This is a genomic window from Isoptericola chiayiensis, assembly GCF_013149805.1.
In the GTDB taxonomy this organism is placed as follows: Bacteria; Actinomycetota; Actinomycetes; order Actinomycetales; family Cellulomonadaceae; genus Isoptericola; species Isoptericola chiayiensis.
In genome coordinates this window covers 230,687-288,357 of sequence record NZ_JABEZT010000001.1, presented here as the reverse complement: position 1 = coordinate 288,357, position 57,671 = coordinate 230,687, and the positions used below count along the sequence as shown (strand labels likewise).

The following is a 57,671-nucleotide window of genomic DNA, read 5'->3' as shown; positions in this document are numbered from 1 at the left end:
CACCCGCAGCGCGAGGGCGGGTGGCGTGCGACGATGTCGCCGTGACGACTGCGTTCGTGCTGGGTGGCGGCGGTGTACGCGGTGCCGTGCACGTCGGGATGGTGCGCGCGCTGCTCGAGCGGGGCGTCCGCCCCGACCTGGTGGTCGGCACCTCCATCGGGGCGATCAACGGTGCCGCCGTGGCCGCCGACCCGTCACCCGCCGTCGTCGAGCGCATGCTCGAGGCGTGGGCGTCACCCGTGGCCGCGAGCGTCTACGGCGAGCCCTGGTACCGGCAGGTCGGCCAGCTCGCACGGTCGCGCACCCACGTGTTCGACCCCGGCAAGCTGCGCACCCTCATCGAGTCGACGCTGGGCGACCACCGCGACTTCGCCGACCTCGAGGTGCCGCTCGTCGTCGCGGCAGCCAGCATCGAGGGCGCCTGCGAGCACTGGTTCGACGCCGGCGCCCTGGTCCCGGCCGTCCTCGCCTCCGCGTCGGTCCCCGGCGCGCTGCCCCCGACCGAGATCGACGGCGAGCACTTCGTCGACGGGGGCGTGGTCAACTCCATCCCGCTCGGGGAAGCCGTCCGCCGCGGTGCCACCACGGTGTACGTGCTCCAGGTGGGCCGGATCGAGGAACCGCTCACCGCTCCCCGCAACCCCTCCGACGTCGCCAAGGTCGCCTTCGAGATCGCCCGCCGGCACCGGTTCCACCGGGAGCTCGCCGAGGTGCCGGACGGCGTCGCCGTCCACGTGCTGCCCTCGGGCGGCCCCGTGCCCGGCGACGAGAAGGTCGGCTCGTTCCGGCGGCTCGACGCGACCCGACGCCGCATCGAGCAGTCCTACGCCGCCGGACTGACCTACCTGGACGAGCACGCATGATCGCGCCGCCACCGGTCTGGGTCCGGCGTGTGGTGCTCGGGCCGCTCGTCGTGGCCCTGGCGGTGCTGATGGTGCCGACCACCCTGATGTTCGCGCTCGTGGTCGGCGCGGCCCTGACGTGGGTCCTGCCGGGCCGCCTGCGCGTGGTCCGGGTGCTGTGGATGATCGCGTTCTACGTCGTCTGGGACGCGGCCGCGCTGCTGGCGATGCTCGGCCTGTGGATCGGCGCGGGCTGCGGGCTGTTCGCCGACCGCGCCTGGTACCGACGGGCGCACGTGCGCCTGGCCCGCGGGATGCTCGCGCTGTTCTTCTGGCAGGTGCGCTGGACGCTGCGGCTGCGGATCGTCGTCGACGTCGCCGACGAGGCCGCGCTGCCGGACGCCCCGCTCGTCGTGCTCAGCCGGCACGCCGGTCCCGGGGACTCGTTCATCCTGGTCGACCGGCTGCTCGGCCTCGCGGGGAGGGCGCCGGCCGTCGTGCTCAAGGACACCCTGCAGTGGGATCCCGCGATCGACGTGCTGCTGCACCGGCTGCCGTCCGCCTTCGTGACGCCGTCGTCCCGCCGCCGACCCGGCCAGCCCGGCGCCCGGCAGACGGTGCGTCGCATCGCGGAGGGTCTGACGGCCGACGACGCGCTCGTGCTGTTCCCCGAGGGCGGCAACGTGACCGCGCGGCGGCGGGCGGGGCGCATCGCGAAGCTGCGGGAGGCCGGCCAGGACCGGTTGGCCGACCGGGCGGAGGGCATGGCCAACGTCATGGCACCCCACGTGGGCGGATTCGAGGCGGCGCTGGACGGATCGCCCGACGCCGCCGTCCTCGTCGTCGCGCACACGGGCCTCGAACGGCTCGTCACCGTCGGCGACATCTGGCGCGAGCTGCCGATGGACAAGACCATCCGGCTGGCCGGATGGCTGCACCCTGCCGGGGCGGTGCCCCGCGACGGCGCGGCCCGGGAGGACTGGCTGTTCGACCAGTGGGGCGTGGTCGACCGGTGGATCGGCGACCGCGTCCCGAGCTGACGTCGCCTCAGGCGGAGCTGGTTGCCGCCTGTGGCTGCGGTTGCGCTGCGGGCGGGTGCCTTGCTGCGCTGCGGCCCCCACCCTGCGCTGCACCTTCGCCTCAGGCGGAGCCGCCCTCGACGAGCCGCGGCACGAAGATCCGTGGCTCCGGGTGCGCGTCCGCGCCGGCCAGCATGTCCAGCAGCGACGACGTCGCGGCGGCCACCATCTCGACCACGGGCTGCAGCACGGTGGTGAGCCGTGGGGTCGTGCGCTCGGCGCCGAGAGCGTCGAACCCGACGATCGCGACGTCGTCGGGCACGCGGCGGCCGTGGGCCTGCAGGACCTGCAGCGCGCCGCTGGCCATGAGGTCCGACGCCGCGAACACGCCGTCGACGTCGGGACGCTCGGCGAGGATCTGCTCCATCGCCGCGGCGCCGCCCTCGACGGTGAAGTCCCCGTTCGCGACGACGTCGGACGCGAGTCCGGCCCGGGACAGCGTGGTGCGCCACCCGTCGAACCGGTCCAGGGCCGCGGTCATGTCCTGCGGGCCGGTGATCGAGGCGATCGTGCGACAGCCGCGGTCCACGAGCCGCTGGGTGGCCACGCGCGCGCCGGCCCGGTTGTCGACGTCGACGTAGTGCAGCCCGGTGGCGTCGAAGGGGCGGCCCACGAAAACGCCCGGCAGGCTGCCGGAGCGCAGCTCGGGCTCCAGCGCGTCGTCCTTGTGGTGCGAGGCGATGATGACGCCGTCGACGTGCCCGCTGTTGAGGTAGCGGGCGATATGGCCCGGGCGCTCGCCGGGCCGGGCCAGCAGCAGCACGAGCTGCAGGTCCGTCCCGCCGAGGCCCTCGCTGACGCCGCGCACGACGCCGGCGAGGAACGGGTCGGTCAGGATGCGGGCGTCCGGCTCCGGGACGACCAGGGCGATCGAGTCGGTCCGCCGGGTCACGAGAGAGCGCGCCGCGCGGTTCGGGGCGTACCCGAGCCGTGCGATCGCGGCATCGACGGCCTGCTGCGCCTCGGGCGAGACGCGTTCGCCGCCGTTGATCGCCCGCGACGCCGTCGACCGGGACACGCCTGCTGCGCGCGCGACGTCGTCGAGCGTCGGGGCGATGTTCTTCGTGACCACCATGGGAGGTTACCTAACTATTCCGTCCTGCTCGGGACCGCGTTGTCCCGAGCCACCGCGGCATACCACCGGCCGGACGCCTTGACCGTCCGGTCCTGGGTCTCGTAGTCGACACGAGTGATCCCGAATCGCTTCGAGTAACCCAGCGCCCACTCGAAGTTGTCCATCAGCGACCACGCGAAGTACCCGCGCACGTCGACGCCGACGTCGATCGCGTCCTTGACGGCACGCAGGTGGCGGTCGATGAACTCCAGGCGGTCCTGGTCGTCCACGCTGCCGTCGGGCTCGACCACGTCGGGGAAGGCGGCGCCGTTCTCCGTGACGACGAGCGCCGTCCCCCGCGGTCCGGTGTAGTCGCGCTGGAGCCGGGTGAGCAGCCGCGTCAGGCCCTCGGGCTGGATCTCCCACCCCATGTCGGTGGTGGGCAGGCCACGGCTGTGGGCGTGCACGCCGTCCGGCACCGGGTTGGGCGAGCTCGTGGTCCGGACCGGGCCGTCGCCGGCGGCGCGGGCACCGTCGGGACCGGCGGTGCCGTCCTGCTCCGTCTCGGGGGCAGGCCTGGCCGACACCGCACCACCGTTGTAGTAGTTCACGCCGAGCACGTCGATGGGCGTGGAGATGATGTCCAGGTCGCCGTCGTGGATGCGGTCGGCCAGTCCGAGGTGGGCCACGTCGTCCAGGATGTCCTGCGGATACGCACCTCGCAGGATGGGATCGAGGAAGATCCGGTTGAACATGCCGTCGTCGCGGCGGGCCGCGTCCACGTCGGCCGGGTCGGCCGGGTCCACGGGGTCCGAGACGGTGAAGTTCAGGGTGAGCCCGAGCGAGGCCTCCGGGGCGCGCTCGCGCAGCGCTCCCACGGCCAGGCCGTGGCCCAGCATCAGGTGGTGCGCGGCCGCGAGGCCGTCGGCCGGGGACTGGCGGCCGGGAGCGTGCACGCCCGCGGTGTAGCCCAGGAACGCCGAGCACCACGGCTCGTTGAGCGTCGTCCACACGCCCACCCGGTCGCCGAGGGCCTCGTGCATCGCCACCGCGTAGTCCGCGAACCGGTACGCCGTGTCCCGTTCCGGCCACCCGCCCCGGTCCTCCAGCGCCTGCGGCAGGTCCCAGTGGTAGAGGGTCAGCCACGGCAGGATGTCCGCGGCCAGCAGCTCGTCGACGAGCCGCGAGTAGAAGTCGACGCCCGCCGGGTTGAGCGTCCGCCCGTCCGGCATGACCCGGGCCCACGACGTCGAGAAGCGGTACGCGCCGAGGTGCAGGCCGCGCATCAGCGCGACGTCCTCGCGGTAGCGGTGGTAGTGGTCGCACGCGACCATGCCGTCGTCGCCGTCGACCACCGCACCGGGGACACGGCAGAAGACGTCCCACACGGAGGCGCCGCGGCCGTCCTCGGCCCCGGCCCCCTCGACCTGGTAGGCCGCGGTCGCGGTGCCCCAGACGAACCCGTCCGGGAACTCGACGCGACCGGTCGCGTTGGCCGTCGGCACGGTCAGCGGGGCCGTCGGGGCGAAGGGGACGGCCGTGCCCGGTGCGGCGATGCGGGCGCCCGTGCCCGTCGTGCTCAGTGTCATGTCGATGCTTCCGTGTCGGGGACCGCCCGGGCGCGGGGCCCGGGCGGTCCGGAGGTGGTGGGCGGCTCAGCCCTTGACGGCGCCGGCCATGATCCCGGCGACGAGCTGGCGGCCGATGAAGAAGAACAGGACCAGCAGGGGCAGGGTGACCAGGAAGACGCCGCCCATGACCAGCGAGTAGTCCACGAAGTAGTTGTCCCGCAGGGACTGGACCACGAGCGGCAGCGTCGGGTTCTCCGAGGTCAGGATGATCGACGGCCAGAAGAAGTTGGTCCACTGCTGGACGAACTGGAAGAGCCCGAGCATGGCCGCCGCCGGCAGGGCGGCCGGCATCGCCACCGACCAGAAGGTGCGGAACATCGACGCCCCGTCCACCCGTGCGGCCTCGATCAGCTCGTACGGCAGCGCCTCGGACAGGTACTGCGTCATCCAGAACACGCCGAACGCGGTCACCAGACCCGGGACGATGACCGCCTGGACCTGGCCGTACCAGCCGATCTCGCTCATCAGGATGTACAGCGGGATGATGCCGAGCTGGACCGGCACCGCCATCGTGGCGATGACGAACACCAGCAGCGGCCCGCGGCCCCGGAAGTTGAGCTTCGCGAACGAGTACCCGGCGAGCGTCGAGAAGAACACCACCGAGACCGAGGACAGGACCCCGATCAGCGTCGAGTTCCACAGCGCCTTCCAGAAGTTGATGTTCGAGTCGGTGATGACCGTCTGGAACTGCTGGAAGAGGCTGAGGTCCGGCAGCCACTGCGGGACCGGGTTCTGCGCGATGGAGACCGGGTCGGAGGACCCGAGCAGCAGCGTGTAGTACAGCGGGAAGATCGAGATCAGCAGGACCGCGGCGAGCAGGAAGTACGTGAGACGTCCGGCCCGCCGTGCCGAGCCCCCGATGGGGACCCGACGACGGCGCTTGGCTGCGGCGCGGGCAGCGCCTCGGCCCGCGGTCTGTGCGGTGACGGCGACGGAGCTCATCGGGCGTCCTCCCCGTGGTTCGTGTCGGGCGAGCCGGTGCTCGACGTGGGTGGGATCGACGGTGGCGGTGGCGGCGACCCGGGCTGGATACCGGGAGCTCCGCCGGGCGTGGCCGACGGCGTCGGGGTCTCGCCGCGGGCCGCGGCGGCGCGCGCCTCGGCCATCAGGCGCTTGGTGTGCCGGCGGCTGACCTTGGCGCCCTTCGGGCCCGCGGTCGCGATCCGCTGGGTCATGAGGAAGTTGACCATGCCGACGGCGACGATGATGAGGAACAGCAGCCATGCGACCGCGGCGGCGCGGCCGAAGTTCTTCTGGTTGCCCCACGCCACGTCGTACAGGTAGACGACGGTCGTCATCCAGTCGCGGTCGGGGCCGCCGAGACCTCCGGCGTCGTACATGCGGACCTCGTCGAAGATCTGCATGCCGCCGACCGTCGAGGTGATGACCACGAAGATCACGGTGGCGCGGATCTGGGGCACCGTGACCGAGAAGAACTGCCGGACTCGGCCTGCGCCGTCGATGACGGCGGCCTCGTACAGGTCGCGGGGGACCGCCTGCATGGCGGCGAGGAAGATGAGGGTGTTGTAGCCGGTCCAGCGGTAGTTGACCATCGTGGCGATCGCGAAGTGGCTGGCCAGGCGGTCGCCGTGCCACGCCACCGGGTCGACGCCGATGATCCCGAGGAGCTCGTTGATGAACCCGTACTGGTCGGCGAACAGGCGGCCGAAGATCATCGAGATGGCGACCGGCGCCACGATGAAGGGCACCAGCACGCCCATGCGCCAGAACGTGGCGGCGCGGAGGTTCTGGTCGAGCAGGGCGGCGATCGTGATCGCCATGATCACCTGCGGGACCGAGGAGAACAGGAAGATCGAGAACGTGTTGACGACGGACTTCCAGAACGTCGGCTGGCCGAGCACGTCGATGTAGTTCTGCATGCCGACGAACTCGCCCTGGCCCCCGAGGAGGTTCCACTCGTAGACCGACACCACGGCGGTGTAGGCCAGGGGGAAGAGCCCGACGACGGCGAAGAGGAGGAAGAACGGGGAGATGTACAGGTAGGGCGAGACCTTGACGTCCAGCCGGCCGAGTCGTTGGGAGAACCCGACGCGTCGCGGCGGGCGGTCGGTGCCGCCGCGGGCGTGCGCCGGCTTGGTGGGGGACAAGAGGGCCATGAGCTGCTTCCTGTGCGTCTCTCCGGGATGCTGCGGGACACGTGTCGGGCCGGTCGCCGGGGTCGGCGACCGGCCCGACACGGTGGTGATCGGAGGATGCGGTCAGGGACCGGTCATCCTCGGGCCGGTGTCGTCAGAGACCCAGCTCGTTCACGGACGACAGCGTGGTCTCCCACGACGCCTCCGGGTCCTCACCGTTGAGGTCGACACGGTTGAGACCGTTCTGGACCTCCTGGTGGATCGCGAAGTAGTTCGGCCCCTTGTAGACCGCACCGTCGATGGCCTGGGCCCGCGACGAGAAGATCGAGCCGACCGGGGCGCCGCTCATGAAGTCGTTCGTGAAGGACTGGACCTCCTCGGACTCCTGCGCGTCGACCTGCGACGGGAAGGTGCCCGCCTCGACGAAGGCCTGGGTCTGGATCTCGGGCGAGGTCAGCCAGTCGGCGAGCTCCTGGGCCGCCTCGACGTTCTCGCCGGAGGCCGGGACGGTCAGGAACGAACCGCCCCAGTTGCCGCCGCCGCCGGGGAAGACGTCGGCGACGTCCCAGCCCTCGACGCCACCGGCGTTCTGCTCGATGGGCCCGGTCATCCAGGCCGGGCAGAGCATGGTGGCGAAGGCGTCGTTCTGGAAACCGGCCGACCAGTCGTCGCCCCACTGCTCCAGGCCGGCGGACAGCTCGTCGTCGACCGAGGCGGTGACGACCTGGTTGTACAGGTCCTGCACCTCGGTGTTGGAGGCCAGGTCCTTCGGCTCACCCGTGCTGGGGTCCTCGTAGGCGGCCTCGACCTGGTTGATCATGCCCTGGTAGGTGGCGACCGCGCCGTCGAACCAGGCGTTGCCGGTGGCCTCGACGTACTCCTTGCCGGCGTCGAAGTAGGACTCCCAGGTGGCGCCGTCGCCGCCGATCCACTCGGCGACCTCCTCGCGCTCGGACGGCAGGCCCGCTGCCTCGAGCAGGTCGGAGCGGTAGCAGATGGCCTCCGGGCCGATGTCGGTGCCGTAGCCGATGAGCTTGCCGTCCTGCGTGGTGGCCTGCTCGACCTTCCAGTCGACCCAGCGGCCGTCGATGGCCGGCATCTCGGCGAACAGCTCGGGGTACTGCATGAACTCGGCGAGCCAGTCGACCTCGACGGCCTCGATGTCGGCGAGGCCCTCGCCGCCGGCGGCGAGCTTGGTCGACAGGTTCGTGCGGGCGTCCTCGGCCTGGGCGGCCGTGACGTGCTCGACGGTGACGTTCGGGTGCTCCTCGGTGTACTGGGCGAGCAGCTCGTCGGTGTACCCGAAGTTGTTGAAGGTGGCGACCGTGAGGGTGATCTCCTCGTCGGTGCTGCCGCCTTCCTCGGCGGCGGTCTCCTCGTCCGCGGGCTCGTCCCCGCTGCCACAGGCGCCGAGGACGAGAGCGAGGGACGCGATGCCGGCGCTCGCCGCGACGAAGCGACGATTCCGGCGGGGGCTGGTGCTGCTGAGCACGGTGACTCCCTTGTCTGGTTTCGAACAAACGGTAGGACGCTTGGAGAGCGCTACCGACGCACCTCGTCGGCGCAGTACCTCGGCGGATCGTCGACGAGGTGGTAGCGCTTCCACGACCGCCACTGATGCTTCCGTGGTCGAGCCCCCGGCGTCAAGCGCCGATCGGCCCCGATGCCGGACAGAAATGTTGCGATCGCATAACATCGCTGGTCAACAGCGGTGTGGGAGCGCTCCCGTTATCGAACTGTGATCGACTGTCCATGCTCGATCCAGCAGATCGTCGGGTCCGACGAGGGCTCAGGCGCCGGCGAGCCAGTCGCGCAAGGACTGCTCCTCCGACTCCAGGGTGCGCCGCACGGCTCCCGCCGCAGCCTCCTCCACGGCGGCCGCGAAGAGCGGCACCGAGGCACGCAGCTCTCCGGTGTACACCTGCCGGCACCCGCCCTGCGGGTGCGGCTCCAGGACGAGGGTGCCGGTCATGCGCACGGGGGCGCCGGTGATCTCGACGACGACGGTCCCGACGTGGCGTCCCGACCCCGCGGCCTCCCACGCCTCGGTCTGACGGATCTCCAGGCACTCGCCGACGAACGGACGCACCTGAGCGGGGATGGCGTCCGTCGTCAGCGTCCGGCGCAGGGAGACGGTGAACCCGGAGGTCGGGTCGCCGGTGACGTCGACCCGGGAGACGGACCCGGCACCCGGGCGTCCGGCTCGCCAGCGCACGAAGTCGGGGTCGCTGAGCAGGGCGGCGACGTCGGCGACGTCCGCCGGGTAGGTCAGCTCCACCGTCAGGTGCACACGCTCACCCTACAAGCGGCGTCGTCGTCGGCGGGGCGCCCGTAGGCTGGTGGGCGTGTCCGCCATGAGTGACCTGATCGCCGAGCACACCGACCTCCCGCCCGGGGACGTGGAGTGGCTCCACCTGCTGGTCGGCGACTGGCAGATCGTCTCCGACCTCGCCTTCGCCGACCTCGTGCTGTGGCTGCCGACCGACGACGGCGGGTTCGTCGCCGTCGCGCAGTGCCGTCCCAGCACCGGGGCCACCGTGCACTACGACGACGTCGTGGGTTCGCTGGCACCGGAGGGGCAGCGTCCGCAGCTCGTCGCCGCGATGACGGAGGGCCGCGCGCAACGGTCCCGCGAGCCGCGGTGGTTCGGTGCGTACGCGGTGCGGGAGGAGGCCGTCCCGGTGGTGCACGAGGGCCGGGCCGTCGCCGTCGTCGCGCGGCAGACGAACCTCGGCTCGGGGCGGACCCCCAGCCGGCTCGAGCTCAACTACGTGGAGTCGGCGGACGACCTGCTCGCCATGATCGGACGCGGGGAGTACCCCTCGCCCAACGCCGCCACCGGACCGCGCCGCGGAGCACCCCGCGTGGGCGACGGGCTCATCCGCCTCAACTCCGAGGGCGAGGTGCTGTACGCCAGCCCCAACGCCCTGTCCTGCTTCCACCGGCTCGGCGTCATCGGCCCGCTCGTCGGACAGTCGCTCGTCGAGGTCACCGCCGGGATCGTCGAGCAGCAGAACACGGTCGACGAGTCGCTGCCCCTGGTCGTCATGGGGCGCGCGCCGTGGCGCACCGACATCGAGGCGGGCCGCGTCGCGCTGTCGCTGCGCGCGCTGCCGCTGACCGACCACGGCCAGCGCATCGGTGCCGTCCTGCTCTGCCGCGACGTCTCGGAGCTGCGGCGTCGTGAGCGCGAGCTCATGACCAAGGACGCCACGATCCGCGAGATCCACCACCGGGTGAAGAACAATCTCGCGACGGTCGCCGCCCTGCTGCGCCTGCAGGCCCGGCGGATGGACGTCCCCGAGGCGCGGGCGGCACTGGAGGAGGCGATGCGACGCGTCGCCACCATCTCCCTGGTGCACGAGTCGCTGTCGCAGACGATCGACGAGCAGGTCGAGCTCGACGACATGCTCAAGCGGGCGCTGCGGATGGCCGCCGACGTCGCCTCGACGCGCACCCAGGTCAGCACCCGGCAGAGCGGCTCGTTCGGCATGATCCCCGCCCAGGACGCCACGCCGCTGGCGCTCGTGCTCACCGAGCTGGTGACCAACGCCGTCGAGCACGCGTTCCCCGAACGGGAGGCGGGCATCGTGTCCATCGACGTGACGCGGACGGGCCAGGACCTGCGGGTGGTCGTCGCCGACGACGGCGTGGGGATGCGCGAGGGGATCGAGGAGCTGGGCCGTGCGTCCCGCAGCGGGCTCGGGTCCCAGATCGTCAAGACGCTGGTGGTCAACGAGCTGCGCGGGTCCATCGACTGGCAGCCCCGCCAGGGCGGCGGCACCGAGGTCGTGCTCGACGTCCGTCTGCGCGAGGACTCCGGTCGCTGAGACCGGGGATCACCGACCTGTCCCTCAGTCGGCACGCACGAGGCCCCCGGCGCTCGAGGGAGCGACGGGGGCCTCGTGCGTGCTGCCGGCGGTCAGCCGGCGCGGCGGGCGCGCGCGGTGCGGCGCTTGAGCGCGCGGCGCTCGTCCTCGCTCATGCCGCCCCAGACGCCGGCGTCCTGACCGGACTCCATCGCCCACTTCAGGCACGTGTCGACCACGTCGCACCGGCGGCAGACGGCCTTGGCCTCCTCGATCTGCATGAGGGCCGGGCCGGTGTTGCCGATGGGGAAGAAGAGCTCGGGGTCCTCCTCGAGGCAGGCAGCCTTGTGACGCCAGTCCATGTCATCTCCTCGGTCGTGGGACCCGGGTGCGCGATCACAGGCAGGTCAGCGACAACCCGTCAGGGTCCAGGGGGGTTCGGGATCTGAGATCAAGACTCACACCTCGTGAACCCCCGCACAAGGGGTGGCGCCGAGATTTCTGCCAGGTAAACCGTGAGGGTTTCATCACACTGCACAAAGTCTTGCGGCCCGCGTATCCTGACGAACCATGCCCGGTCCGCACGTCGCCGAACCGGCACCGGACGCCCCTTCCGGGGGTGACGGTGGCCGGCCGCCCGCCGCAGTCGTCGCGCTGCTCGCGGGCGTCCTGCTCGAGGCCGTGGCACTCGCCGTCTTCGCCGGTGCCGTCGTCGTCGACCTGGTGCGCGGCGCCACGGCCGGCGTCGGGGTCAGCCTGTTCGTGATCGCGTTCTTCGCGGGTCTGGCCTGGATGCTGGTCGCGGCCGCCCGGGCGCTGTGGCGCGGCCGTCGCGGCGGGCGCGCGCCGGTGGCCGGATGGCAGGTGTTCCAGGGGTTGATCGGCGTCGCGCTCCTGACCGGCGGAGCGGCCTGGGCGGTCGCGGCCGGAGCCGTGGCGCTGGCGCTCGCGGTCGGGATCCTGGTCGGGCTGATGACCCGCCCGCTGGTCCGGCACACGATCGACTGACGCCCTCCGCGACGTAGGCAACGTTCCCGCGAGGTAGGCAACTCTCCCGCGACGTAGGCCACTTCTCGCCCAGGTAGGCGAGGTCCCGTCGAGGTAGGCAACCCGGAGCCAGAACGAGCGGCATTCCGCAGTCCTCTCATCGTGCGGGTGCCTACCCTGCGCAGGAATTGCCTACCTCGGCCCAAGGCCGCCTCTCTGGCGCAAGAATTGCCTACCTCGCGGGGAACGTTGCCTACCTCACGGAGGAGTGGCCTCCCTCCCGGGAGAGTGGCTTACGTCGCGGTCGGGAGGACGAGCTGGACCGGCACCACGCGGCCGTCCGCGACCAGCGCACCCCGCCCGGGTCGCGGCGGGCCCGCGTCGGCGGTGTCGGAGAGGCTGACGCCGAAGACCTCCTCGGCGCCGCGGTCGGAAGGGCTCAGCACGACGCCGGTCCGCTGGCCCCGCAGCTCGGCCAGCGCCCCGCGGTGGGCCATCAGCGCCCCCTGCGTGGTGCTCGAGCCGATGACCGTCAGGCCGTCGAGCATCGCCGCGCCGAGCGTCTCGGCCTCGACGGGGCAGCTCTGGGCCAGGGCGTCCACGTCGTCGACCACCAACCATCCCGGCGAGGGCCCCAGCCCACCGACGAGCGCGCGGACCTCGTCGGGGGTGGGCCGGCACGTCCGCGCGTCCCCGGCGGCGGCGCGGAGGGTCTCGTCGCGGGTGACGACGGCCTCCAGGAGTCCTCGCCCAGCGGCCCAGCGGGTGATCGTCACCAGTGTCGCCGTCCGACCCGAGCCGCGCGGACCCACGACGAGCGCGCCGGCTCGGACGTCGAGTCCCACGGGCCCGGCGGCGTCACCGCCGATGCCGAGCGGCACGAGTGCCTCTGCCGAGTCCGGGTCCTCCGCAGGTCCCGGCGCGCCCGCCGTCCCTCGTATGTCCGCGATCCCGTCGAGCGCCAGGTCCGCCGGGTCCACGGTGGTCGGAAGCGGCAGCAGCCGCGGCGGCGGCTCAGGTCTCGGGCCGGCGGGTGCCCGGGGAGGCATCGGACGCAGCACCTGGCAGGTGACCGGGCCCGCGCCGGCCATCCACGCCGCGCGGCCCGGGACGCCTCCGGTGCCGGCCATCGCGGTCGGGGCGCCCCGCATGACGTCGGCGTGCTGGTCCCCGCCGAGCAGGACGAGGCGCGGACCGGTCCGGGACGCCAGCCCGCCGACGTGGGCGGAGTCCGCGCTCATCGCGAACGCCGTGCTCCCGGTGGCGACCGCCGTAGCCAGGGGGTCCCAGGGGTCGGAGCCGGCCAGGGCGGCGCGCATCTCGGCGACGTCGTCCACGACGACGAGGCACTCGGACGGGCCGCCCCGGTCCAGCAGGGTCAGGAGGCGGCGTGCGCGCCGCGGGTCCTCGGGGCCGGCGAGCGTGCCGAAGCCCGGGTGGTCCAGCAGGGGAGCGAACAGGGCGGCCGCCGACGCCGGCACCAGCGCGTGCACCGGCCGGCCGGCGTCGAGGGCGGACACCGCGAGCCGGAGCAGCGCCGTCGTCCGTCCGGAGCGTGCACCGCCGAGGACGGCGAGATGGCCGTCGGACGGCTGCCACCGCACGAGGGTGCGGCGCTGCCGGTCCGGTTCGTCACCGAGCGCCAGCAGCAACCCGGCCTCAGGGCGGTCGGCGACGTCGGCGGGCACCGAGTCCGGGTCGACGTCCTCCGGCAGCGGCGGGAGCCACGGCGGCGGCCCGGTTCGGTGACCCTGCCGGGCGGCAGCCTGGCGGATCCGGTCGACCGTGCGCGCCACGGGGTCCTCGGAGACTGATGCCGTCCGCGCCGCGTTGCCTTCCGGCGTCGCGCCCGGATCGTCCAGGTGGCCGGACCGACCGTCCGGGTCGGGACCCGTGCTGCGCCAGGACGGAGCGCGGCGGACGGCGGGCGCGGCGTCGGGGGTCGCGCCGGCGTGGGCGCACTGCAGGGCGACGGGCGCGCCCGACCCGACGCGCAGCACGGCCCGGCCCGGCGCGGACACCGGGATGCGGGCCGCCGCGGCGGTGTCCACGACGTCGTGGGAGTCGGCCGCGTCGACGACGCGCAGCGCGATCCGCGCTGAGACGTTGGCCCGCACGTCCGTGCCCACCGCACCGGCGGGCCGTTGCGTGGCCAGCACCAGGTGCACGCCGAGCGAGCGGCCCTGCGCCGCGACGCGGAGCAGCCCCGGCAGGAACTCGGGCAGGTCGTCCGCCAGGGCCCGGAACTCGTCGATGACGACCACGAGCCGTCCCAGGGTGCCGGGCGGGGCGTCGTCCAGCGACGCGACGCGGTGCCGGGCCAGCACGTGCTCCCGACGGCGCAGCTCGGCGCGGAGCCCGGCGAGGGCACGCCCCGCCAGCCCTGGCTCGAGGTCGGTCACCTGCCCGACGACGTGGGGCAGGTCGGCGCACCGGCCGAAGGACGCCCCGCCCTTGAAGTCGACGAGCGCGAACGACAGGTCGGCGGGGGAGCGGGTCAGGGCCAGGCCCAGCACGAGCGACTGCAGCAGCTCCGACTTTCCGGCCCCCGTCGTGCCCGCGACCAGCAGGTGGGGTCCGTCGGCCACCAGGTCGAACGGCACGGGGTCCCCGTCCGCGCCGCACCCGAGCGGGATGCTCCATCCCTCGGCCCGCGCCCACCGCGGGGCAGGATCGTCCGTGGGCAGCAGCGCCCCCAGGGCCACCGCGGTGGGCAGCCGCCGGTCGGTCGGGTCGTCCCGGTCCTCGGCCGGGGGCACGGTCGCCGCGGCCTCGATGCCGCGGGCGGCGTCGGCCAGCGTCGTCAGCGACCGGCCGAGTCCTCGCAGGCCGGCGAGCCGTCGCGCCGTCCGCTCCGCCCACGCCGCCGACACCCCGACGTGGCGGGTGACGAAGTCGGTGCCGTCCGGGGCCCGCCGTCGGGCGCCACCCCGGCCGTCGAGGTCGACGACCGCCCGGCACCACGACGGCACCGACGCCGGGTCCCCGGCACCGCTGGGCAGGCAGAGCACGACGGCGTCGCCCCGGCGGGCCGCCGTGTCCGCGGCGGCCCGCCCGGCGCGGTCCGCGCCGTCGACCACGAGCACCCGGGGGCGCTCGTCCTCGCCGGGAGCGATCCAGCGGCACCACGACCAGGAGCCGCGGCCGGTCCCGGCGACGGTGACGTCCGCACCGGCCGCTGCGAGGTCGACGACGACGGACCGTGCCGTGGCGCGCACCGCGTCCAGCGGCCCGCGCACCGCCAGGGCGCCGTCGGGCAGCAGCTCGGCCGGTGTCGCCGGGGCGGGCGGGTCACCGGTGCGGTCACGGGCGCTCCGGGCCAGGGTCTGCCGGGCCCGACGCCATGCGGCGGGCGAGGCCTGGTGCGCAGCCACGACCCGGAGCGCCGTGCGCGCGGGTTCGGTGCCGACGGGCTGCGGGACCCGTCCCGCGGCGGTCCCGACGTCCCGGGCCGGGAGGCCCGAGCCCCGGCGTCTGCGCCGGGCCAGGAGCTGGGGGAGCAGGCCGACGACGGTCACCAGGGAGAACAGTGCGTACAGCGGCTGGCGGAACGCGACCGCCAGGGCGATCGACCCGACCACCGGGACCAGCCCGGTCGCGAGCATCCCCCAGGGCGGCGTCGACCCGGGGCCACCGTCCTGCTCAGGCGGTGCCAGCCACAGGTCCACCTGGCCCGAGGGATGCACGGCGAACCGGGTTCCGTCCACCTCGAGCAGCGCACCGGGGCGCCACCGGCACGGCATCCGCACCTGGCGGCGGTGTTCCCGCCCGGAGCGTTCGGTCACGAGCACGGCCGGCTCCGAGCGGCGGCGCAGGGGCCAGGCCGGACGGGTCGGGCGTACCTGCACCCGTCCGTGGGCCCCGACCCGCACGGTCACCGGTCCGAGGCGCATCGCCCCGGTCAGCGGTACCGGCTCCCCGGCTCGTGGTCCCGTGGCCGCGGCGAGGAGCCACGGGCTGCGCAGGGCGGCGACATCGGGTGCCTCGGGCTGCGGGGCGCCGGCGGGCCGCAGCGTGGCGCCGGCCAGCAGGGGGCGAGCGCCGGCGACGCCGTCGTCCTCGACCACGGTGCCGTCGGCCTGCAGCGGACGGTGCAGCAGCTCGGGACGCCGGGCCAGGTCGGCCAGCGAGGGGCGCAGGTCGCCGAGCCGGGCGCCGTCGGGCAGCTCGACGTCCTCGCCGGGGTGGAGCGTGAGGCGGACGGGCATGGCCACCAGGGTGCCGCCGTCGACCCGCGTGCCGCAGCGGCCGTCCACAGCCTGTGCACAACCGCGAGATCGACGCACCCGGACCGAGATCGACGCACGGTACGTCGATCTCGGAACGGGTCCGTCGATCTCGCGGCACGGAACGGCGCCGGCTACTCGGTGGCGAGCGCCTCCACCGGCGAGGCCTTCAGCGCGGTCCGCGCCGGGGCCACCGAGGCGACCAGCCCCGCCAGCAGCGCCACCAGCAGCACCAGCACCACGTCCCGCCACGGCACCGAGAGCGTCACGTCACCCATGACGCCCAGCGCCGCGGCGGCGCCGGCCCACCCGTAGACCAGACCGAGCACCACGCCGAGCACGGCGCCGACACCCGCGATGAGCAGGCCCTCGACCGCGAGCATGCCGCGCAGCTGCGCCCTGGACAGCCCGATCGCCCGCAGGGTCGCCGACTCGCGACGCCGTTCGAGCACCGACAACGACAGCGTGTTGGCCACGCCGATCAGCGCGATCACCACGGCCACCGCCAGCAGCCCAAGGACGATGCCCAGCATCGTGTCGATCACCTGGTCGAACATGGCGCGCTGCGACGCGATGCCCGTCACCTGCGCCGACTCCCCGGAGTCCGCGACCACGTCCTGGATCGCGCCCACGGCGTCCACGGCGTCCACGTCGTCGTCCAGGGCCAGGTAGACCTCAGAGGCAGGAACGTCTGCATCCAAGCGGGCGAGGTCCGCGGGGGTGACGAAAGTGCTCGACGACGCCGAGTCGCTCAGCACGACCGCCAGCGACACCACTCCGTCTGGACCGGTGAGCTCGAGCGAGTCGCCGTCGTCAAGGTTCCCGGCCACGTCGCTGCCGACGAGTGCGGTTCCTTCCGTCAGCCCGTCGAGCCGCTGCGGCGAGTTGAGCACGGCGCGCGCGTCCCCGGTGTCGACCGCGGTCAAGCGGCGCTGGCCCCCGGGCTCCGCGACGACCGAGTCCTGCACGTCCACGGCAGCGGTCACGCCGTCCACGGCAACGAGCTCGGCTCGCAGGTCTGCAGGGATCGCCGCCGGCGCACCGTCCGCGTCCCACGACGTGCTCGCGACCATCACGTCCACCGGGAACTGCTCGTCGAGGGCCGCGGTCAGCGACACCCGGGCGCTCGCGGCCCCCGTGGACATCATCGCCACGAGCGTGACGCCGATGAGCAGTGCCGTGCTGGTGGTGGCCGTGCGCCGCGGGTTCCGCAGCGTGTTCGCGGCCGCGAGCCGCGCCGTCGGACCGGAGGCACCGACCAGCCGCCCGGCCGCCGCGGCGACCTTCGGCAGCCAGAACACGGCACCGACGGCCACGCCGACGAACGACAGGGCACCGCCGGCGATCCCGGCCAGCAGGCCGAGCGTCGGTTCCTGCCCGAGCGTGCCCAGGGCGGCACCCCCGCCCAGCAGGGCGAACCCGACGACCGCCGCCAGCAGCGACAGCACCGGGCGGACCTTCCCGGCGCGCCGTGACGTCGAGGGGGACGCCGCCGGTCGCAGCGCGGCCAGCGGTGCCACCCGGGTGGCGACCCGGGCCGGGACGACGGCGGCGCCGACGGTGACCAGCGTGCCGACCAGGACCGGGATCACCACGACCTGCCAGGTGAGCGTCACCGTGTCCGGCAGGGGGACGGGCACGTCCATGGCGTGGGCGACCCAGAGCGCGGCCTGGCCGAGCGCCGTGCCGAGCAGCACACCGGCGACGGAGGCGATCAGCCCGAGGATCCCGGCCTCGACGAGGACTCCGCGGCCGACCTGGGCCTTGTCGGCGCCGACGCATCGCAGCAGCGCGAGCGTGCGGGCCCGCTGGGCGACCAGCACCTGGAAGGTGTTCGCGATGACCAGTCCGGCCACGACCAGCGCGATCGCGGCGAACGTCAGGACGAAGACGAGGAACATGAGGTCCTGGCCGTCGGTGAGCTCAGCGGCGGACTCGGCCGCCCGCTCGTCGGTGGTGACCACCCACGGGGAGCTGTCCGTGCTGGTCGCCCCGCCGATCGTCCCGGCGAGCGCGGACCGCGTCGCCGACAGGTCCGCGCCGTCCGCTACGACGACGGCGGCCTCCGTCACGGGCGCGGGCTCGCCCCGGGCCTCGGTCTGCCAGGTCGTGTACGTCGAGGCGTCGACGACGGCGGCACCGCCGGTCTGGGAGTACGCCCCGAAGGGGTCGTCCAGCAGTCCGACGACGGTCGGCGTCTCGGTGACCTGCTGCCACGAGCCGTCGTCGCCGACGACGTCGCGGCCCACGTCGACGGTGTCCCCGACGGCGACGTCGAGCCGTTCGGCGACGTCGGTCGGCAGGGCGATCTCGTCGGGTCCGGCGGGCATGCCACCCTCGGTCACCTCGAGGGGCATCAGCCGGTCGTCGGCCGTGGGCACGACGCTCTGGTAGACCGACCGTGCCCCGTCGGTCAGCTGGGCGTAGGTGGACGTCACCGGGGCGACGGCCGCGACCCCGTCCGTCGTGGCGAGCGCGTCGACGTCGAGCGGGGCGTCCTCGCTGGCCCCGACCACCAGGTCGGCGTCGCCGTACTGCGCGGCGATGGAGTCGTACGTCATGCGGGTGATGACGCCGGAGGCCAGCAGGGTGGCCGCGACGAACGCGGTGCCGATGACGATCGCCACGCCGGCGGCGGTGAGCCGCCCGGCGCTGCGACGCATCTGGGCCAGGGTGATCCGCAGCATCAGGCACCCGCCCGGGTGCCGCCGTCGGCCGCCGTCCCGGCCACGGGGGCCTCGAGCGAGCGCAGCGCGTCCAGGCCGGCCAGCACGGCCTCCGGTGTCGGGTCGGAGATCTCCCCGGCGATCCGCCCGTCGGCGATGAGGACCACCCGGTCCGCGTAGGCGGCGGCGGTCGGGTCGTGGGTGACCATGATGACGGTCCGGCCCAGCTCGCGCACCGACCGGCGCAGGAAGCTGAGCACCTCGACCCCGGCGCGCGAGTCCAGGTTGCCGGTGGGCTCGTCGGCGAAGACGACCTCCGGCTGGGCGATGAGCGCTCGGGCGATGGCGACACGCTGCTGCTGCCCGCCGGACAGCTCGCTGGGGCGGTGGGTCAGCCGCTGCGACAGCCCGAGGGTGGTGACCAGCGTGTCGAACCAGGCGCGGTCCACGCTGCCGCCGGCGAGCTCCACGGGCAGGGTGATGTTCTGCTCGGCGGTGAACATCGGCAGCAGGTTGAACTGCTGGAAGACGAACCCGACGCGGTCGCGCCGCAACCGCGTCAGCGCCTTGTCGCCGAGCGCGGTCACGTCCGTGGACCCGAGGAAGGCCTGTCCGCTCGTGGCGCTGTCCAGCCCCGCCAGCAGGTGCATCAGCGTCGACTTGCCCGAGCCCGAGGGGCCCATGATCGCGGTGAACCGGCCGGCGTCGAAGTCGACGTCCACGCCGTCCAGGGCGTGTACCTGCGCCTGGCCGCGGCCGTAGGTCTTGGTCAGGGCACGGGCCCGCACGGCGGGCGTCGCGTCGGGTGCGGCGGCGCCGGTGGCGTCGTCGACGGGCACGAACACGGTGGTGTCCACGAGGTGTCTCCACGGTCGGAGGGGTGGCCCCACGCGGGAGCCGATGACACCACCGACGCTACGGACCGCGCCGGCCGCCGGCGTCGGCCGCGAGGCTGGTCCTGGCCGTGCCGGGGTCATCCCGTGGGATGACCCCGGACCGGGGAGAACCCTCAGTCGCCGGTCCGGGCGTCCTCGGGGTCGACGTCGGCCTGCGGGGTCACGTCGTCGCCGGCGAGGAGCGCGTGCCGCAGCGCAGCACGACGCCGGTGCGCGCCGGGCGCGGTGACCAGCGCGAGCCCCAGCGCCACGGCGGGCAGGGCAGCGGCCCACGCCGGTGCCGGTAGCGGGAGCGCGAGATCCGGGTCTGTCGCGGCCACCAGGACGGTGAGCACGAGCGGGCAGAGGCCGGCCAGGACGCGGACGGAGGTCGAGGTGGCCGCACGGCGTCCCAGCAGGTCCTCGGCGACGGCGTCCGGGACGTCCCACGGTCCGGTCGTGGCCCAGCGTGCGACGACGCGGTCCTGGCGGACCCGGTCGAGCAGGCGTGCGGCGAGGACGAGGACCAGGAGCACGGTCGCCACCGCGAGGAACGCCGTCGTGCCGACGGTCAGGGCGTCCATGCGCTCCTCGCCCACCGGTCCGAACGTGCGCGGCTCGCAGGTGCGGCACCGGTAGCGCACCCGGACCGGCACGAACCACAGCGCCACCGCGAGGACCTGCAGCACGGCCGCGACGCCCGAGACGATTCCCAGCGCTCGCGACCACGGCGCACGGCGCTGCGGGCCCGGGTCCCGGGGAGCCTCGCGGCGACGCCGCTCCAGCGACGTCCGCGCGGCCTCGGCCCACCGGTCGCGCCGCCGCCGGAACTCGTCGACCCGCTCCTCCCAGCGCCCGGTCGCACGCCGCAGCGGGACGCGCACGGCGAGCCACAGTACGACGGCGGACGCGAAGCCCAGCAGCGGAAGGGCCGTCTCGTCGGCGCCCGACATCGCCACGAACGCCAGGACGATCCCCAGCCCCGCCGCGGCGACGCCGAGGAACGCGACCAGCCGTCCGACGACGTGGGACGGGGCCGTCGCGACCCGTTCGACGACGGAGCCGAGCGCCACCGCCCGGGGGTCCGCCTCCAGGCGCCGCTCGAGCCGGCGCAGCAGCACGGCACGCTCCAGCGCGCCGACCAGGGGCCAGCCGACGACCAGGAGCGCACCCAGGGCGAGGACGACGGCGCCACCGCGCCGCGCGAGCAGGTCCAGCGCCGGGGCGAGGGCATGACCGACGAGCACCTCCTCCACGACGAGGCCGACGACCACGACCAGCCCGAGCGTCGCACCGGCACCGGACGCGAGCCCGACGAGGACGTCCCGCGCCGCACGGAACGCCACGGGTGCACCGTCCGGCTCGACGAAGCGCGGCTCGATGGCCGTGGTGGGGATGCTCACGGACGCCGAGGGTAACCTCAGCCGCCCGGGCGGACCAGGCCCGTCTCGTAGGCGACGACGACGGCCTGCACGCGGTCGCGGGCGTCCAGCTTGGCCAGGACCCGGCCCACGTGCGTCTTGACCGTCGCCTCCGCGACGAACAGCTCGCCCGCGATCTCGCCGTTGGACAGCCCGCGGGCCATGAGGACGAGCACCTCGCGCTCGCGGTCGGTGAGCCCGGTCAGCGCCGTGTGCCGGGGGTCGGTGGCCGGGGCCGACGTCGGCAGCGCGGTGACCAGGTGCTCCAGCAGCCGCCGCGTCGAGGACGGCGCGATGACGGCGTCGCCGCGGTGGACGGTGCGCACGGCCGCCAGCATCTCCTCCGGCGGGGCGTCCTTGAGCAGGAACCCCGAGGCGCCGGCCCGGATCGCCTCGAGGACGTACTCGTCCAGGTCGAAGGTGGTCAGCACGACGACGCGCGGCGCGTCGGGCGCGGCGGTCAGGTGCGATGTCGCGGTCAGGCCGTCCATGGTGGGCATGCGCACGTCCATGAGGACCACGTCGACCGGGTGGTCGGCGAGCAGCCGCAGCGCCTGGGCGCCGTCGGAGGCCTCGACGGCGACGGTCAGGTCGGGCTGGGAGTCGATGACCATGCGGAACCCGGCGCGCACGAGCTGCTGGTCGTCGACGAGCGCGACCCGCACCGGGCCGGGGTGGGTCTCGCTCATGCGGGCTCCTCGGGGGTGGGTGCGGGCCCGTCGGTGGGGCCCGACGGCAGCGGCATCGTGAACCGTACCCGCCAGCCGCCACCAGGACGCGGGCCCGCGGTCACGGTGCCGCCGAACATCGCCGCCCGCTCGCGCATCCCCAGCAGACCGTAGCCCGCCCGCCCCGTCCCGGCCGCGGCGCCGCGACCGTCGTCGGAGACCTCCAGCACGACCGCCTCCGGCTGCCAGCGTTCGACGACGGTGACACCCGGACCGGGGCCCGCGTGCTTGCGCACGTTGCTCAACGCCTCCTGCGCCACCCGGTGCAGCGTGAGCCCGGCGCCGGGCGGCAGGCGGCGCGGGGTGCCCACGCGGACCAGGGACACGCGGGAGCCCGCCGCGCGGGCCTGCGCGGTCAGCGACTCGAGGTCCGCGTCGTCCGGTTGCGGGGTCAGCGGGGCGGCGCCCGACGACGGCGCGCGTCCGGCCAGCGCCGTCGCGCCGGTCGCGGGGTCGGGTGCCGGGTGGGATGCCGGGCCGGGCGGCGCGTCGGGTCGGGGCGCCGCGGAGATCGCCACCCCTGCCGCCGGGTGCGGGGCCGGTGCGCCGTCGTCGTCCCGCAGCACGCCCAGCAGGCGGCGCATGTCCGCCAGCGCCGCCCGGCCCGTCTCGGAGATGACGCCCAGCGAGCGCACGGCGGCCTGCGGGTCGTCCGCGGCCGCGTACCGGCCGCCGTCGGCCTGGGCGACGACGATGGACAGCGAGTGGGCGACGATGTCGTGCATCTCGCGGGCGATCCGGGCCCGCTCGGCGGCGGTGGCGATCCGCGCCTGCTGGTCGCGCTCGACCTCGAGGCGTCCGGCGCGGTCCCGCAGGGCCTCGACGGTCACCCGCCGGTAGCGGCGTGTCAGCCCGAAGGCCCAGACCGCGAGCGCGATCGCACCCAGGAACACGGCGCTGGGCAGCAGGTCCGCGAAGCTCGTGCCGAACCCCGCACCGGCGAACGACCACGCGGTGACGGCGACGAACGCCAGGCAGCCGACGCCCGTCGCGGCGATCGCGGTCAGGTGCGCCCAGCGCGGGCCGTACACGGTCACGGAGTACAGGGCGACCAGGACGGCGAGGTCGCCCGGGAGGAGCAGGGGATACCCGGTGACCAGGTGAGCCAGCGCCACCGTGTACACCGCGACGGCCGACACGACGGGCCGGGTGCGCCGCCACGCGAGCGGCACGGCGAGCGCCACCGACCACAGGGCGGGCGCGAGGCGCTCGCCGCTCGCGTACCCGACGGCGTCGGCGGCCAGGACGGCCGCGGCGAGGGCGAAGAGGGCGGCCCCGGTGGCGTCCACGGCGAACCGGTGGCTCTCCAGCCACCGGGTGGCGCGTGCGAACCAGGTCATGGGCCTCAGCGTAGGCAGGCGGGTGCCGCGCCGGCGTCCGTCCGGGGTGGGACGACGGCGCACCTGACATGCGACCTCAGGGTGATGTCCGCGTCGTGTCGTGCGGTGCCGGGAGCAGGCGTGTTGCCGCTAGCATGAGGGAATGACCCACGTACTTCTGGCCGAGGACGACCCGGCGATTGCCGAGCCTTTGGCGCGGGCTCTCACACGTGAGGGTTACGACGTCGTCGTGCAAGGAACTGGTCAAGGCGCGATCGATCACGCCGGTGACGCGGACATCGTGGTCCTCGATCTCGGACTGCCCGACGTGGACGGGCTCGACGTCGCCCGCGAGATCCGGGGGCGCGGGCTGAGCACGCCGATCCTCGTCCTCACCGCGCGTGCCGACGAGGTCGACCTGGTGGTCGGCCTCGACGCCGGCGCCGACGACTACGTCACCAAGCCCTTCCGTCTCGCCGAGCTGCTCGCGCGCGTGCGGGCCCTGCTGCGGCGCACCCACGGGGAGGCCACGGACGACGAGGAGCTGCGCGCCCAGGACGTGCGCGTCGACGTCGCCGCGCACCGGGCGTTCCAGGGCGAGCGGGAGCTGCACCTGACCACCAAGGAGTTCGACCTGCTGAAGGTCCTCGTCGCCAACGCGGGCTCCGTCGTCGTGCGCGACTCGCTGATGCGCGACGTGTGGGGCTCCGACCCGGTGGGCTCGACCAAGACGCTCGACATGCACGTGTCGTGGCTGCGCCGCAAGCTCGGCGACGACGCCAACTCCCCGCGCTACGTCTCCACGGTCCGGGGGCTCGGCTTCCGGTTCGAGCTCGGCCAGCAGGCCTGACCTGCGGTGCGCCGTCGCGTCCTGCTGGCGACGATCTCGGCGGTGGCCGTCGCGGTGATCCTCCTCGGCGTGCCGCTGGGGCTCTTCGGCGCCCGCTACGTCGTCGCCATCGAGGAGCAGCGCATCTCCGACCGGGCGACCACCCTGGCGAACACCGTCGACCGCGTGGTCGGCACGGGCGAGCGACCCACCGACGACCAGCTCCAGCGCGCCTCCGAGGGACGCGCCGGCGACCTGCCCGCGCGTGTGACGGTCAGCCTGCCCGACGGCGAGCAGCTCACCTTCGGCGAGACCGTCGAGCCGCCGACGATCGTCAAGGCGGCGGAAGCCGGGGACAGCCGCGCCTGGGTGTCCCTGGAGGTCTCCTCCTGGGCGGTGCTGGTCAAGTCGGCGCAGATCGTCGCGCTCGTGGTCGTCGCCGGGCTCGTCGCCATCGGCGCGGGGGTCGCGATGGCGGTGTGGCAGGCCAACCGGCTCTCGGCGCCGCTCGTCTACCTCGCGGCGTCCGCCGAGCAGCTCGGTTCCGGCCAGGTGCGCCCCAGCCTCGAGCCCTCCGGCGTCGAGGAGATCGACCTCGTGGCCGCCGAGCTGGCCCGCAGCGCCGACCGGCTCGCGGGACGGCTGGCCGCCGAGCGTCAGTTCACGCAGGACGCCTCGCACCAGCTGCGCACCCCGCTGACCGCCCTGTCGATGCGGCTCGAGGAGATCATGCTGACCTCGGACGACGACGACGTCGTCGAGGAGGCGCGCGTCTCCCTGGAGCAGGTCGAGCGGCTGGTGACGGTCGTGGACGACCTGCTGGCGACGTCGCGCCGGTCGGCCGGTGGCACCACGGAGGCCATCGTGCTGCTCGACGTGGTGCGCCAGCAGCACGAGGAGTGGGTCGAGACGTTCGAGCAGGCCGGTCGCCGGCTGGTGGTCGACGTCGCGGAGGACCACCGCGTCCTGGCCACCCCGGGTGCGCTCGCCCAGGTGATCGCGACCCTGCTCGAGAACTCCCTGAAGTACGGCGACGGCACCACCACCGTGCGGTCCAAGCTGTCCGGCCCCAAGGGCACCGTCGCGCTCGAGGTGACGGACGAGGGGCCGGGGGTCGCCGACGAGGTGGCGCCGCGCATCTTCGAGCGCGGCGAGTCCACCGGGGGCAGCACCGGTCTCGGGCTGGCTCTGGCGCGCGACCTGGTGGCCGCCGACGGCGGACGGCTGGAGCTGGCGCAGCGCCGCCCACCGGTGTTCCGCGTCTTCCTCGCCCGGGTCCCGCGCACGCTCGACCCCCGGCTCGTGCTGCCCCCGGGCACCACGATCTCCTCGCGCGGACGTCGCCGGGGCGGGTGGATGCACCCCGAGGACTGAGCCTCAGCGGTCCCCGCGGAAGACCACGCCGCGGTACATCACGTACCGGAAGATCATGCCCAGCACGAGCCCGACGCCGTTGGCGGCGACGTTGTCCGCCAGGATCGAGTCGAACCCGAGCACGTACCGGGAGACGGCCAGGCACGCCGAGGAGATCACCAGACCGCCGACGTTCACGAGCCCGAACTCGATCAGCTCGCGCACGTGGCGTGTCGTGCGCCCGGCGGAGAAGGTCCAGTACCGGTTGCCGAGCCAGGCGACGACGGTGGAGACCGCCACCGCGACGACGTTGACGGTGACCGGCTTGTGCGACAGCACGTCGAACGGCGCCGGTCCGTGCAGCAGCAGGTTGAACACGGCCAGGTTCACCACGTACGCCAGCCCGCCGACCGTCCCGAAGCGCAGCAGCTCGACCCGGCGCCGCCAGGTGGCGGCGACGAACCGGACGGGCCACGCGCGCGGCCGGGGGGCCGCGGGGGCGGGGGCACGGGACATGGCGGCCACCCTATCCGGCGTGCGGTCCGCGACCGCCCCGCGCGGGGCGGGCCGGTATCCTCGTACCCCGTGACGTCCGCAGCATCCCTCCCCGAGTCCCCCGTGGTCGCCGTCGTCGGCGGTGGCCAGCTCGCCCGCATGATGGCCCCCGCGGCCGCCGAGCTCGGCGTGCACCTGCGCGTCCTGGTCGAGGGGCCGACGACGTCGGCCGCCCAGGTCGTCGTCGACGCCCCCGTGGGCGCGGCCGCGGACGAGGTGGCGGTGCGCGCGCTGGTGGCCCCGGCAGACGGCGCGGCCGCCGACGTGCTGACCTTCGAGCACGAGCACGTGCCGAACGCCCTGCTGGGCGACGTCGCCGCCCACGGCACCCCCGTGCACCCCGGACCGCACGCGCTCGTGCACGCCCAGGACAAGATCGTGATGCGCCGGCGCCTGACCGAGCTCGGCGTGCCGTGCCCGCGCTGGACCGCGCTGCCCTCCGACGTCGCGGCCGCCCGCGAGGCGCTGGGGGCCTTCCTGGACGCGACCCACGACGGCCGCGCCGTGGTCAAGACCGCCCGTGGCGGCTACGACGGCAAGGGCGTGCGCGTCGTCTCCGCGGCCGACCAGGTCGACGACTGGGTCGCCGCGCACCTCGACGGCGGACCGGAGCTGCTCGTCGAGGCCAAGGTGCCGTTCACCCGCGAGCTCGCCGTGCTCGTCGCCCGCCGGCCCTCCGGCGAGGTGCGGACCTGGCCCGTCGTCGAGTCGACCCAGCGGGACGGGGTCTGCGCCGAGGTCGTCGCCCCCGCCCCGGGCCTCGACGACACCCTGGCGCGACGGGCCCGCGACGTGGCGGTGCGCATCGCCGAGGGTCTCGACGTCACCGGCGTGCTCGCCGTGGAGATGTTCGAGGTGGTCGGCGTGGACGGCACCAGCGAGGTGCTCGTCAACGAGCTCGCCATGCGTCCGCACAACTCCGGGCACTGGACCATCGACGGCGCGGTGACCAGCCAGTTCGAGCAGCACCTGCGCGCCGTCCTCGACCTGCCGCTGGGCGACACCGCTCCCGTGGCCCGCTGGACCGTCATGGCCAACGTCCTCGGGTCGGGGCTGGACCGGCTCACCGACGCGCTGCCCGCCGTCGGCACGCAGGTCCCCGAGGCCCGGGTCAACCTGTACGGCAAGGGGATCCGCCCCGGCCGCAAGCTCGGCCACGTCAACGTCAGCGGCGACGACCTGGACGAGGTCCGCCGTCGTGCCCGCACCGCCGCCGCGCTCCTGCGCGGCGAGGACCCCGCGAACCTGGAGGACTGATGAGCAACGCACCCGCCGTCGGGATCGTCATGGGGTCGGACTCCGACTGGCCCGTCATGGAGGGCGCCGCCGACGCGCTCGACGAGCTCGGCGTCACCTACGAGGTCGACGTCGTCTCCGCCCACCGCATGCCCACCGAGATGATCGACTACGGCCGCGAGGCCGCCGGTCGCGGGCTGCGGGCGATCGTCGCCGGCGCCGGGGGAGCGGCGCACCTGCCCGGCATGCTCGCCGCCGTCACCCCGCTTCCCGTCATCGGGGTCCCGGTGCCGCTCAAGCACCTCGACGGGATGGACTCCCTGCTGTCGATCGTGCAGATGCCCGCCGGCGTGCCCGTGGCCACCGTGTCCATCGGCGGGGCCCGCAACGCCGGCCTGCTCGCCGCGCAGATCCTCGGGGCGGGCGTCGACGACGAGTCGCTGGCGCTGCGCGAGCGGATGGTCGCCTTCCAGGAGAACCTGCGCGACGTCGCGCACGCCAAGGGGGAGCGGCTGCGGGCGTCCCGCGCCGGGCACTGAGCCTGTCCCCGAGCTCTTCGCCCGGTCCGCTCAGAGCCCTGTCCGCTCAGAGCCCGCCGACGGTGCTGCCGGGCTCCAGCTCGCCGTCGCGCACGTCGACCCAGAACTGGTCGGCGTCGTCGGACAGCAGCACCGTCGAGCCGACGCCGCCACCGGGGTTGTACCCGGGGTCCGCGATCGGCGGGGTGCCGGTCACGCCCTCCGGGCCGGTGGCGGACTTGAACGCCAGCGCGAGCCGGCCGAGGTCGATCATGCCCGTGTCCTCGTCGACGAGCAGCGCGTCGGTGCCCGCCTCGACGAGCTGGACCTGGTCGATCGGGTTGAGCAGCACGCTCGGCTGGACCACCTTGTCGGCCGTGGCCGCGATGACCTGCCGCTGGCGCTCGGCCCGGCCGATGTCACCCTTCGGGTCGGAGTAGCGCATCCGCGAGAACGCCAGGGCCGTCGCGCCGTCGGCCTGGTGGCAGCCGGCCTCCCACACGAGCTCCGAGCGCTTGTCGTCGACGTCGTAGTCCAGGCACAGCTCGACGCCACCGACGGCGTCGACGATCTCCTGGAGGCTGCCGAAGCCGATCTCCGCGTAGTGGTCGACCGTCAGGCCGGTCAGCTGTTCGACGGACTCGACGAGGAGCGGGGGACCGCCCCAGGCGTAGGCCGAGTTGATCTTGCTCGCACCCTCGCCGGGGATCTCGGCGTAGGTGTCGCGCGGGATCGAGATGAGCGCCGTCGGACCGCTGCGGGGCTGGTGCAGCACCATGATGGTGTCCGTGCGGGCGCCGGCGGTGCCGTCGTCGATCCCGCCCGAGCCGCGGGCGTCCGAACCGGCCAGCAGGTACGTGGTGCCCGAGGTCCCCTCGGCGCCGGAGAGCGCCTCGGTGTGCTGGATCTTGCCGTTCGCCCAGATCAGGAGCCCGACGGGCCAGGCCAGCAGCAGCACCAGGAGCAGGGCGAGGACCAGCGCGGCGACGCGGCCCTTGCGGATGCGGATGCCGCCCGAACCGCCGTCCCGGCCCGACGGCGGTGCTGCGGCAGGGGCGGGACGTGGCTGTGCCGGTGCCGCCCCCGCGCGTCGGGGCTGCTGCGACGGGGGACGGGTGGGCTGACGCTCGGCGGCACGGTGGGTCGACCCGACGGCCGGCGCGTAGGACTGGGGCTTGCGTTGCGGGGTCGCCGACCTCCGCTGCGGCGTGACGGGGATCTCGCGCGACGACTGCCGGCGCACCCGTGGCTCACGAGGTTCCATCGGGACGGCGTCGTCCCGCCGGCCGACCCGGCCCGAGGGGCGGGCCGGGGTGTCGGAACCGCCGACGGAGATGGCGTCGCCGTCCTGCCGGGGGCGCGACGAGCCGCCGCCGGCGGGCGTGAAGCTCGGGGGGATGCGTCGCTCGTCGCTCATGCGATCACCCGCACACCGAGGTCACGTCCGCGCCGGTGAAGGCTTCCTCACCGGCGTCGCGGGTCTGGGTGGGCGACGGGGACTGCTCGGGCTCGGACGCCTCGGCGGTGCCCGCGTCGGTGGATCCGTCGCCGGCGTCGCCGCCGGCCGAGGCGTCGCCGCCCGCGTCGGTCGGGTCGTCCGACGACGTCTGCTCGTCGTCCCCGGACGACCCGCCCTCGGGCGACGCCGAGGGCTCCGGCTCGATCACGTCGCTGAGCGGGACGTCGCTGCGCAGGTTGTCGAACACCTGGACCGATTCCTCCGTGAGCACGACGTTGTTGGGGTTCGACGGGTCGTACTGCCACGGAACCGTCATGAACGCGATGGTGTCAGGCCGCAGCCCGCGGACGCTGTACGCCAGCCCGGCGAGTCCCTGGACGGAGGCGAAGTTGCTGCTCATCGTCAGCGACCCGGTCACGGCGTCCAGGAACCGCAGCAGCTGGGGGGAGTCGGTGAGCAGGTTCTGGCCGAGCACCGTCCGGGCGAGCGCCGCCATCAGCTCCTGCTGGCGACCGATCCGGCCGATGTCGGAGCCGTCGCCGAGCCCCTGGCCCGTGCGGGCGCGGGCGTACTTCAGGGCCGTCTCGCCGTCGAGGGACTGCACGCCCGCGGACAGCACCAGGTTGTCCGCCTTGGGGGAGTCGATGTCCTCGGGGATGCACATCTCCACGCCGTCGAGAGCGTCGATCATCGCCTCGAAGCCCGAGAAGTCCACCACCACGAACCCGTCCATGCGGACGTCGGTGATGGTCTCGACGGTCTTCATCGTGCACAGCGCGCCGGACTCGACGTCGTCGCCGTACAGGACGCCCTGGGCGAACGCGGAGTTGAACTTCACGCCGTACATCTCCGGCGTCGTCTCCCCGGCCGAGGTGGGGCACGAGGGCACGTCGATGGTGGTGTCGCGGGGGATCGACATGAGTTCGACACGCGATCTGTCCGCCGCGATGTGCATGATCATCGTCGTGTCGGACCGCGCGCCGTCCGTGCCGTCGTCGACCACGTCGCTGTTCGCCCCGCCCCGCGAGTCCGAGCCGAGCAGCAGGATGTTGAGCGCCTCCCCGGCGGACGGGTCGGCCGGTGGCTCCTTCGTCGGACGGTCCGTCCCGAGCGCCGCTTCGGCGTCCACCGCGGTGATGTTGCCCGTCAGCGTCAGGGCAGCGGTGCCCGCGCCGACCGTGACGAACGCCAGCGCGGCCGTCATGGCCAGCCCGACGACCCGCGCCACCGAGCGCCGCCCCAGGTCGCGCGCGTGCGACGGACCCTTGGCGGGGTCGCGGCGCGGCGCGGCGTGGCGGGCAGGGCGGTCACTCACGGTAGGTGAGCATAGATGCTCAGTGCTGCCGGACTGCGCCGTCGGCGGGCCGAGGACGTAGAGGAGTTGTGAGGGTCAGAGGCGCGACCCCACGGGGAACTGGCGCTTCGTGACCTTGAGGATCACCTGGACGTCAGGGTTGTTGCCGCCGTTGAGCTGGCGCGCGCGGGCCTTGGAGACGGGCCGCAGGACACCGTCTCGCAGCACGTACCACTGGGACTGCTTCCGCACGCGCACCACGACGGGATTCGGATGGCCCAGCCTGTCGAACTGCTTCATGAGCGCCTTGCTCCAGTGCTGTGTGGTCGTGCCGCCTCGGAGGTCGCCGCTCCGGTCGACCCGCAACAGCCCCTGCCTTGTCATGAGGAAGTCGCGGCCGTTGCGGCGGCTGACGACGCCCGAGGTCTTGGCGACCTTCGGCATGCGCGACACGCTCGAACCATCCAAGTACCCCGTGTCGAGGTCGCCGAGCGGTGTTCGCCGCAGGAGGTACTTGTTGATGTAGCCGTGCTTGTTGCCCGCGGTGACCAGTCGGTGGTTGCCGTTGGTGCGGTTGACCACGACGACGCCGGCGCGCACGAAGGGGTTGCCGTACGGCAGTTTCCGTACCGCGCTCGGCGCCAAAGTCACCTTCTTGGTCAGCTTTCCAGCCTTTTCGAGCGAGAGAACATCGAAGGCCTCGCGCTTCTTGCCACGGTCGATCCGGAAGACGCGACCGTCGGTGAGCATCGCGGTGCGCTGCAGCCTGCCTCCGGGCTCGAAGGCGCGCCACTGCCACCGGGACACCTTGGTGGCCCGGCCGCAGCTGGCGCCGTACTCCTGGACGACCGAGCAGTAGGCGATGTGCTTGCGTCCGTTCTCGACCATCGCGAGATTGCCGTTGGGGTTCTGGACGAAAGTGCCGTCCGGTATGCCTTTCTGCGCCTGTTCCGCGGCCGCTCGGTCCTGGGCGGCCTGGGCGCGGCGTCGGATCTCCCCGAGCTTGGGGTAGAGGTACCGGCCGGGGCATGCGGTGGAGGAGACGTCACGGTGCCCGAAGACACGGTTGAGCCGGGTGCCGTCGAGCGTGACCTGGCCGGTGGCCGGGACGTCGTGCAGCGACAGCTTCCAGGCGACGAGCCGCACGACGGCGGAGATCGACGCGGTGGTCGGACGGACGGCGTCGTAGTTGCCGATCATCGAGATGCCCGTCGAGGTCGCGTTGACGCCGATCGCGTGCCCGCCGGTCGTCTGGCGCGTGACCCCGCCGGCGCGTCCCTCCCAGATGCGGCCGTACCGGTCGACGAGGAAGTTGTAGCCGATGTCGCCCCAGTCGCGGGTCTGGGCGTGGTAGGCGTAGATGCCGCGGATGATGCGTGGCACGTCGGAGCGGCTGTAGCCGTTGGTGCCGGCGGTGTGGTGGATCGCGGCACCGCGCACGTCTCCCTGGCGCGGCGTCCAGGTCATGATCGACTCGTCGGCGCCCCAGTCGGCCCGGGACGCGATGCCGGGCCGGCTCGCGACGGGCATGGCCGCCACGGCGGACCCGCTCGGCGAGGTCTCCTCGGGCGGGACCGGCACGTCGTCGTCGGCGGAGGAGGTCCCCGGGTCGATCACGGTGAGCTCCAGGCCGCGGATGTCCGCGGCATCCTCGCCGGACACGCGTGCCTGGACGTGCGCGACGTCCCCGACGACGACGGGCTCGGTGCCGTCGAGTCGCCCGCGCGGCGAGGGCTCGACGGCGATCTCCTCCCAGTCGCTCCACGACGGGTCGTCGGCAGCCGGGTCCGGACGTTCGGTGGTGCGAACGTGCACGATCAGCGCGTGCTCGTCGGTGAGGTCTCCCGACCAGGTCACGCCGACGACGCCGAACCCGGTGACCGCGGCGTCGGCGACCAGGACCTCCTCGCCACCGGGAGCGGTGTCGGGCGTCGACGACTCGTCGGGCGCGGCCTCGGACTCGCTCTCGGCAGACGGCTCTCCCGACGGCTCTCCCGACGGCTCTGTCGTCGCCTCGGAGTCGGGCTCGGCGGACGGGGACTCCGAGCCCTCGGACTCGGAGTGCTCGTGCTCGTGCGCCGGCACTTCGTCGCCGGCGGCGTCGTCGGACTCGACGAACTCGGCCTCGGACGACTCCGGGGCGACGGGTTCGGGATCCTGGTCGGCGGCAGCCGGGACGTGCGTCGTCTCCGCCGTCCCCGTGGTGGTGGGGCCGGACGGGGCGGACGGTGCGGCGACGGCGCCGCCGGCCGGCAGGACGAGGGCGAAGGTCAGGACCCCGGCGACGCCGGCGGTGACTGCTCGCGGAGCTGTGGTACGCGTCACGTGAGGCACGGTACGACCGGGCAACCGAGTGCGCAGGTCGACGTGCGACACCTCGGGACGGGAGCGGAATGTCGGACCTGTCGCGTCCGTGGACCGGCGGAGAGTTCACCCGGACGTCATGCCGCCGCACCTGTCGAGCGGTAGGGCACGCTCCTAGACTCCCGGCATGCGGATCTCGGTGATCGGTCTGGGGTATCTGGGTGCGGTGCATGCGGCGTCGATGGCGTCGTTGGGGCACGAGGTCGTGGGTGTGGACGTGGATGCGGCCCGGGTGGAGGCGTTGGCTGGGGGGAAGGCGCCGTTCTTCGAGCCGGGGTTCGACGAGCTGTTGACGCGGGTGCAGGACACGTGTCGGTTGCAGGTGACGACGGACGTGGCTGCGGTGGCTGGTGCTCGGGTGCACTTCGTGTGCGTGGGTACGCCGCAGCAGGTGGGGTCGTTGGCGGCGGACCTGTCGTTCGTGGAGGCGGCGTTCGCGTCGGTGGTGGGGCAGGTGGCGCCGGGGGACGTGGTGGTGGGTAAGTCGACGGTGCCGGTGGGCACGGCGGCGCGGTTGGCGGGGCTGGTCGAGGCGGCGGGGGCGTCGTTGGTGTGGAACCCGGAGTTCCTGCGTGAGGGGTTCGCGGTCGAGGACACGTTGCACCCGGACCGGATCGTGTACGGGGTGGCTGATGGTGAGGCCGGGGTGCGGGCGGCGGGGGTGCTGGACGAGGTGTATGCGGCGGTGCTGGCCGAGCAGATGCCGCGGGTGGTGACGGACTATCCGACGGCGGAGCTGGTGAAGGTGGCGGCGAACTCGTTCCTGGCCACGAAGATCTCGTTCATCAACGCGATGGCGGAGCTGTGCGAGGTGGCCGGGGGCGACGTGACGCGGTTGGCGGACGCGATCGGGCACGACGCGCGGATCGGCCGGCGGTTCCTGAACGCGGGGCTGGGGTTCGGGGGTGGGTGTCTGCCCAAGGACATCCGGGCGTTCATGGCGCGGGCGGACGAGCTGGGTGCGCCGGAGGCGGTGGCGTTCCTGGGGGAGGTGGACGCGATCAACACGCGGCGGCGGGTGCGGATGGTGGAGCTGGCCGGACAGGTGCTGGGCGGGGACGTGGCGGGTCGGCGGGTGGTGGTGCTGGGAGCGGCGTTCAAGCCGGACTCGGACGACGTGCGTGACTCGCCGGCGCTGGACGTGGCGGCGCGGCTGGGTGAGGCGGGTGCGGACGTGGTGGTGCACGATCCGCAGGCGATCGACAACGCGCGGCTCAAGGCTCCTGAGCTGGTCTACGAGTCGGACCTGGAGGCGGCGCTGTCGGGGGCGGAGGCGGTGCTGGTGCTGACCGAGTGGCGCGTGTACAAGGATCTGGACCCGGTCCGGGCCGGGTCCCTGGTCGGGGCGCGCAACGTCCTGGACGGCCGCAACGCGTTGGACCGTGAGTCGTGGCAGGCCGCCGGATGGCGGTACCGCGCCCTCGGCCGCGCCTGAACGCGGCCGTCAGAGCCCGTCGGTGATCTGCTCGGTCGCGACCAGCCGTTCCAGGCGAGCCGGGTCGGCCGTCAGCTCGGCGAGCGGGCCGGCACCGACCAGGACGACGGAACCGCCCCGGGCCCACACGGAGACGGCCTCGGCCAGCACCTCGTCCACCGCGGCGTCCCCGCGGACCAGCGTGCGTCCGGCCGCGTCGCCGGCGGTGACGGCGCCCAGCCGGTCCAGCGGTGTGCGGGTCCCGGCCGCGGGGTCGAAGCCGATGACGTCCCCGTAGGTCATGACGGCCGCGGCGGCGTCGACGGCGCCGTCCGGCAGGTCGCCGTCGAACCGGCGGGCGAGGGCCGGCAGCGCGACGGCGACCAGCTCGTCGGCGTCCGGCCAGGCCGACGGACGTGACGTGACCACGACGTCGACCACCGCTGCACCACCCGCAGGGTCCGCCGTCGGGTCGGTCAGGCCGACCGCTGCGCCGCAGCGGGCCGCGGCCAACGACCAGACGACCTGCCGCCAGCCCGCGGGCAGGTCGACGGCGACGGTGCTGCCGGGGTCGACGTCGAACTCCTCGACCAGAAGATTGACGGTCTTGGCGACCCAGTTGTCGAGCACGGCGCCGGACAGCTCGATCCGTTCCCCGGCCTCGCCGTACCACGTCAGGGCAGGTCGCCCGCCGGTGGATCGCAGGTGGTCGAGCAGGTCAGGGACGGTGCTGGGGGAGTGTGCCACCGCACCAGCCTACGAGCGCGGCCCGGTCCCGGAGGACCTCAATTCGACCTCAGGTCGGGGTGAACGAGGGGTGCAGATGGCGGCGCTAGCACATTTCGGCTTGACGCCTTGTGATGACACGCGTGTAATTCCATATATGCAGTTTCCTCGAGAAGGGCATGGAGGGGCACGCCATGTGGAACTTGCTCGACGGGGACCAGGAGGTCTTCCCGTCTGACGTCGGCAGCACGACGGACCATGTAGCACCGGTCCTCCCGCTGTTCGGCCAGGGCGACGTCGACGACGACGAGACCCTGCTGGGGTGGCAGGAACGAGCTCTGTGCGCCCAGACCGACCCGGAGGCCTTCTTCCCGGAGAAGGGCGGGTCGACGCGCGAGGCCAAGAAGGTCTGCGCTTCCTGCGACGTGCGCAGCGAGTGCCTGGACTACGCGCTCGAGCACGACGAGCGGTTCGGGATCTGGGGAGGTCTGTCCGAGCGCGAGCGCCGCAAGCTCAAGCGGCGCGCCGTCTGAGCGATATCCCACGCGTCGCCGTCCGGGCGCCGCATCATGGCGGGCAGGATGACTGCACCGCACCTGACCCAGGATCCCTCGCGAGCGAGCGCCGCGCCGACGGCGCCCGGGCCCGAGGCCGTGCTGGGCGTGCCCCCACGGACCGCCGTCACGGTGACCGCCGTCGTGGTCACGCACGGCCGGACGCCCTTCCTGCAGGCCACGCTCGCGGCCCTCGGCGCGCAGGACCGTGCGCCTGACGACGTCGTCGTCGTCGACACGGACGCAGCCCGGTCCACCGGTGACCACGACGGTCTGCGCATGGGCGACCACCGCTACGTCCCCGCCCCGTCGGCCCGCAGCCTCGGAGACGCCGTCGACCGTGCCGTGACGGCGGAGGCCGAGGAGGGCGACCCGGACGGGGAGCCCGGCGGCTGGATCTGGATCCTGCACGACGACTCCGCCCCGGCACCCGACGCCCTGGGCCGACTGCTGCGTGCCGTCGAGCACTCCGCCGCGGTGGCCGTCGCGGGGTGCAAGCAGCGTCGCTGGACCCTCGAGGCCGACGGGCGTCCCGCCGCACCTGACCCGGCCCGGCCGGGGCTCCTCGTCGAGGTGGGTTACACGGTCTCGCCCCTGGGCCGCAGGATGACCGGCATCGACGAGTCGGAGATCGACCAGGGCCAGCACGACGCCCGCGAGGACGTCCTCGCGGTGGGCCTCGCCGGAGCGCTGGTGCGGCGCCGCGTGTGGACCGAGCTGGGCGGTACCGACCCGGAGGCGGGCGTCTTCGGTGACAGCCTCGACCTGTGCCGGCGGGCTCGCCTGGCCGGGCACCGGGTCGTCGTGGTGCCCGACGCCGTCGTCCACCACGCGCAGGCGTCGCTGCGAGGTCTACGTCGTCCGCGCACCCACCGTGCCCGGGGTACGGCGTCGTCCGCCTACGCCCGTCGTCGCAGCCAGCTGTACGCCCGCCTGGTGTCGGTGCCGTTGCCGCTGCTCCCGCTGGCCCTGGTGGCCATGGTGGTGTGGGCGCCGTTCGTGGCGGGCTACCGCCTCGCGCTGAAGAGTCCTGCCGGGGCGCGCGACGAGATCCTGGCGCCGCTGGTCACCGTGCTGCGTGTGGTGCCCCTGGTCCGGGGCCGACGTCGTGCCGCCCGTACCCGGAGCCTGCCGCGCCGGGTGCTGCGGCCGCTGCGGGCCGACTGGCGGCAGGTGGCCGCCGAGCGGCGCGACGCCCGGCTCACCCGCGCCGAGACGCTGCGTGCGCGGCGTCAGCTCACCGACCTGGAGCGTGCCGAGCTGAGGCGCCTGGCCGCGCGGCGCCGCGTCGGGCTGACGTGCGTGCTGCTCGTCTCCGTTGCGGTGGCCGTCGCCGCCTTCGCGCCCTGGCAGGGTGTGCTCGCCGACGGCGGTCGGATCGTCGGCGGGGCGCTGCTGCCCGCACCCGCGGGCCTGGCCGAGACGTTCGACGCCGCCACGTCGGGCTGGGTGCGCGACGGCCTGGGGACGGCGGCGCCCGCGGATCCCTGGCTGGCGGTGGTGACCCTCCTGACCGTCCTCGCCGGGGGGAGCGCCCAGCTCGCCGTCAACCTGCTCGTCGTGGCGGCGCTGCCGCTCGCCGCGCTCGCCGGGTGGTTCGGGGCCGGTGCGGTGACCCGGTCGGTGTGGGCGCGCGCCGCTGCGGCGCTGTGCTGGGCCGCGGCGCCGACCTTCCTCGACTCCCTCGGCACCGGGCGGCTCGCGGCCGTGGTCGCACACCTGACGTTGCCCTGGGTGCTGCTCGCCGGGGTCCGCGCCGTCGGAGTGCAGGCCCGGGACGACGTCGGGCCGGCCCCGGAGCGCCGAGGGTCGCTCGGTGCGGGCGCGGCCGCCGCCCTCCTGCTCGCCGTCGCCGTCGGCGCGGCCCCGGTGCTCCTGCCGGTCGCGCTCGTTGTCATGGTGGCCGGGATCGTCCTGCGTCCGCGGTACTGGCGGCGGCTGTCCCTCGTCGTCGTCCCCGCGGCGGTGGTGGGGCTGCCGTTCTGGTGGCAGGCCGTCTCGACGTGGTCGGACGGCGGCTGGCGTCTGCTGCTGGCCGAGCCGGGGGCCGCCCGTGCGGCGACGACGCCCGACGGGCTGTCGCTGCTGCTCGGGTTCCCGCTGCACCGTGACCTGCCGACGGTACCGGGCGACCCGCTCGAGGTGCTGGTCGCGATCGTGCCGTGGCTGCTGGGTGCCGGTGTGCTGGGGCTGGCCCTGGTGGCGCTCTTCGGGGGCGAGCGGGTCGTGGCGGCGCGCGTCGCGGTCGGTGCGGCGGCGGTCGGGCTGCTGGCGGCGCTGCTCGCCGCCGGCACCGTCGTGGCGGCCGGGACGCCGGCGGACGGCGCGGCCGTCCCGGTGCACGGCTGGCCGTCGGTCGGTCTGTCGGTGCTGCTGCTCGGCCTGGGGGTCGCGGCGCTCGGGGTCACGGCGGCACCGGGCGGGCGTCCGTTGCGCCGTGCCGCCGTGGGCCTCCTCGCCGCCGCGGCCCTCGTGGTGCCCACCGCCGGGCTGGCCGCCTGGTGGGTCGACGACGTCGACGACGGGTCCGTCGACCAGCTGGTCGCCGCGACGGCCGGCACCGTGCCGGCCGTCGGGCAGCAGGTCCAGGCGCCCCCGCGCAGCGCCCGGGTGCTGCAGCTCGAGCCGGTCGACGGAGCCGTCGAGTACGCCGTGCTGCACGCCGACGGCTCCAGCCTGCTGGACTCGTCCACGGTGGTCCGGGCCCGCGCGGCCGGCGTGCTGGAGGCCCCCGGACGTGCCGACGTCGCCGCGCTGGACGCGGCCGTCGCCCAGCTGTCCGCCGGAGCCGGACCCGGTACCACCGAGCGTCTGTCCGCCCTCGGCGTCGGCGCCGTGCAGGTCCCGGCCGGCACCGACAGCGAGCTGGTCACCTCTCTGGACCTGACGCCCGGCCTCGCGCGCAGCACCCAGGACGGCACGCTCGTCTGGCGTGTCGCGGGCGCGCCCGTCGAACCGGCCTGGGCGGTGCTCCACGAGGGTCTTCCGGCGACCGGGGAGACCGCGCTGCGCTCCGTGGCGGCGGACGGGCGGGTCGTGGCGGACCGTGTCGGCCCGGGTCCCGACTCCCGCGTGCTGGTGCTCGCCGAGACCGCCGACCCGGGCTGGCGGGCCACCCTGGACGGGCGTCGCCTGACCGCCGTGGAGGCCGACGGCCGGCAGGCGTTCGAGGTGGGGCCCGACGGCGGACGCCTGGTGGTCGAGCACGACGTCCCGTCCCGGACGCCCTGGCTCGTCCTGGCCGGGCTCGTGCTGGTCGTGTTCGTGCTGCTGGCCCTGCCGGTCGCACGACGGAGGTCACGATGAGTCGCGCCGCGCAGTGGGGCCGCACGGCCGCCGTGGTCGCCACCGGGATCGTCGTGGCCGGAGGGCTGGCCGCCACGGCCGCCGTCGGGCAGGACTGGGTCGACCGGTGGACCGGGGCGGAGCAGTCCGCCGTCGCCGCGGGGACGCGAGAGGTCCCGGTGGATCCGTCCGAGACACACCTCGTCTGCCCGCGACCCGTGAGCCTGCCGCAGGGCGCCGACGTCGGTGACGACCAGTTCAGCGCCTCCCAGGACGTGGCCTCGGGGCTGGCTGCCGTCGTCCTCGGGGCCGACGGCGCCGAGACCCGCGGGCTCGGCGGAGGGCGGGAGGCGGAGCTCACCGGCGGTGCGGACGCCGACGTGCTCACCACGCCGGTGGAACGCCCCCGGGTGCTCTCCGCGATGCCCCAAGGCTCTGCTCTGCGCGCGGCCGCGGCGACGGGGTCGGTGACCACCGCCGGCGACCTGCGCGGTCTGGCGGCGGCGTCCTGCCAGGAGCCCGCGACGGAGCACTGGCTCGTCGGCGGCGACAGCGAGGTCGGGTCCAGCGCGCTGCTGGTCGTGCAGAACCCGAGCGCCCGTCCCGCGGCGGTCGCCGTGCAGGTGTACGGGCCGAACGGGCCCGTCGCGGTCGGGGGCCAGGGGGAGTTCACCGTCGCAGCGGGTGAGCAGGAGGTGGTCCGGCTCGACTCCCTCGCCCCCGAGCAGAGGCGTCTCGCCGTGCACGTGGCGGCCTCGGGGACACGCGTCACCGCCACGATGCAGATCCAGGCCATCGACGGGCTCGTGCCGGCCGGTGTCGACCTCGTCGAAGCCGGCGCCGCGCCGGGCGACGTCGTGGCGGTCGACGGCGTCGTCTCCCGCGGCGAGGAGCTCGAGGACGACCACGCGCCGGTGCTGTGGCTGCTGAACCCGGGGGACCGGAGCGGGACGGCTCGCCTGACCGTCCTGGGCCCCGACGGTCCGGTGACCCTGCGGGGCGCCGAGCAGGTCGAGCTCGCCGCGGGCGCGGTCACGGCCGTGCCGGTGGGCGGGCTGCCGGCCGGGACCTACACGGTCCGGGTCGACGCCGACGTCTCCGTGGCCGCCGCGGCACGGGTCTCCGTGCCCGGCGAGCAGCCGGAGGACTCGGTGGTCGACGGCACGCCGCACGACGTCGCGTGGAGCGCCGGGCAGGTGCTGCCGGACCCCGGGGCCCCCGTCGCCGCGCAGGTGGCCCTGCCTCCGACGGCTGCCGGAGCCACCGTGGCACTGACGGCCGTGCCGCCCGCCGGCGCGGACGACGTCACGGGCGAGCTCACCGCCACCGTCCGCGGGGTCGACGCCGCGGGCGACGTGGCGGGCGAGCAGGCCGTCACCGTCCCGGTCGGCTCGACGGTGGAGGTGCCGGTCGCGGACTTCGGTGCCGAGGTCGGTGTGCTCGTCGACACCGACGGTGACCGGGAGGGCTCCGCTGTGCTCACCTGGTCCGTGCGCTTGCGGGCCGACGACGGCACGGGAGCCGACGGCACCCTGGTCGCCACGCTCGACCCGACCGCGACGTCCGCGAGCGCGGGCAGCGTCTCCGTGCGGCGCGTGGACGTGCCCTGAGCAGCGGCGCTACGGGCGCCCGACGTCGGGGTCGATCTCCTCGGGCGTGCGTGCGAGGAGCTCGGCGACCTGCTCCACCAGGACGTCGTTGACCAGGCGGACACGGTCCTCGGCGTCCAGGGCACGGGACTCCACGGGGCGGCGGTAGACCACGATCCGCGCCGGCTGGCCCGACTCGGCCGGGAAGAGCCGTCCCAGGGGGACGCCCCGCGTCTCCCACGGCGCCGGGTCCGAGGGCGGGACGTCCTCGACGGCCAGCTCGGTGCCCGAGACGGCGGGCCACCGTCGCTCGAGGCGGTCCATGGCGGCCAGGACCGTGTCGTCGAAGAGGTCCGCCCGGGTCCGGCGAGCCGGAGCCCCCGGGGGCAGCAGCGGGCCGCGGATGCCGCGGCCACGCCGGTCCCGCCGTCGGACGAAGCTGTTCACCCGACGAGCGTATCCGTGTGCGGCGCGCCAGAGCACCGCACACGCTCCCGGCGGCGTATCCTCCCCGGGTGAGATCGGTCAGGCAGTGCTCGCGCACGGCATGCACGCAGACGGCGGTGGCGACGCTCACCTATGTGTACGCGGACTCCACCGCCGTCCTGGGCCCGCTGGCGCAGCGCGCCGAACCGCACAGCTACGACCTGTGCTCGGTGCACGCCGAGCGACTGACGGCGCCGCGCGGCTGGGAGGTCGTGCGGCTGCAACCGGAGTTCGTGACCCCGCCGCCGTCGAAGGACGACCTGTCGGCCCTGGCGGAGGCGGTCCGTGAGGCCGGTCGTGGGGGTCGGGCAGCGGATCCGGCACCCGCGGCGGAGCCGGCGAGCGTCACCGAGACGGCGCGGCGCGGGCACCTGCGGGTGCTGCGCGCGGAGTCGCAGGCTCGGTCGGCAACAGATCCGACCGAGATGTCCTAGGGCACCCAGGCGCACACGACGTGGCCGTTGCCGGCGACCTCGAGGGCGCCGGCGTCGTGCGGGACGAAGACCGACTCCCCGCGGTGCAGCGGGGTGGGACCGGCGTCGGCCCGCTCCGTCCCGAGGTCGACCGCGCCGTCGAGGCAGAGGACGATGCGCGGCCCCTGCCCGGGCAGGGCGACGCCGACCGTGGATCCGACGTCCGCGACGGTGAGGGCGAACTCGGAGACAGGTGCTCGGTAGGTCTGGACGGCTCCTCCCGCCGCGACGGATCTCTCCGGGGCGACGGGCGGGCGCGGGGCGAAGGAGGCGCACTCGAGCAGGGCGTCGGTGTCGACGCGCTTGGTGGTGAGCCCGGCGCGCAGCACGTTGTCGCTGGAGGCCATCACCTCGATCGCCAGCCCTGACAGGTAGGCGTGCACCTCTCCGGGCGGCAGGAACAGGGCCTCGCCCGGGTCGAGGGTGACGCGGTTGAGCAGGAGCGACGCGAGGGCGCCCGGGTCTCCGGGATGCTGTGCGTCCAGGGCGAGCACGGTCGTGTCGGCACGCGTCGACGGGGAGCCGTCCGCCAGCCGACGCCGCACGCCCTCCAGCGCCTCGGCCAGTGCGTCACGGCAGCGGGGCGACGAGCGCGCTGCGAGCAGATGGCTGAAGGCCGCTCGGACGCCGTCGGCGGACCGGTCGGCCTGCAGCGCCGTCCGGACGCCGTCCACCAGCGGGCCGTCGAGCCCGTCCAGCAGCTCGAGCGCGGTGCGTGGGGTGCGGAAGCCGGCGAGGCCCTCGAACTCGGTCAGGGCGACGACCATCTCGGGCTTGTGCTGGTCGTCGTGGAAGGACCGTTCGGGGGAGTCCGCGGCGATGCCGAGGCTGTTCTCGCGGTTGTAGCCGGCCCGGGCGAGGTGCGGCTTGGGGTGAACCTGCAGCGAGAGGGCACGGTCGGCGGCCAGGACCTTGAGCAGGAACGGCAGCCGAGGACCGAACCGGTCGGACACCCTGCGACCCAGCATCGCGTCGGGAGCCGCGCGGACGACCTCGTGCAGCGGACCTGCGGGCGTCCGGCTCGGTGCCGTGGGGTGGGCACCCAGCCACAGCTCGGCCACCGGTCGACCGTCCACGGGCAGGCCGAGCAGCACGGGGATCTGTTTCGGCGACCCCCAGTCGTAGCGGCGCAGGGGGTTGTCGAGCGGGTGCAGCTCGGTCACGGGCACAGCCAATCACACGGCCTGGTCAGACGTCGTCACCCGGTCGCCGGACCTCACCCGGAGGAGGTGGGGCGCGCCACCGTAGGCTGGCCCCTGTGAGCGACTTCGACCTGTCCCGGATCATCAAGGCGTACGACGTGCGGGGGATCGTGCCTAAGGAGTTCTCGGCGCGGGTGGCCGAGGCGGTGGGGGTGGCGTTCGCGCGGGTGGTCGTGGCGCCGGAGGGTGCGTCGCGGGTGGTGGTGGGCAGGGACATGCGGGACTCGGGTCCGGACCTGGTGGCGGGGTTCGCGCGGGGGGTGACCTCGCAGGGGGTGGACGTCCTCGACGTGGGGATGTGCTCCACGGACGGGTTGTACTTCGCCTCGGGGCATCTGGACGCTCCGGGGGTGATGTTCACTGCCTCGCACAACCCGGCGGCGTACAACGGGATGAAGCTGTGCCGGGCCGGTGCGCGTCCGGTCGGGCAGGACACGGGCCTGGCCGAGATCCGCGAGATCGCCCAAGAGCTCCTCGACGACGCGGGCGTCGACGGCGCCCTGGACGGTGGCGAGGACGCCGGGCCGGCGGCGCGGGGGTCGGTGTCGCGGCGGGACCTGCTGGGCGACTACGCGGGGTTCCTGCGGTCCCTGGTGGACCTGTCGGGGATGCGGCCGTTGAAGGTCGTGGTCGATGCCGGCAACGGGATGGCGGGGTTGACGGTCCCGGCGGTGCTGGGCGACGCGGCCGGGCTGGCCGGCCTGCCCCTGGAGGTCGTGCCGATGTACTTCGAGCTGGACGGCACGTTCCCGAACCACGAGGCCAACCCGCTCGAGCCCGCGAACCTGCTGGACCTGCAGGCCGCGGTCGTGGCCCACGAGGCCGACCTGGGCCTGGCGTTCGACGGCGACGCCGACCGCTGCTTCGTGGTCGACGAGACCGGCGCGGCCGTGTCTCCGAGCGCGGTCACCGCGCTGGTGGGGCTGCGGGAGGTCGCCCGCGAGAAGGCCGCCGGACGGTCCGCGACCGTGATCGCCAACCTCATCACCTCTCGCGCCGTGACCGACCTGCTCGGCGCCGAGGCCGACGTCGTGCGCACCCGGGTGGGGCACTCCTTCATCAAGCAGACCATGGCCGACCACGGCGCCGTGTTCGGAGGGGAGCACTCCGCGCACTACTACTTCCGCGACTTCTGGTACGCCGACACCGGCATGCTCGCCGCGCTGCACGTCCTGGCCGCCCTCGGCTCCCAACCGCACCCCGCCTCGGCGCTGGCCGACATGTACACCCCGTACACCGCGTCCGGGGAGATCAACTCCACCGTCACCGACGCCGCCGCCGTCACCGACCACGTGCGCGCCACCTACCAGGCCGCCTACCCCGACGCGGTCGTGGACACCCTCGACGGGCTGACCATCACCCACTGGGACGGCCACCACCCCAAGTGGTGGTTCAACCTGCGCGCCTCCAACACCGAACCCCTGCTGCGCCTCAACGTCGAAGCAGCCGACCACGACATCATGACCAAGCTACGAGACGACGTCCTGTCCCTCGTGCGCAAGGAGGACGCGTGAACACCGAGAACACTCCCTGGATCGACCCGTGGGTGCGTTCCGTGCTGCGGTGCCCCGTCACCGGGGCCGAGCTGGTCGACGCCGTCGGCCCGGACGGGGCGCCTGAGCTGCGTTCGAACGACACGGAGCGGCCCTTGGCCTACCCGGTCCGCGACGGGATCCCGGTGCTGCTGGAGAGCGAGGCGCGTCCGCTCCAGTAGCCGTTCATCCGGTGAACGACACATGAATTCATTCATGCTTCGTCGTGAACATTCGCGAGGTTCGTCCGTCGCGACAATATCGACCATCTCCGTCGTTACGATGCCTCAGACGACGCGAATGATGAGGATATGTCTTGATGGATCTCACGGTCTCGACGATGAAGCGGCATGTCCGCCACGCGGCGATGGAGCGGATGCGCGGTGGGCCCCACACGCGGCGGCAGAACGCCGAGCTCGCTGCGGTCGTCGCCGACCTCGGCCGGCTCGCGGCTGATCTCTCCGCCAGCGCCGCGTGGACGGACATCCAGCTCACGCGGGCGGTGATCGAGGTGCAGGCAGCCCGCGCCGACGACCTCGTGGACGACCATCGGGCGACCGAGCTCGCGTTGGGACGCTGCGGGTGGTGGGAGCCGCCCTCACGAACCTGGGACGCCCTGCTGCTGGTCGCCCGCCGCGCGGTGCGTCGGGAACCCGCGCTGACGGCTCGCGTCGTGGAGCTCCTCCTGGATGCACGCCCCGCCGAACCCGAGGCCACCGCGCTGGCGGCCGAGGCGGCGGCCGTGCTCCGGACCGCAGAGCGACCGCGCTGGCGCCGCAGAGCAGCGAAGCGTTCGTCCGACGACCCGATCGCCGTCATGCTCCGCGAGCGCTCGGCGCCGGCGATCTCGGACCAGGACGGCTGGTTCGGCGTCGAGGAGAGCCTCCGGGCCGGCGACGATCTGGCGACCGCTGCTGGCGGAGCGCTCCACGCGTCCTATCTCGGTGAGCCCGGCGCCGTGCGCGGCTACGGTGCGACGCTTCGTGCGACGGTGGCCCGCGGGCTGAGCATCGACGCTCCGCTCGCACCGCTGCTGCCGATCCTCGAGCGGACCGTCGCCGAGCCCGACGCGGGTGGACGTCCTGATCTACTGGGCGTGCGGCCGATGGGCCTCGCGGGACTGCGGGAGTACCTCGACGGCAGGTCGGTCTGTCTCGTCGCCAACTCGGCCGAGCTGTTGGACCTCGAGCTCGGTGCGCAGATCGACTCCTACGACGTCGTCGTCCGTTTCAACTCCTTCGACCTGGACCCCGTCCGCACGGGGCAGCGGACGGACGTGCATGCCACGATCCATCTGCACGACTACAACTGGGACGTGCCGGTGGACCTGCGCCTGGTGTTCGGCGGCATACCGGGGGTGTGGGAGGAGAGCCTGCGGCGACATCTCCGACCGAGTGCTCAGGAGTTCGTCGGGGACGAGTCGCTGCGATGGCCGAGGAATTCGCTGATCGGTCCCGAGCTGCGCGACGAGCTGGCAGTTCCGACCACCGGATTCAACATGCTCGTTCTTCTCGACTATCTCGACGTGTGTCCGCGGATCGATCTCTTCGGCTTCAACTTCCACTCGGGTGACCCCTATCGGCGACCCGACGCGATGCACCTCCCGGTGGCCGCAGCACATTCCTACGCGATCGAACGCCGATGGGTCGCGGAACGGACCGTCGGAACGGCCCCCGGAAGGATCTCGCTGCGATGAACCGCGTTTCCCGGCACGCCTACGTGTCGTTCGTCGACGACGACTACTTCGTCGGCTTCGTCGCTCTCCTCAAGAGCCTGCACCTGGTGGATCCCGGTACGACCGCCGAGATGGTCGTGCTGCACGACGGTCTCCACCCGGCGAACGTCGCGCGGGTGCGCTCGCTGCGTCCGGACGTGAGGTTCGTGAGGGTCGATCCGACTCCCTACGAGCAGTACCGCAAGGGCGACGACTCGAACTACCTGTACACGAAGGCTTACTACATCCTGGACGCGTTCCGCCTTCGTGACTACGACAGGATCGTCACGCTCGACACGGACATGGTCCTCACCGCACCGATCGACGAGCTGTTCCACCTGACGGCGCCGTTCGCGGCCGTGCCGCAGTACTTCGACTCGGAGGGCGGGCGCAAGCTGAACAGCGGGCTGCTCGCCGTCGGGGCGGACTGCCTCTCCGCGGAGTTCGTGGCCCGGATCGACGCCGTCGGGCGATCGGGCGGCTACGAGCTCGACCGACACGACCAAGGGGTGCTCACCGCCGTCCTGGACGGGGACTATCACCAGCTGGACCGGCGCTTCAACTGGGTGAAGCGCGCCACGCCGCCCGGCGGCAGCGCGCCGACCGAAGCCCGGGTCCTGCACTACACCGGCCGCTACAAGCCGTGGCACGGCGGCGAGCACGGCTACGCGGAGCTGGAACGCACGTGGCACCGGTTCGACACGAGCGATGCCGCCTTCGTCTGCCGCTACCTTGCAGCCGCCGAACAGCTGGAGCGTGACGGGGGAACACCCGCGGCGGCCCTGCTGGAGCACTATCGACACCTGGCCGCCGGACTCCCGCCCCGGATCCGCCGATGGCTGTGCGGCGAGGATCCGTCGGTCAAGGAGCTGCTGGCGGAAGCGGTGGCCTGTGCGGCGGGAGGCGACTTCGCCGCGGCGGTGGCGATCCGGCGCCTGACGGCGGTGCAGACCGGCCGGGTGGACCAGCCCCTGCGGTACGCGTCCGCTCTCCGCGCTGTCGGCCGCTACGACGACGCCTGCGCCGTGGCGACGCTCGCAGCGGGCCCCGACGCCGCCGACGGCTCGTACTTCCAGGCTGAGACGGCCTGGGTCCGTGGAGACCACGCGGCGGCGGCGACCCACGTGCGTGCCGCTCTCGGCCGGCAGCCCGTGCACGCCAAGGCACGGTCCTTGGCGGGACGCCTCGAAGCAGGCGCGCCGGACGCACGGGTGCGGTCAGCCCTGAGCGTGCCGGGCCTGCGCCTCTCGCACGCCGCGTTCTACGTGGACGAGCTCGGCAACTTCGGCGACGAGCTGCTGCCCGTGGCGGTCCGCGAGAGCGTCGCCGCGCAGCGTCCCGTCGAGTCCTGGACCGGGTTCCACGTGCACCAGGTCTTCGACGAGGCCGCGGTCGAACGGGTCAACGGGACCGACGCCCTGCTCGTCGGTGGCGGTGGCCTCTTCCTGCCCGACACGATGCCCAACGGCAACAGCGGCTGGCAGTGGAACGTCCCGGACGCGAGTCTGCGGCGGCTCGAGGTGCCGCTCGCCCTCACGGCGGTCGGATACAACCTGTTCGACGGTCAGCAGATCCACGGCAGCAGGTTCGAGGAGTCCCTCCGGCTGACCGTCGAGACGGCGGAGCTCGTCGGACTGCGCAATCACGGCTCGATCGATCGGGTCCGGGCGATGCTGCCCGCCGAGCTGGCGGAGAAGGTCGTGTACATGCCGTGCCCGACGACGTTCCTCGGCCTGCTCGACGACGGACCGGGCGCACGTCTGCAGGGGGCGCCGCCGACGGCGAGTCGGCCGGTGGTCTACCTGAACGTCGCCTACGACCGCTCGTCGCTGCGCTTCAAGGATTCCTACCCCGCGTTCCTCGCCGAGCTCGACGTCTTCCTCGGCAGGACCACCCGGGTCGCCGAGGTCCGTGTCGCGGCCCACACGGTCGGGGACGAGCGCGTCGCTCAGGATCTTTACGCGCACCATGGCCGGCGCGTCCCGGTCGACCCCTTCTACCGGATGGGGATCGACAGGGCCCTTCGCTCCTACGCGGGAGCAGCCGTCGTGGTGGGCATGCGAGGGCATGCCGGCATGATCCCCTTCGGGGTAGGCACGCCGATCGTCTCGCTGGTGTCGCACCCGAAGCTCCGGTACTTCCTCGAGGACGTGGAACACCAGGAGTGGGGCATCGCGATCGACGAGCCCGGACTCGGCGGTCGCCTCGACGAGCTGGTGCGCGCAGTGTTGGCAGACCCGACCACGTACCGGCGGGAGGTGGCGTCGGCCCGCGAGAAGCTCCGGACCCACTACGAGGAAGCACTGGGGAAGCTGCTCGCGGCGGTGTGAACCGGACGCGCTCGGAGTGGCCGTTCGCGACCTGCTCGGATGAGGTCGCTCAGCTCGCCCGGATCCCGGTGATCCAGGAGGCCGGCAGGCTCCCGCGTGTCGTGGCTCGTCCCACCCAGGACCGCATCTGATCGGCCTTGCCGGTCAGCGTCGACCTCTTGCCGTTCGGCTGGGTCGCGGTCAGCGTTCGCATCTGGCCGCTGGTCCAGCGGCTCGTGACCTCGATCGAGGCGACGTTCTTCAGGTCGAACAGGTCTCGCGCCTCGGCCTGGGTCATGGTGCGGGTCCAGGAGGCGTAGGAGTTGCCCGGTGCCCGCAGGCTGTACGGGTCCGCCACGCTGCGCTCGTAGGACAGCGCCGACGACCAGACGTCCTCGGAGTCGGCGGTACGGCCGCCGCTGGAGGAGAAGTAGTGTGCGGCGACCGGTCGTCCGCCGACCTGGAGGACGCGGGCACGGGTGGCGCTCTTCGTCGTCTTGTCGACGGAGCGGGTCCAGATCTTGCCGTACCGGGCACCGGAACCTTCGTTCTCCTTCCTCCAGCCGCTGAAGTGCTGGTCGCGGACGTCGTCGACGACGTGGCAGCGGCACTGCGGCTTGCCCTCGTGCTTGGATACCGCGTACGACCGGGCGGTCATCGCCTGAGCCCGCAGCGCACGCTCGCCACCGTTGAGTCCCCACGACGAGGGCATCTCGGCGATGCCGTACAGGTACTCGGTGTTGAGGAGGAGATCGTTGGTGATGTTGGGCGTCGACTTCCGGTTGATGATCGTCAACCGCCCGTTCTTGTAGGCTCCGTGGGCTCCTTGGATCGTCGCGACGGCGGTCTTCCCGTTCGGTCGCCAGTAGCGGGTCCCCGACCACTGGATGCGCATCATGTCGCCCTTGTAGACCTTGCCGTTCACCTTGACGCGCACTGCGCCCTTGGTTCCGATGCGGATCTTCATCGTCTCGGTCCCGCTTCCCTGCGCGACCGTGCCCGTGCCCGGCTTGCGCACGCGCCAGTCGCCACCGCTGACGGTGAGCCAGGTGTTGCGGCCGGAGTCGCCGTAGCCGGAGAAGCTGTAGGGGTCCGGCCCGTAGACCTGGACGCGGATGTTCTTGGGCGTGGTGGTGTACGGCGCCCTCGACCCGGTGTAGTAGTGCTTGAGGACGTCGACGCCGGACGCGCCCTGGCGTGCGAGCTCGTACGCGCCGTACTGACTCATCCCGACGCCGTGGCCGTACCCCGAGCCGGAGAGCGTGAACCGGTCCGGGACGTCGGCAGCGGACGCAGTCGACCCTGTCGCGACGCCGCCGGCGAGAGCGAGGACGGTGATGAGAGCGCCGGCGATGGTGCGGCGCAGCCTGGTGCTTGGTGTCATGACGATAGATACCCCCTGCAACTACTGTGACGCAGGCCTCCTTCCCGAGCATCTCGAGCGGACGTCGATCGTGCCCCGCGACCTCGGCTAAGGTGGTCCGATCCCAGCGAGATGTCCAGGAGTGAGGTCCACTTGACCGCTACGAGCGCCGACGGGTTGCTGCTCCCCGAGAGGGCGCGCCTGCTGCACATCGGCTTGATGAAGACGGGGACGACGAGCCTGCAGAACGCCGCGTCCGCGTTGCGTCCCGAGCTTGCCGCCCGAGGTGTGCTGTACCCGGGCACCGCGGTGAACCATCGGATCGCGATGGCCGCGTTGATGGAGCGGAGCCTCCCTGGCGTCGAGCCGCGACCCAAGGTGTGGAAGCGGCTCCACTCCGAGATCGAGGCGGACACCTCCCGTCGCGTCCTGGTGGGCCACGAGTTCGTCTCGGAGGCGGACGACGCGACGGCCCAGCAGGTGTACGAGGGACTGGGCGACCGCACGCACGTGGTGATCACGTTGCGCAACTACTCCGAGGTCCTGCCCTCCGCGTGGCAGCAGACCTTGAAGTCCGGGCGGAACATGTCGTTCGGGCACTGGCTCAAGCAGGTTCTCTCCGACGACCTCGAGCACCGTCGGCTCCGCCTGGAACGGGACCGGCTCGACCAGGGGGCGGTCACCGAGCGCTGGGCGCGGGTCGTCGGTCCGGAGAACGTGACCGTCGTCGTGGTCGACAAGTCGACCCCCACCCTTCTGTTCGACGCCTTCGAGGACATGCTGGGTCTCGACCGTGGGGTGCTCGCCGGTGCCGACCTGGACGGGTTCGCCTCCAACCGCAGCATGAGCCTCGAGGAGGCCGAGCTGCTACGTGCGGTCAACGCGGAGGTCCGGTCCACGCTGTCGTTCCAGGAGTACCGGTACTGGATCCGCACGGGGGCCATCGCTGCCGTGCTCGGGGGGCGCAAACCGGCGGAGGACGAGACCAAGCTGCTCCTCCCGGCGTGGGCTGCCGACCGTGCGGCCGAACGTTCGGAACGGTTCGCGGCCCAGATCGAGGGGTCCGGGGTCCGCGTCGTCGGCGACCTCGCGCTGCTCGAGCGTGACGTGCCGGACGCGGGTCGGCGTGCTCCGCGGTCGAGCACCGTGCCGGTCGAGGCGGCCGCGAAGGCCGTCGTCGGAGCCATCTCCCGCGGCAAGCTCCAACGCGACAAGGCCCAGGAGCTTCTCGCCGAGAAGTCGGCGGACTCGGCTGCGGACACGCTCGACGCGACGGCTCCTCGTCTCGACCAGGCGTCCGGGCGGGAGCTGGCGGCCGCGCTCGTACGCCGGGTCCGCGAACGGATTCGATGACGGCGACGATGCACGTCGCGCAGCACCTGATCTTCAAGCCGGTCTCGGAGCGCGGCCCGCTCTGCGTCGAGGACGGCCCCGGTGCGGTGGACGACTGCGGCGCTCTCACCGTCCCCGCCGGTACGGTCCAGGGGATCGGCACCTACCTGAACGGTCTGCCCGCCGCCTACTGGGCAGCGTGGACCGGTGCTCGGCGCGCGCGGCTGCAGCTCGAGGCCAAGGGTCCGGGGACGGTCCGGCTCCTGCGGTCCGGATCCGCGGGTGCGGTGAGCGAGGTAGCGACCGCGCCTGTCGGCGAGCCCGTCGATGTGGACCTCCCGTACGACGACGTCGGATGGCTCTGGTGCGAGGTGTCCGCCGGTGACGACGACGTCGTGGTCACGGGCGGAACCTGGTGGGTCGATGCGCCCGTCCGCCGTGGAGGCGACGTCGTCGTCTCGATCACCACCATGGACAAGCCCGACTACTGCGTGGCCACGTTGCGGACGCTCGCCTCGTGTCCTGAGCTCGTCACGGAGGACGTGCGCGTGCAGGTCGTCGACCAGGGTTCCGACAAGGTCGTCGACCATGACGGGTTCGCGGAGGTCTCCGAGCTGCTCGGCGACCGACTGCGCGTCGTGGACCAGTCCAACCTCGGAGGATCGGGCGGCTTCTCCCGCGGCATGCTCGAGACGCTCGACGCCGACGCAGACGCCGTGCTGATCTGCGACGACGACGTCGAGGTCGAGCCGGAGTGCCTGCTGCGCGCCGTGCGGTTCCACCGGATGGCCGAGGCGCCCGTCGTCGTCGGCGGCCATATGTTCGACCTGGCCCGGCCCACGGTGCTGAACTCCTTCAGCGAGGTCGTCCACCGGCGCACCTTCAACTGGGGGCCGCCCCGGATGGAGCACCAGTGGCAGGACCTCGCGGGCGGACTGCGTCCCGTGCCCTGGTTGCACCGCCGCCAGGACTCGGAGTTCAACGGGTGGTGGATGTGCCTGATCCCCGCCGACACGCTCCGGGCGGTCGGGCTGAGCATGCCGTTCTTCCTCAAGTGGGACGACGCCGAGTTCTGCCTGCGCGCCGGTGAGGCCGGCTACCCGACCGTCTCCCTGCCCGGGGCCTGCCTGTGGCACATGGCCTGGACGGAGAAGGACGACTCGGTGGAGTGGCAGGCCTACCTGCACGTCCGCAACCGGGTCGCCACGGCGCTCCTGCACGCCACGGGCCCGCGGCTGCTCCCGCTGGCCCTGCTCGCGACAGACCTCAAGCTGCTGCTCGCGATGCGCTACTACCCGGTCGAGCTGCACCTGCGCGCCCTGAAGGAGATCGCTGACGGCCCGGGCCGACTGCACCCGGAGCTCGACTCCGTCGTCGGACGGGTCCGTGCCGCAGCGTCCGCCTTCCCCGAGACGGTGCGCCACCGCCCCGGAGATCCGGTCTTCGACGCGGTCGCCGCGCGGCAGACGCACGAGCCGCCCGCACCGCGACCCGTGGGCGCGTCCGGTCTGGCCGTCTTCGCCGTGCGGGGGCTGGCACGCACCCTGCGCCCCGTTCCCGCCGTCGCGCGTCGCGGTCCGACGACGGTGCTCACCCGGGAGCAGGCCGTCTGGTGGGAGGTGCCCGGCCACGACTCGGTGCTGGTGCTCGACGCGGCGGGGGACAGCGGGGTCTGGCTGCGCCGCGACCCGGCGACGTTCTGGCGGCTGGCCGTGCGGACCGTCGTCGTGCACGCGCGACTCGCGCTGACCTGGCGTCGGCTGTCGCGTCGATGGCGTGCGGCCGCGCCGGAGCTCACGTCGCCCCGGCGCTGGCGGGCGACCTTGGCATCCCCGGGTGCCGACTAGGATGTCGGGGATGTCCACCCCCGTAGTCGTCGCCGTCGTCGTGTCGTACAACCGGGCAGAGCTGCTCGGTGCCGCGCTCGATGCCCTCGGCGCCCAGAGCCGACCCGTCGACCGGGTCGTCGTCGTCGACAACGCCTCGACCGACGACGCGCTCGCGGTCGCGCGCGGTCACGCGACCGCGCCGCGGGTCGTCGCGCTCGCGCGCAACACCGGTGGTGCCGGCGGGTTCGCCGTGGGGATCGCGACCGCGGTCGCCGAGCACGCGGCGGACCTCGTCTGGGTGATGGACGACGACACCATCCCCACGCCGACCGCGCTCGCCGAGATGCTCGCCGCACGGGACGCCTACGACGGCGACGTCGCGGCGGTGTGCAGCAAGGTCGTGTGGACCGACGGGTCCGACCACCCCATGAACACACCGCGGCAGCGCCCGGGAGCCTCCGCCGACGACGTCGACCGCGCACGTCGTGCCGGCGCGGTCCCGGTCCGGTCGATGTCGTTCGTCTCGATGATGATCGACGCGGCCGCCGTGCGGAGGGCCGGTGTGCCGGTCACCGACTACTTCATCTGGAACGACGACTTCGAGTACGCGACGCGGATCCTGCGGGACCGTGTCGGTCTTTACGTCCCGGGCAGCGTCGTCGAGCACCGGACCAAGAGCCCCGGGTCCACCGACGCCGATCCCGGACCGCGCTTCTACTACGAGGTGCGCAACAAGATCTGGATGTTCACGCGGTCCGGTGCGCTCACCCCGCGGGAACGACTGCTGTACGGCGGCTCGACGCTGCGCCGGTGGCTCCGCACGTTCTGGCGCTCCCGGGACCGGCGCACCCTGGCTTCCGCCGGTGCGCGAGGGTTCTGGCACGGCGTGGTGCGCGCGCCGCGGCCGGACACCGAGGTCCTGTCCGGCGTCGGACCGGGTGCCCTCACCGTCGCGAGGCTGGAGGCCGGCGCCTCGCTCCCGGCGCCGGTGCCCGTCAGCCGTATCGCTGCGGCGCCCGGTTCCTTCGTCGCCGGAGAGCCCCTCGACGACGAACGGTTCTCCGTCCTGCTGCCCGTGTACCGCGGGGACGACGCCGGACACCTGGAACGCGGGTTCCGTTCGGTCACGCAGGACCAGACGCTCCGCCCGGACGAGGTCGTCGTGGTGCGCGACGGTCCGGTCGGTGCCGAGGTCGCCGCGGTGCTCGACCGGTTGGGCGAGCTCACGGACATCCCGGTGAAGCTCGTGGCCCTCCCGCACAACCTGGGCCTGGCCCGTGCGCTGGAGCGCGGGCTGGAGGCGTGCCGGCACGAGATCGTGGCGCGCGCCGACGCCGACGACATCTCGCTGCCGGAACGGTTCGCCGTGCAGATCCCGATGGTGGCTTCCGCCTACGACATCGTCGGCTCGGCCATCTGGGAGTTCGAGGAGGACGAGGACGAGCGGGGCATGGTCCGCGTCCCGCCGACGGACGCGGGGATCGCGGAGGCGGCACGGTTCCGCGACCCGTTCAACCACCCCTCGGTGGTGTACCGGCGGTCGGCGGTGGCGGCGGTCGGCGGCTACCAGCACCTCGACCTCATGGAGGACTACCTCCTGTTCGCCCGGATGCTGGCGGCAGGTGCCCACGCGCAGAACGTCACCGACCCGCTGGTGCTCTACCGGGTCGGCGCCGGCGCGTACGCCCGCCGTGGCGGTCGCCGCCTGCTCGCCTCCGAGCTGGCGCTGCAGCGCACGCTGCACGGCGAGGGGTTCGTGTCGACGCCGCAGCTCGTGCGCAACGTGATCGTGCGCGCCGGCTATCGGCTCGTGCCCGAGCGCCTGCGGGCCGCCGGATACCGGGCGTACACGCGCCGCCGTGGCGGCTACCTCCCCGACGACCTGTAGGAGCTGAACACATGAACGCCGACCTCGTCGTCGTCGGGACCGGGTTCTTCGGTCTGACCGTGGCCGAACGCCTGGCGTCCGCCGGGCGGAAGGTGCTGATGATCGATCGTCGTGAGCATCTGGGGGGCAACGCGTACTCGGAGGCGGAGGCGTCGACGGGTATCGAGGTGCATCGGTACGGGGCGCACCTGTTCCACACGGCGAACGAGCGGGTGTGGGAGTACGTGAACCGGTTCACGCGGTTCACGTCGTACGAGCACCGGGTGTACACGACGCATCGGGGTGAGGTGTTCCCGATGCCGATCAACCTGGGCACGATCAACCAGTTCTTCCGGTCGGCGTACGGGCCGGCCGCGGCGCGCGAGCTGATCAGGGAGCAGGCTGCGGAGCTGGGGGACCGGGTGCCGGAGAACCTGGACGAGCAGGGGGTGCGGTTGATCGGGCGGCCGTTGTACGAGGCGTTCATCCGGGAGTACACGGCCAAGCAGTGGCAGACGGATCCGCGCGAGCTGCCGGCGTCGATCATCAAGCGGCTGCCGGTGCGGTACACGTACGACAACCGGTACTTCAACGACCCGCACCAGGGTCTGCCGGTGGACGGGTACACGGCATGGTTGGAGCGGATGGCCGACCACCCGAACATCGAGGTGCGGCTGTCCACGGACTTCTTCGACTCCTCCCAGCCGGTGCACCAGGCGGCCGTGGTGGGCCAGGTGCCGGTGGTGTACACCGGGCCGGTGGACCGGTACTTCGACTACGCCGAGGGTGAGCTGTCGTGGCGGACCCTGGACTTCGAGACCGAGGTGCTCGACGTGGGTGACTTCCAGGGAACGTCGGTGATGAACTACGCCGACGCGGAGGTGCCGTACACGCGGATCCACGAGTTCCGCCACTTCCACCCGGAGCGGGACTACCCGGACGACCGCACCGTGATCATGCGGGAGTACTCGCGGTTCGCGGCACGGCAGGACGAGCCGTACTACCCGGTCAACACCGCCGACGACCGTGAGCGCCTCAAGCGGTACCGCGACTTGATGGCCGCCGAGCGCGACGTGCACTTCGGTGGCCGGCTGGGCACCTACCAGTACCTCGACATGCACATGGCCATCGGCTCGGCGCTGTCCATGGTCGACAACCAGCTGTCGTAGCGTCCGTGTGTTCGACACGTGGTCATCGTGACGACGTGAGTAGAGTCGCGCTGTTCGACGGCAACGACAGGAGTTCGGATGGGCGGTGTTCCTCAGCGTGAGGGGACGTCGGGGTCTCGGCCCACTTTCGCGTTCCGCCTCCTGCCCGATCGACTCTCGTTGAAGTTCTCCGCACCTGCCGGCCGCCCGCGCACCACCAAGGTCGGCATAAGCCTGCGGGGCGGCTCTATCGACCGGTGGTTTCCGTGCGAGGCGGCGCCGGAGGGAGACAGAGACACCCTCGAACTGGACCTTGCTGCTGTGGTCGCCGAGTATGAGGGGTCGGGCATCGTCGACCTCTGGCGACAGGTCGGGGAGACAGGACAGCGAGTCACGGCACGTCGGCTCGGCCGGTTCCCCCGCACTGCCCGCGAGAGCGAGCTGGCAGAGACTGTGGTCGCCGGACGGTCGGTACGCCTGCGTGTGAACGACAAAGGAAACCTGGTCCTCGTGCTGGACGACGCCGTCGCGCCGAGGGGTTTCGCCGTCGAGGGCGGATCCGTCTCTCACCGCGACGGCGTGCTGGCGATCGACCTCGCGATCGTGGCACACGACCGCGAGATACGGTCTGCCGAGTTGCAGGTCGCGTGGCGCCAGAGTGCTGATTCCGTCTCGACGCAGCTGCTGGTCCAGCCTGATCTGGGCCGGTTCGACGATCGCTACGGGGCAGCGACGTACCGGACGGAGGGTTCGCTCGACGTCAGTGTGCTTATGGCGCGGTCCGGGCCCGGCGAGACAGTTCTTGATGCACGGCTGGTCCTGACGGACACCGCCGGACGGGTGCAGACGGTCCGGCTGAACGAGCGGCACGCGACGCAAGGCGATCTCGATCCGGCTGCGGTCACCGCGGGTGACACGGTCTTTCACATCGTCCCGCACTACACGTTTCTGTGGGGCGGACTGAGCCTGCAGGTGGACCGGTTCACACCTGCGGCTCACGCAGCACTCGAACGCGTGATGCGCACCCCGTGGTGGGCAGCCGTGGCCCGCCGCACGCTGGGGATCTGGCTCGTCGGCGAGGTGCCGTACAAGGCACAGGACAACGGCTACCACTTCTTCCGGTGGGTACGGCAACGGCACCCGATGCGGCCCGCCTTCTACGTCATCGACCCTGACTCACCCGACCGGAGGCGTGTCGAGGCGCTTGGGAGAGTGGTCGAGAGAGGATCCGCCAAGCATGTCTACCTGGCCGCCTGCGCCGCACGGCTGATCGGAACTCACCATGCCGACTACCTCCTACCGACCACGGACCCACGCATGATCCGGGCCGCCGGCGGGGTCAGAGTCATGCTCCAGCACGGCGTGCTGGGAACGAAGAACATGGTGACGACCTACGGACGCAGAGGCAGGGTCCAGCCGGCAGACGTCTTTCACGTCAGTTCTCCGAGAGAACGTGACATCGTCGTCCGCGATCTCGGGTACGAACCCGAGCAGGTGAGGGTCACAGGTCTACCGCGCTTCGATGCGCTCCTCGCACCCGCCCCGACTCCTCCCAGGGGGCTCCTGGTGATTCCGACGTGGCGCAGCTGGCTACCCCAGCGCAACCAGTTCGACGACAGCGACTTCCGCCTCCGGTGGCAGGAGGTCTTCGACCATCCCGCGCTGCGCCGCATGGTCGACGACGGGGAGCGGATCTCTTTGATTCTCCACCCCAACATGCGCAACTTCGTCGACGCCTTCGACCTCCAGGGTTTCGAGGTCTACCGCCAGGGTGAGCGCGCGGTGCAGGACCTACTGCGTGAGCACGCTGCGCTGGTGACGGACTACTCGTCGGTCGGTTTCGATTTCGCCTTGTTGGAGCGCCCTGTCTACTACTACCAGTTCGACCGCTCCAAGTACTTCGGAGGTGCAGGCAGCCACCTAGACCTGGACACCGAACTGCCGGGGAAGGTGCTGTTCGACGCGGAGTCCTTGGCAGAGACGATCGCGGCGGCGCGCGCCGAAGGATTCCCGGTGGAGAGGCAGTACAGGGAGCGAGCGCTACGGTTCTTCCCCGCGCACGATCGGAAGAGCACAGAGCGCACCTACCACTCAGTCCGGACTGCGCGGTCCCTGTCCGACGACTAGGGCACCCAGGCGCACACCAGGTGGGCCTCGCCGTCCGCGGTGAGCGGACCGGCGGCGTCGGGCACCAGGCAGGACTCGCCGCGGCGCAGGGTGGTCTCGCTGGAACCGGTCAGCAGCCGGGCCGAGCCGTCCAGCGCGAGCACGATCCGGGGGCCGTCGTGCGGCAGCGTGACCGGTTCGGAGGGGTGCAGGTCCGCGGTGAGCAGGGCGAACTCCTCGATCGGCGCGCGGTACGTCCGCACGAGCGACTGCGAGCCGGAGACGAGGGTCTCCGGTCGGTCCGGGGGACGGGGTGCGAACGCGGCGCAGGCCAGCAGCGCGTCGCTGTCCACGTGCTTGGTGGTGAGCCCGGCGCGGAGCACGTTGTCGGACGCCGCCAT

At 73.2% G+C, this 57,671-nt stretch carries 44 protein-coding genes (1 of these 44 cut by a window edge); 22 read left to right on the top strand and 22 right to left on the bottom strand.

All coding sequences use genetic code 11. The features are described from left to right. Nucleotides 1-41 precede the first annotated feature (41 nt). Both HDG68_RS01170 and HDG68_RS01165 read left to right on the top strand, forming a co-directional pair. Complete coding sequence (locus tag HDG68_RS01170) at nt 42-863, top strand: patatin-like phospholipase family protein (protein WP_172148503.1); 822 nt, start codon at nt 42-44, stop codon at nt 861-863. Then, nucleotides 860-1,882, top strand: coding sequence for a 1-acyl-sn-glycerol-3-phosphate acyltransferase (locus tag HDG68_RS01165; protein WP_216647867.1), 1,023 nt, complete (start codon nt 860-862; stop codon nt 1,880-1,882). The genes HDG68_RS01170 and HDG68_RS01165 overlap by 4 nt, the downstream gene beginning before the upstream one ends. A 100-nt stretch (nt 1,883-1,982) precedes the next feature. Here HDG68_RS01165 and HDG68_RS01160 read toward each other — a convergent pair whose 3' ends face one another. The 6 genes from HDG68_RS01160 to HDG68_RS01135 form a co-directional block, all read right to left on the bottom strand. Next, complete coding sequence (locus tag HDG68_RS01160; RefSeq protein ID WP_425483715.1) at nt 1,983-2,993, bottom strand: LacI family DNA-binding transcriptional regulator; 1,011 nt, start codon at nt 2,991-2,993, stop codon at nt 1,983-1,985. Between the two features lie 17 nt (nt 2,994-3,010). After that, entirely contained in the window at nt 3,011-4,564 is a 1,554-nt protein-coding gene (locus HDG68_RS01155; RefSeq protein ID WP_172148499.1) for a glycoside hydrolase family 1 protein, read from the bottom strand. 66 nt (nt 4,565-4,630) lie between these two features. Continuing rightward, nucleotides 4,631-5,548 (bottom strand): carbohydrate ABC transporter permease, encoded by a 918-nt coding sequence (locus tag HDG68_RS01150; protein WP_172148497.1) that lies wholly within the window; start codon nt 5,546-5,548, stop codon nt 4,631-4,633. Then, the gene (locus HDG68_RS01145) at nt 5,545-6,723 is read right to left on the bottom strand and encodes a carbohydrate ABC transporter permease (RefSeq protein WP_172148495.1); all 1,179 of its coding nucleotides are present in this window, start codon (nt 6,721-6,723) and stop codon (nt 5,545-5,547) included. The genes HDG68_RS01150 and HDG68_RS01145 overlap by 4 nt, the downstream gene beginning before the upstream one ends. A gap of 133 nt (nt 6,724-6,856) precedes the next feature. Continuing rightward, nucleotides 6,857-8,194: an ABC transporter substrate-binding protein gene (locus HDG68_RS01140; RefSeq protein ID WP_343037357.1), complete on the bottom strand. Its 1,338-nt coding sequence runs from the start codon at nt 8,192-8,194 to the stop codon at nt 6,857-6,859. A gap of 297 nt (nt 8,195-8,491) precedes the next feature. After that, nucleotides 8,492-8,992 carry a DUF2505 family protein gene (locus HDG68_RS01135; protein WP_172148491.1) on the bottom strand — a complete coding sequence of 167 codons (501 nt, stop codon included), beginning with the start codon at nt 8,990-8,992 and terminating at the stop codon, nt 8,492-8,494. Between the two features lie 64 nt (nt 8,993-9,056). Between HDG68_RS01135 and HDG68_RS01130 the strand changes: the two genes are divergently transcribed. Next, complete coding sequence (locus HDG68_RS01130) at nt 9,057-10,532, top strand: sensor histidine kinase (protein ID WP_172149086.1); 1,476 nt, start codon at nt 9,057-9,059, stop codon at nt 10,530-10,532. Between the two features lie 92 nt (nt 10,533-10,624). On the opposite strand, the gene HDG68_RS01125 is transcribed toward HDG68_RS01130, so the two are convergent. Continuing rightward, nucleotides 10,625-10,873 carry a WhiB family transcriptional regulator gene (locus HDG68_RS01125; protein WP_172148489.1) on the bottom strand — a complete coding sequence of 83 codons (249 nt, stop codon included), beginning with the start codon at nt 10,871-10,873 and terminating at the stop codon, nt 10,625-10,627. 208 nt (nt 10,874-11,081) lie between these two features. Here HDG68_RS01125 and HDG68_RS01120 point away from each other — a divergent pair, with 208 nt between their 5' ends. Then, complete coding sequence (locus tag HDG68_RS01120; protein ID WP_172148487.1) at nt 11,082-11,519, top strand: hypothetical protein; 438 nt, start codon at nt 11,082-11,084, stop codon at nt 11,517-11,519. Nucleotides 11,520-11,791: 272 nt separating this feature from the next. On the opposite strand, the gene HDG68_RS01115 is transcribed toward HDG68_RS01120, so the two are convergent. The 6 genes from HDG68_RS01115 to HDG68_RS01090 form a co-directional block, all read right to left on the bottom strand. Beyond that, the gene (locus HDG68_RS01115) at nt 11,792-15,706 is read right to left on the bottom strand and encodes an FtsK/SpoIIIE domain-containing protein (RefSeq protein WP_172148485.1); all 3,915 of its coding nucleotides are present in this window, start codon (nt 15,704-15,706) and stop codon (nt 11,792-11,794) included. Between the two features lie 152 nt (nt 15,707-15,858). After that, nucleotides 15,859-18,411: an ABC transporter permease gene (locus tag HDG68_RS01110; protein WP_172148464.1), complete on the bottom strand. Its 2,553-nt coding sequence runs from the start codon at nt 18,409-18,411 to the stop codon at nt 15,859-15,861. Beyond that, a complete protein-coding gene (locus HDG68_RS01105) occupies nt 18,411-19,247 on the bottom strand; it encodes an ABC transporter ATP-binding protein (RefSeq protein ID WP_172148462.1) in 837 nt (278 codons plus the stop codon). The genes HDG68_RS01110 and HDG68_RS01105 overlap by 1 nt, the downstream gene beginning before the upstream one ends. A 152-nt stretch (nt 19,248-19,399) precedes the next feature. Next, the gene (locus tag HDG68_RS01100) at nt 19,400-20,668 is read right to left on the bottom strand and encodes a hypothetical protein (protein ID WP_172148460.1); all 1,269 of its coding nucleotides are present in this window, start codon (nt 20,666-20,668) and stop codon (nt 19,400-19,402) included. A gap of 17 nt (nt 20,669-20,685) precedes the next feature. Continuing rightward, nucleotides 20,686-21,375 (bottom strand): response regulator, encoded by a 690-nt coding sequence (locus HDG68_RS01095; RefSeq protein WP_172148458.1) that lies wholly within the window; start codon nt 21,373-21,375, stop codon nt 20,686-20,688. Continuing rightward, nucleotides 21,372-22,754, bottom strand: a complete 1,383-nt coding sequence (locus HDG68_RS01090) for a sensor histidine kinase (protein WP_172148456.1) — start codon at nt 22,752-22,754, stop codon at nt 21,372-21,374. The genes HDG68_RS01095 and HDG68_RS01090 overlap by 4 nt, the downstream gene beginning before the upstream one ends. A 142-nt stretch (nt 22,755-22,896) precedes the next feature. Here HDG68_RS01090 and HDG68_RS01085 point away from each other — a divergent pair, with 142 nt between their 5' ends. Both HDG68_RS01085 and HDG68_RS01080 read left to right on the top strand, forming a co-directional pair. Continuing rightward, complete coding sequence (locus HDG68_RS01085; RefSeq protein WP_172148454.1) at nt 22,897-23,583, top strand: response regulator transcription factor; 687 nt, start codon at nt 22,897-22,899, stop codon at nt 23,581-23,583. 6 nt (nt 23,584-23,589) lie between these two features. Beyond that, entirely contained in the window at nt 23,590-24,936 is a 1,347-nt protein-coding gene (locus tag HDG68_RS01080; protein WP_172148452.1) for a HAMP domain-containing histidine kinase, read from the top strand. Nucleotides 24,937-24,939: 3 nt separating this feature from the next. Here HDG68_RS01080 and HDG68_RS01075 read toward each other — a convergent pair whose 3' ends face one another. Beyond that, nucleotides 24,940-25,431: a GtrA family protein gene (locus HDG68_RS01075; protein WP_172148450.1), complete on the bottom strand. Its 492-nt coding sequence runs from the start codon at nt 25,429-25,431 to the stop codon at nt 24,940-24,942. A gap of 69 nt (nt 25,432-25,500) precedes the next feature. On the opposite strand from HDG68_RS01075, the gene HDG68_RS01070 reads away from it, so the two are divergent. Next, nucleotides 25,501-26,727: a 5-(carboxyamino)imidazole ribonucleotide synthase gene (locus HDG68_RS01070; RefSeq protein WP_172148448.1), complete on the top strand. Its 1,227-nt coding sequence runs from the start codon at nt 25,501-25,503 to the stop codon at nt 26,725-26,727. Beyond that, a complete protein-coding gene (purE, locus tag HDG68_RS01065; RefSeq protein ID WP_172148446.1) occupies nt 26,727-27,245 on the top strand; it encodes a 5-(carboxyamino)imidazole ribonucleotide mutase in 519 nt (172 codons plus the stop codon). Before HDG68_RS01070 ends, purE begins: the two co-directional genes overlap by 1 nt. Nucleotides 27,246-27,291: 46 nt before the next feature. Here purE and HDG68_RS01060 read toward each other — a convergent pair whose 3' ends face one another. The 3 genes from HDG68_RS01060 to HDG68_RS17500 form a co-directional block, all read right to left on the bottom strand. Next, nucleotides 27,292-28,641: an LCP family protein gene (locus HDG68_RS01060; protein ID WP_172148444.1), complete on the bottom strand. Its 1,350-nt coding sequence runs from the start codon at nt 28,639-28,641 to the stop codon at nt 27,292-27,294. Nucleotides 28,642-28,645: 4 nt separating this feature from the next. Next, entirely contained in the window at nt 28,646-29,998 is a 1,353-nt protein-coding gene (locus HDG68_RS01055; RefSeq protein ID WP_343037356.1) for an LCP family protein, read from the bottom strand. A 75-nt stretch (nt 29,999-30,073) separates the two neighbouring features. Next, on the bottom strand, nt 30,074-32,302 hold the full coding sequence (locus HDG68_RS17500) for an N-acetylmuramoyl-L-alanine amidase (RefSeq protein ID WP_172148442.1): 2,229 nt from the start codon (nt 32,300-32,302) through the stop codon (nt 30,074-30,076). A gap of 166 nt (nt 32,303-32,468) precedes the next feature. Between HDG68_RS17500 and HDG68_RS01045 the strand changes: the two genes are divergently transcribed. Next, nucleotides 32,469-33,776 carry a UDP-glucose dehydrogenase family protein gene (locus tag HDG68_RS01045; RefSeq protein ID WP_172148440.1) on the top strand — a complete coding sequence of 436 codons (1,308 nt, stop codon included), beginning with the start codon at nt 32,469-32,471 and terminating at the stop codon, nt 33,774-33,776. A gap of 9 nt (nt 33,777-33,785) precedes the next feature. Here the strand turns inward: HDG68_RS01045 and HDG68_RS01040 are convergent, their stop codons facing one another. After that, nucleotides 33,786-34,502: a TIGR03089 family protein gene (locus HDG68_RS01040; RefSeq protein WP_172148430.1), complete on the bottom strand. Its 717-nt coding sequence runs from the start codon at nt 34,500-34,502 to the stop codon at nt 33,786-33,788. A 173-nt stretch (nt 34,503-34,675) separates the two neighbouring features. Here HDG68_RS01040 and HDG68_RS17285 point away from each other — a divergent pair, with 173 nt between their 5' ends. The 3 genes from HDG68_RS17285 to HDG68_RS01025 are packed head-to-tail and all read left to right on the top strand — an operon-like array spanning nt 34,676 to nt 39,930. Then, nucleotides 34,676-35,014, top strand: a complete 339-nt coding sequence (locus HDG68_RS17285) for a WhiB family transcriptional regulator (RefSeq protein WP_172149082.1) — start codon at nt 34,676-34,678, stop codon at nt 35,012-35,014. Nucleotides 35,015-35,062: 48 nt separating this feature from the next. Continuing rightward, the gene (locus HDG68_RS01030) at nt 35,063-38,341 is read left to right on the top strand and encodes a glycosyltransferase (protein ID WP_172148428.1); all 3,279 of its coding nucleotides are present in this window, start codon (nt 35,063-35,065) and stop codon (nt 38,339-38,341) included. After that, nucleotides 38,338-39,930 (top strand): DUF5719 family protein, encoded by a 1,593-nt coding sequence (locus tag HDG68_RS01025; protein ID WP_172148426.1) that lies wholly within the window; start codon nt 38,338-38,340, stop codon nt 39,928-39,930. Before HDG68_RS01030 ends, HDG68_RS01025 begins: the two co-directional genes overlap by 4 nt. A gap of 9 nt (nt 39,931-39,939) precedes the next feature. On the opposite strand, the gene HDG68_RS01020 is transcribed toward HDG68_RS01025, so the two are convergent. Beyond that, on the bottom strand, nt 39,940-40,356 hold the full coding sequence (locus HDG68_RS01020) for a metallopeptidase family protein (protein ID WP_343037355.1): 417 nt from the start codon (nt 40,354-40,356) through the stop codon (nt 39,940-39,942). A gap of 68 nt (nt 40,357-40,424) precedes the next feature. Between HDG68_RS01020 and HDG68_RS01015 the strand changes: the two genes are divergently transcribed. Beyond that, nucleotides 40,425-40,829, top strand: coding sequence for a DUF3499 family protein (locus tag HDG68_RS01015; RefSeq protein ID WP_172148424.1), 405 nt, complete (start codon nt 40,425-40,427; stop codon nt 40,827-40,829). Here HDG68_RS01015 and manA (HDG68_RS01010) read toward each other — a convergent pair. Further along, nucleotides 40,826-42,031, bottom strand: coding sequence for a mannose-6-phosphate isomerase, class I (gene manA / locus HDG68_RS01010; protein WP_172148422.1), 1,206 nt, complete (start codon nt 42,029-42,031; stop codon nt 40,826-40,828). The genes HDG68_RS01015 and manA (HDG68_RS01010) overlap by 4 nt on opposite strands. Nucleotides 42,032-42,117: 86 nt before the next feature. Between manA (HDG68_RS01010) and HDG68_RS01005 the strand changes: the two genes are divergently transcribed. The 4 genes from HDG68_RS01005 to HDG68_RS00990 all read left to right on the top strand — a co-directional run bounded on the left by HDG68_RS01005 (nt 42,118) and on the right by HDG68_RS00990 (nt 47,646). After that, nucleotides 42,118-43,584, top strand: coding sequence for a phosphomannomutase/phosphoglucomutase (locus HDG68_RS01005; protein WP_216647916.1), 1,467 nt, complete (start codon nt 42,118-42,120; stop codon nt 43,582-43,584). Continuing rightward, nucleotides 43,581-43,784: a Trm112 family protein gene (locus tag HDG68_RS01000; protein WP_172148418.1), complete on the top strand. Its 204-nt coding sequence runs from the start codon at nt 43,581-43,583 to the stop codon at nt 43,782-43,784. Before HDG68_RS01005 ends, HDG68_RS01000 begins: the two co-directional genes overlap by 4 nt. 158 nt (nt 43,785-43,942) lie before the next feature. After that, nucleotides 43,943-45,298 carry a glycosyltransferase family 29 protein gene (locus HDG68_RS00995; protein ID WP_172148416.1) on the top strand — a complete coding sequence of 452 codons (1,356 nt, stop codon included), beginning with the start codon at nt 43,943-43,945 and terminating at the stop codon, nt 45,296-45,298. Beyond that, on the top strand, nt 45,295-47,646 hold the full coding sequence (locus tag HDG68_RS00990) for a glycosyltransferase (RefSeq protein WP_172148414.1): 2,352 nt from the start codon (nt 45,295-45,297) through the stop codon (nt 47,644-47,646). The genes HDG68_RS00995 and HDG68_RS00990 overlap by 4 nt, the downstream gene beginning before the upstream one ends. 49 nt (nt 47,647-47,695) lie before the next feature. Here the strand turns inward: HDG68_RS00990 and HDG68_RS00985 are convergent, their stop codons facing one another. After that, a complete protein-coding gene (locus HDG68_RS00985) occupies nt 47,696-49,009 on the bottom strand; it encodes a SpoIID/LytB domain-containing protein (RefSeq protein ID WP_172148412.1) in 1,314 nt (437 codons plus the stop codon). 132 nt (nt 49,010-49,141) lie between these two features. Between HDG68_RS00985 and HDG68_RS00980 the strand changes: the two genes are divergently transcribed. The 5 genes from HDG68_RS00980 (at nt 49,142) to HDG68_RS00960 (ending at nt 57,291) form a co-directional block, all read left to right on the top strand. Beyond that, nucleotides 49,142-50,341 carry a hypothetical protein gene (locus HDG68_RS00980; protein WP_172148410.1) on the top strand — a complete coding sequence of 400 codons (1,200 nt, stop codon included), beginning with the start codon at nt 49,142-49,144 and terminating at the stop codon, nt 50,339-50,341. Further along, on the top strand, nt 50,338-52,167 hold the full coding sequence (locus HDG68_RS00975) for a glycosyltransferase (protein WP_172148408.1): 1,830 nt from the start codon (nt 50,338-50,340) through the stop codon (nt 52,165-52,167). The genes HDG68_RS00980 and HDG68_RS00975 overlap by 4 nt, the downstream gene beginning before the upstream one ends. 10 nt (nt 52,168-52,177) lie before the next feature. After that, nucleotides 52,178-54,037, top strand: coding sequence for a glycosyltransferase (locus tag HDG68_RS00970; protein ID WP_172148406.1), 1,860 nt, complete (start codon nt 52,178-52,180; stop codon nt 54,035-54,037). A gap of 11 nt (nt 54,038-54,048) precedes the next feature. After that, nucleotides 54,049-55,185: a UDP-galactopyranose mutase gene (glf, locus tag HDG68_RS00965; protein WP_172148404.1), complete on the top strand. Its 1,137-nt coding sequence runs from the start codon at nt 54,049-54,051 to the stop codon at nt 55,183-55,185. Nucleotides 55,186-55,344: 159 nt separating this feature from the next. After that, nucleotides 55,345-57,291 carry a CDP-glycerol glycerophosphotransferase family protein gene (locus HDG68_RS00960; protein WP_172148402.1) on the top strand — a complete coding sequence of 649 codons (1,947 nt, stop codon included), beginning with the start codon at nt 55,345-55,347 and terminating at the stop codon, nt 57,289-57,291. On the opposite strand, the gene manA (HDG68_RS00955) is transcribed toward HDG68_RS00960, so the two are convergent. After that, nucleotides 57,288-57,671, bottom strand: partial view of a mannose-6-phosphate isomerase, class I gene (gene manA / locus HDG68_RS00955; RefSeq protein ID WP_343037354.1) — the 3' end only. It continues 849 nt past the right edge of the window; the window shows 384 of its 1,233 coding nt (coding positions 850-1,233); the start codon falls outside the window, past its right edge; it ends in the stop codon at nt 57,288-57,290. The genes HDG68_RS00960 and manA (HDG68_RS00955) overlap by 4 nt on opposite strands.

Coding starts and splice junctions, on each gene's coding strand:
- HDG68_RS01165 (WP_216647867.1), top strand. CDS start 860: ATGATCGCGCCGCCACCGGTCTGGGTCCGGCGTGTGGTGCTCGGGCCG.
- HDG68_RS01155 (WP_172148499.1), bottom strand. CDS start 4,564: ATGACACTGAGCACGACGGGCACGGGCGCCCGCATCGCCGCACCGGGC.
- HDG68_RS01150 (WP_172148497.1), bottom strand. CDS start 5,548: ATGAGCTCCGTCGCCGTCACCGCACAGACCGCGGGCCGAGGCGCTGCC.
- HDG68_RS01145 (WP_172148495.1), bottom strand. CDS start 6,723: ATGGCCCTCTTGTCCCCCACCAAGCCGGCGCACGCCCGCGGCGGCACC.
- HDG68_RS01130 (WP_172149086.1), top strand. CDS start 9,057: ATGAGTGACCTGATCGCCGAGCACACCGACCTCCCGCCCGGGGACGTG.
- HDG68_RS01125 (WP_172148489.1), bottom strand. CDS start 10,873: ATGGACTGGCGTCACAAGGCTGCCTGCCTCGAGGAGGACCCCGAGCTC.
- HDG68_RS01120 (WP_172148487.1), top strand. CDS start 11,082: ATGCCCGGTCCGCACGTCGCCGAACCGGCACCGGACGCCCCTTCCGGG.
- HDG68_RS01115 (WP_172148485.1), bottom strand. CDS start 15,706: ATGCCCGTCCGCCTCACGCTCCACCCCGGCGAGGACGTCGAGCTGCCC.
- HDG68_RS01110 (WP_172148464.1), bottom strand. CDS start 18,411: ATGCTGCGGATCACCCTGGCCCAGATGCGTCGCAGCGCCGGGCGGCTC.
- HDG68_RS01095 (WP_172148458.1), bottom strand. CDS start 21,375: ATGAGCGAGACCCACCCCGGCCCGGTGCGGGTCGCGCTCGTCGACGAC.
- HDG68_RS01090 (WP_172148456.1), bottom strand. CDS start 22,754: ATGACCTGGTTCGCACGCGCCACCCGGTGGCTGGAGAGCCACCGGTTC.
- HDG68_RS01085 (WP_172148454.1), top strand. CDS start 22,897: ATGACCCACGTACTTCTGGCCGAGGACGACCCGGCGATTGCCGAGCCT.
- HDG68_RS01075 (WP_172148450.1), bottom strand. CDS start 25,431: ATGTCCCGTGCCCCCGCCCCCGCGGCCCCCCGGCCGCGCGCGTGGCCC.
- purE (WP_172148446.1), top strand. CDS start 26,727: ATGAGCAACGCACCCGCCGTCGGGATCGTCATGGGGTCGGACTCCGAC.
- HDG68_RS01060 (WP_172148444.1), bottom strand. CDS start 28,641: ATGAGCGACGAGCGACGCATCCCCCCGAGCTTCACGCCCGCCGGCGGC.
- HDG68_RS01045 (WP_172148440.1), top strand. CDS start 32,469: ATGCGGATCTCGGTGATCGGTCTGGGGTATCTGGGTGCGGTGCATGCG.
- HDG68_RS17285 (WP_172149082.1), top strand. CDS start 34,676: ATGTGGAACTTGCTCGACGGGGACCAGGAGGTCTTCCCGTCTGACGTC.
- HDG68_RS01030 (WP_172148428.1), top strand. CDS start 35,063: ATGACTGCACCGCACCTGACCCAGGATCCCTCGCGAGCGAGCGCCGCG.
- HDG68_RS01025 (WP_172148426.1), top strand. CDS start 38,338: ATGAGTCGCGCCGCGCAGTGGGGCCGCACGGCCGCCGTGGTCGCCACC.
- HDG68_RS00995 (WP_172148416.1), top strand. CDS start 43,943: ATGAAGCGGCATGTCCGCCACGCGGCGATGGAGCGGATGCGCGGTGGG.
- HDG68_RS00990 (WP_172148414.1), top strand. CDS start 45,295: ATGAACCGCGTTTCCCGGCACGCCTACGTGTCGTTCGTCGACGACGAC.
- HDG68_RS00985 (WP_172148412.1), bottom strand. CDS start 49,009: ATGACACCAAGCACCAGGCTGCGCCGCACCATCGCCGGCGCTCTCATC.
- HDG68_RS00975 (WP_172148408.1), top strand. CDS start 50,338: ATGACGGCGACGATGCACGTCGCGCAGCACCTGATCTTCAAGCCGGTC.
- HDG68_RS00970 (WP_172148406.1), top strand. CDS start 52,178: ATGTCCACCCCCGTAGTCGTCGCCGTCGTCGTGTCGTACAACCGGGCA.
- glf (WP_172148404.1), top strand. CDS start 54,049: ATGAACGCCGACCTCGTCGTCGTCGGGACCGGGTTCTTCGGTCTGACC.